The following is a 57,671-nucleotide window of genomic DNA, read 5'->3' on the forward strand; positions in this document are numbered from 1 at the left end:
GGCTCTTGTGAAATCGCACGTCTCCGTCGCAATGGACGAGACGAACTGCACGAAGACATCTGCTCGAGACTTGTCGAACATCAGCACATACGGCATGCGCGGAATGGCGGGAGTGCTGCGGATGACCTTGAGCTTCGCGGCGTCGATGGAGTCCTCGAAGATGCCTTGCGGCAAGTAGCAGATGCCCAGGCCGGAGATCGTCAAGGCAGCAGCCGCGGTCAGGTTGCTGCTGGAGACGGTCCTCTCGAATCTAACGTGTTGCCTCTCCAGCCAATGCGACATCATCGTGCCCAATCCCGAGGCGTTGGATTGTTCTATCACCGTGTACCGAGCCAACTCCTTCAGGGGCAGGGTGTCGACGTCCGGAAGGTAACTCGGGCTGCACATCCAGGCGTATTCCACCGAGTCCAGCGAAACCACCTCCAGGCCGCTATCCCTGAACGCATCGGGCGTCACAACCACATCCAGGTCGCCATCTTGGACTTTGCTCGCCAGGACCGCGCTGGTGTCGACAACCGGTTCGATCAAGACGTGCGGATACGCGCCACGGATCCGCTGAACGAGCCCCGGCAGCCATGTCAGCGCCGTCAGTTCGGTCACGCCGATGCGCAGGTTGCGTGGCGGGACGGGATGGACCCGGCTTACGTCCACAAACCGCGTTCGTGCCGACAGCATTTCCCACGCCAGCGGCTTGAGTTCTACCCCGCGCACGGTGAGCTGCGCTCTTCGCCGCGAGCGGTCGAACAGTTCGAGACCCAATGCGGCCTCCAGCTCCAACACGCGTTTTGAGACCGCTGACTGCGTAGTGCTGAGCTGCGCGGCGGCCCTGTCGAAGCTGCCAAGTTCCGCCGACCAGTAGAAGGCCTCGACTTGTTTGAATGTGACCATATATGCGCTCCCGCCCTAAATCACGACCTGTTCTGATTCACGAATTTTATTCGTATTAAGCATTCTAAACATTCGCTTGTGGAATGTTATGTGCGCCACTAAATTTGTCGCTAACAGGCACACAACTGGGCATACCGATGACATTCCTCTCCAGCCGGCTCGATCGCATTCAACCTTCCCCCAGCATCATGGCGCTCACGCGCGCCAAGGCCCTCATCGCCGAGGGCGTGGATGTGTGCAATCTCACTGCGGGCGAACCGGATTTCGACACTCCGCCCCACATTATCGAAGCGGCCTACCAGGCGCTCCTGGCGGGGCAGACGAAGTACACCGCCGTCGATGGAACGGCGAACTTGAAGAAGGCCATCAGCGACAAGTTCATGCGCGAAAACGGCCTGGACTATCCGCCGGATCAGATTTCGGTGGGCGCTGGCGCCAAGCAGGTGCTGTTCAACGTCCTGACGGCGACCATCGATGATGGCGACGAGGTGGTGATCCCGGCGCCTTATTGGGTGTCGTATCCGGATCTGGTGCGCCTGAACGGCGGTGTGCCCGTTTTCATCGTCGCCGGCTTCGAGCAAGCATTCAAGATCACGCCCGAGCAACTGGAAGCGGCCATTACGCCGAAAACAAAGTGGCTGATCCTCAATTCCCCGAACAATCCGAGCGGCGCGGTTTATTCGCGCGAGGAACTGCGCGCCCTCGGGGAGGTGGTCAGGCGCCATCCCCAGCTCCATGTCCTGACCGACGACATCTACGAACACCTGCTTTACGACGGCGCGGCCTATGTCTCGTTCGCGCAAGCGAATCCTGACCTCCTCGCGCGAACGGTGACAGTCAATGGCGTATCCAAGGCATACGCGATGACGGGCTGGCGCATCGGCTATGCCGGCGCGCCCAAGCCCTTGGTGAAAGCCATGGAGAAACTGCAGTCGCAAACCAGCGGCAACCCGGCAACCGCCAGCCAGGCCGGCGCGGCGGCCGCGCTTTGCGGTCCCTTCGGGTTCATCAAGGACTGGGTTGCCCAGTTCGAGCGGCGCCGCAACCTAGTGGTGTCGAGCCTGGATGGCCGGCACGGACTGAAATGCCCGTCTCCTCCCGGCGCGTTCTACGTCTACGTGTCCTGCGCCGAGCAGATCGGCAAGACGACGCCCATGGGCAAAACGATCGTGGACGACAACGATTTCGTGTCCTATCTGCTCGACGAGCATAGGGTCGCCACCGTACAGGGCTCGGCTTACGGACTGTCTCCCGCATTCCGCCTCTCGTTCGCGACTTCCGAGGAAGTGCTCAAGAAAGCTTGCGACCGCATCTTAGAGGCATGTGCCGCGTTGAAGTAAGGGAGGGCAGCAATGCTGGCTGCGCTGACGATTTCCCCTCGCGAGGGGCTGGCATGCGCCGGGCTCATCGAGCGCCTGGCGGCCGCCGAACCGTTGCTCGCCGGCACCGTGGCGCCCCTGCTGGCGTCCGATGGAGACCTGCTGTCGATACTGGCCTGGCAGTTGGCCGGTCAACTCGCTGGAGAGGCTGTCTCCCATTCGCAACTACAGGCCTTGTTTTCTGAGGTCTTGAATGCGGCGCCCGGCTTGACCGCAATCGTCGTACAGGATTTTGACGCCGCCCTGGAGCGCGATCCGGCAAGCGAATCGGCGCTGCAGATTCTCTTGCACATGAAGGGCTTCCAGGCGTTGCAAAGCCATCGCATCGCGAATGCGCTGTGGCTGCGGGGACGCCGCTCGTTGGCGCTGCATCTGCAGGCCGTGTCCAGCAGGGTATTCGGTGTCGATATCCATCCGGCGGCGCATATCGGCGCCGGCATCATGCTCGACCACGCCACCGGCATCGTGATCGGTGAGACCAGCGTGGTCGGGGATGGGGTGTCGATTTTCCAGAATGTGACGCTGGGAGGCACGGGCAAGGCGCGCGGCGACCGGCATCCCAAGATTGGCCCCGGCGCGGTGCTCGGGGCCGGCGCAGTGCTGCTCGGTCCGATCCGTGTCGGCGCGGGCGCTCAAATCGGCGCGGGCAGCGTCGTACTTCGCGACATTCCCGATTCCGCCACGGCGGTCGGCATACCCGCCCGAGTCATCGACCCACGCGGCGGCTAGCGCCGTCCACCGCGAGTATTGGATAACCACGCCAACGTACCCAACCGCCACATCAACCAGTTGCACCGGAGAGTACCTTGAAAACCATTTATTCCCTGATCGCCGCTACGTTTCTGGCTGGCACCGCCTCCGCTCAAGCCGCGGACACACTTTCCCGAATCAAGAATTCAGGAACCATCACGATGGGGGTGCGCGAATCGACGGCGTTCTCCTATGCACTGGGGGCGGGTAAATACACCGGCTTTCACTACGACGTATGCACGAATGTGATTCGAGACATACGCAAGCAACTTGGCCTGTCCGAGCTGCAGACGCGCTACCAACTGGTGACGTCCCAGAACCGCATCCCGCTGGTGGCCAACGGCTCCGTCGATCTTGAGTGCGGCGCCACCACCAACAGTAAGGCGCGTCAGCGCGACGTCGCGTTCGCGCTGACTACCTATGTCGAGGAAGTCCGGATGGCCGTCCGTGCCGACTCGGGGATCGATTCGATCAAGGACCTCGCCAATCGCACCGTTGTCACGACGACCGGAACGACCTCCGTGCAACTGCTGCGCAAGCACGAACGGGCCAACAACATTGGCTTCAAGGAGGTATTCGGCAAGGATCATTCGGAAAGCTTCCTGATGCTGGAGCAGGGCCGCGCGGACGCTTATGTCATCGACGCGTCGACGTTGGCGACCTTCATCGCCAAGTCGAAGCAGCCTTCGGGCTTCAAGATCGTCGGCGAGGTTTTGAGCGTCGAGCCGATCGCCATCATGATCCCCAAGGACGATCCGGAGTTCAAGGCCGCCGTCGACGCCAGCATCAAGGCGCAAATCAAATCCGGCGAGATGGAACAGTTGTGGAGCAAGTGGTTCCTCAACCCCATCCCGCCCAACGGCGTGACGATCAACCTGCCGCTCGGAGAGGCCACCCGTGAGGCATGGGCCAATCCGAACGATAAGCCCGCCGATGACTACTGATAGAGCGGAAAAGATAGTCCCTTGCGCGGCGGCTCCCGCTACTCCGGGAGCCGCCGCCGTGGGGGCGTTTAGGGGGAGACCTTTGTGTTCAATCTAGATTGGCGGGTATTTCTGGAGGATCCAGGTGGCCGATTTCCCACGTACTGGCAATGGCTGCTCAACGCGTGGGGCTGGACGGCGGCGGTAGCCGGTGCGGCGCTCGTACTGGCGTTGGCGCTGGGCCTGGTGATCGGAACCCTACGCACCTTGCCCAAGTATCCCGTGCTCGTGTGGTTCGGCGACGCATGGGTGGAGATCTTTCGCAACATCCCGATCCTGGTGCAGGTGTTCATCTGGTACCACGTGGTGCCCGCCCTTGTGCCGCCACTGCGTAGCACACCGAGCTTTGTTCTGGTGGTGTGCGCACTGGGCTTGTTCACCTCGGCCCGCATCGCCGAGCAGGTGCGGGCGGGCATTGAATCTCTTTCCTGGGGACAGAGGCTGGCAGGTCAGGCATTAGGATTCACCATGCCGCAGACCTACCGTTTCGTCCTCCTGCCGATGGCGCTGCGCATCATCATTCCTCCGCTCACGAGCGAGACGATGAACATCGTGAAGAACTCCTCGGTGGCCTTCGCCGTGTCGATTCCGGAGCTGACGATGTTTGCAATGCAGGTCCAGGAAGAAACGTCGCGGGGTATCGAAGTCTACCTGGCGGTGACAGTCCTCTACATCGTCACGGCGCTTGCGATAAACCGCGTCATGGCGGTCATCGAGGAACGTACCCGGATCCCGGGCTATGTTGGGAATAGAGGGTGAGCCGGCAATGAATCTCGATATTGCATTCTACGACTGGCAGGCCCTGAAGGATTTCCTCATCCCCGGCCTGATCTTCAGTGTCCAATTGACGGTGGTGGCTACGATCGGCGGCATTCTCGTCGGGACCATGCTGGCGATCGTCCGGCTCAACGGACCTGCCGTCGTGGCGCGCGCGGCGGACATCTACGTCACTGGCATGCGCAGCATCCCGGCAGTGATGGTGATTCTCTGGTTCTTTCTGCTGGTGCCTACCTGGTTTTACCAGTACCTGCCCGGCGGCATAGACCGGCGCGCCGAATACTCGGCCTACATCACCTTCATCGCATTCGAGGCTGCCTATTTCAGCGAGATCGTCCGTGCGGGTATCCAGTCGATTGCCGCGGGGCAGGTCAATGCGGGCCGTGCCCTGGGGATGACGGGGCCGCAGACGCTGATGCTGATCATCCTTCCACAGGCGGCGCGCAATATGTTGCCCGTGTTGCTGACGCAAACCATCATTCTCTTCCAGGACACCTCCCTGGTCTACGCGATCGGCGCCTACGACCTGCTGAAGGGCTTCGAAACGGCAGGCAGGAACGCGGGCCGTCCGATTGAGGCGTATCTGCTGGCGGCAGCTGTCTATCTGGCGATTTGCTTCCTGATATCCAGGGTTGTGCGTCAGGTCGCCAAGCGCATCGCCATCGTCCGCTGAAAAGGAACGAAATAACCATGATTGAACTGAGCAATGTCTCCAAGTGGTATGGGAAGACGCAGGTCCTGGACGGCTGCAGCACGTCCATCGGGAAAGGCGAGGTGGTGGTGGTCTGCGGCCCCTCCGGTTCCGGAAAATCCACACTGATCAAGACGATCAACGCGCTGGAGCCGATACAGCAGGGGAACATCATAGTGAACGGCACGCCGGTGCACGACAAGCGCACGAACCTGCCCAAGCTGCGTAGTCACGTCGGCATGGTGTTCCAGCACTTTGAACTGTTTCCGCACCTTTCGGTGACTGAGAACCTGGTCATCGCCCAACGTCGGGTCCTGGGCAGGAGCGCAACCGAGGCTAACGCGCGCGCGGCCAGATTGTTGGAGCGGGTCGGGATGCAGGCGCACAGCGCCAAGTTCCCCGGCCAGCTCTCCGGTGGCCAGCAGCAGCGCGTCGCCATCGCGCGTGCGCTCACGATGGACCCTATCGTCATGCTGTTCGACGAGCCGACATCCGCGCTGGACCCGGAGATGGTCGGCGAGGTGCTGGAAGTCATGGTGGGCCTGGCGCGCGAAGGAATGACGATGGTCTGTGTCACCCACGAAATGGGTTTCGCCCGGAAAGTCAGTGATCGGGTCATCTTCATGGATGTCGGCGGGAAGATTCTGGAAGATTGCGACAGCACGACGTTCTTCAGCGATCCGGAAGGACGCCATCCGCGCTGCCGGGATTTCCTGAACAAGGTGCTTGCGCATTGATGCGCGGGCTACCGGCAGGCTAAAGGACACATAACGTAGAAAGGAGACAACAATGCAACGCCGCACGTTCCTCTTGCAATGCGCAAGCCTGGCCGGCGCATCGGCAGTGCCCATTCTGGCGCGCGCCCAGGGCGCCTACCCGTCACAGCCGATCAAGGTGGTGGTGGGTTTCGCTGCGGGTGGTGGCGCCGATGCGATCGCCCGGTTGATTTCGTCCGCACTGGCCCAGGAGCTAAAGACCTCGATCATCATAGAGAACAAGCCCGGCGCCAACGCGAATATCGCCACCGATTCGGTGGTCCGATCCGCCAAGGACGGCTACACGCTGCTCTACAACACGTCGGCCATCACAATCAGCCCCTATCTCTACAAGTCGTTGTCCTACGACCTGAAGCGCGACTTGGCGCCCATCGCCCTGACCGCCGAGATACCGCTGATTCTGGTGACCTCGTCTTCGAATCGCGCGCGGACGCTGGACGATTTCATCAAGCAGCTCAAGGCCAATCCAGAGAAGTTGAACTACGCATCGTCCAGCCCGGGCAATCTGACGCACCTGGCCGCCGTGGAGTTCCTGCGGGTGTCGCAGACTACGGCGTTCCATGTGCCTTACAAGAGCGAGTCGCCCGCGGTCACCGACCTTATCGGGGGCAGGGTGCAGTTCTACATCGGCAATGCCAACACGCTGCTGCCCCAGATCAAGGCGGGCAAGTTGACGGCGCTTGCTGTGACCAGCGGCCAGAGATTGCCGCAACTGCCGGACGTGCCGACGCTGGCCGAGACCCTGCAAGCGGGGCTGGAAATGGCGGCATGGTCCGGCTTCATGGCGCCGGCGGGCACGCCGGCCCCGGTCTGCAAGACGCTGGAAACCTCGCTGCAGCGCGTTATCACATCGCCCGCCTTGAGCAAGCAGATCTTCGACAGTGGCGCAACGGCGCGCTTTGCGGATGCCGCTGCCTATCAACGCCTGATCGAACAGGAACTTGCACGATGGGCCCGGGTCGCCAAGGAAGCCGGCATCCAGCCCGAGTGATTTTTTCAACGAAAACTCAGACGAGGTGAATCGAATGGACATGGGACTGAAGGGGCGTGTCGCCCTGGTCATGGGGGCCGGCGGCGGCTTGGGCAGCGCGATCGCCCGCGCGCTGGTCGATGAGGGCGCGAGCGTGGCGGTGGTGGATATCGACCCCGCGGCGCTGGAGAAGGTCGCAACCGACCTGGGCAACCGCGGGGCGAAGACGCTCGCCGTGCCCTGGGATCTGGCCGATGCCGGCGCCGTCGAGAACAACATCGCTCGTATCGAGGCCACGCTGGGGCCGGTCGATATTCTCGTCAACAATACCGGTGGCCCGCCTCCGACGCCGGCATTGGGTCAGGACGCTTCCGTATGGCAACGCAGCTTCGAGGGCATGGTGCTGTCGGTGATCCGGATCGCGGACCGCGTCGTGCCCGGCATGCGCGAGCGCAAGTGGGGCCGCGTCGTTACCAGCGCTTCTTCGGGCGTGGTGTCACCCATTCCGAATCTCGGCATTTCCAACGCTTTGCGGCTTTCGCTGGTGGGGTGGTCCAAGACCCTGGCTCGCGAAGTGGCGCCGGACGGTGTTACCTGCAATGTCATCGTGCCCGGCCGTATCGCCACGCCGCGCATCGAGTATCTTGATCGCGCGAAGGCTGAACGGGAAGGCCGCTCCGAAGAGGATGTCCGTGCGGAGAGCACCGGCTCCATTCCCATGAAGCGTTATGGCAAACCGGAAGAATACGCCCGCGGGGTGGTCTTCCTTGCCAGCGACGCGGCTTCATACGTCACCGGCACCGTCCTGCGTGTGGATGGCGGCCTTATTGCAAGCATCTAGACGGATTCCCATCATGTCCCAAGCAGAACCTTTGACCCCACAGCAAGTCGAGACCCTGAAATCAGTCACGACCGCGACCATCAGCACGATCCTGTTCAAGCGCGGCTTGCGCAACGTCTGGCTGCGCGGCCCTATGCCCGTTGCGCCGGAAACGCCGCGCATTGCAGGAAGGGCGTTTACCATGCGCTTCGTGCCGGCGCGTGAAGATCTCTCCAATCCAGCCGCATGGTCATCGCCCACATCCACGCGCGTCGCTGTCGAGCAGATGCCCGAAGGTTGTGTGGCGGTGGTCGACGCCATGGGTTGCACGGATGCGGGAATCTTCGGCGACATCCTGTGCGCGCGCATGAAGGTTCGCCAGGTGGCCGGCTTGGTGACCGATGGCGTGGTGCGCGACCTGGTGGGTGTGCGCAAATCCGAACTGCCCACGTGGGCCCGCGGCACCGCGTCGCCCGCCGCGGTGGCCAGCCTGACCTTTGTCGGCTGGCAGCAACCCATCGCTTGCGGCGGCGTCGCCGTGTTTCCCGACGATGTCATCGTTGCCGATGATGACGGCGCGATCCTGATCCCCTCCACGCACCTGGAGGAAGTGTTGGCCGACGGGCCCGAGCAAGAGCGCTTCGAGGCGTGGGTGGTCGAGGAAGTGAATCGAGGAGCCGCGCTGCCCGGGCTCTATCCGCCGAACCAGGAAAGCCAGGCTCGCTACGAGAAGTACTGCTCCAAGGGGTGAGGGGGCAGGAGGCCAGAAAAGCCGGGTTGGCTTTCAAGCATTGCAAAATGCTCTCCGGCTCGGCGGATTCCACGGATATCGCCAAGACTTCGCGTGAATTGGCAAATCCAGGGGGCACTCGTGCATCTAGCATGTACCAAACGTCCTGGAGACCGTGCATGCCACTTCACTACCTTGAGTACTACCTTGTCCAGACCCCCGAGATGGGTAAGACGGTGGACTGGTGCGAACGCGTACTCCAGCTGCGCTGGGGGCCGACGCCCAACGTCGGCTTTCCGGTGCAGTGGATGTACATCGAAGACCGGGATGTGCTGCATATCACGCACGGCGGCGCCAAGGTCACGGACAACCGGAAGGCCTATCTGGGGCAGCAGTCGCAGGCCGTCGGTGGATCGGGTGTGATCGACCACGTCGCGTTCCGTTGCTCGGGGCTGGCGGCTCACTCGGCCATCTGACCCCGTGTGAGTACGTCCAAAAGTGGTCAGTGCAACCAGCAGAGGCAGCCACCCTCCAGTTTTGAACTGTCCAAATTACGGGGGAAGGTCAGAGATCCGACAGGTGCCGAATTTCATTCAACCTGAGATTGGGTTCACTGAAGTTGGCCGGTAACCGGTGGGGAGATCGAGGGCGCGTTCCGGCCCGAGGGGCCTTGTCGGCCTGGATCGCCGCCAGCCGCATGCACGGCGGCAGCCGCGACGAATAAGGCCAGCGAATGCTGATGATGGAATGCGGTCAGCATAAAAAAATCCCGGGGAAGACCCGGGAAAGCACGGCGCTCTTCATCCATTCCTTTTGCGTCAGCGCTCCGCGTAGCGCCGTTCCAGTTCGTCGTACAACGGCTTGCGGACCAGGCGCTGGCGTTCGTTGAAAGGCGCCAGCAGCGCGGGGTCTTCGTCGAGCTTGCCGTCGCGCTTGAGCGCGGACAAGGCATTCTGCATGCCCAGCACCGCGCCTTGCAGCGCCGCGTTGGCGTACAGCACCAGGCTGTAGCCCATGCCGCCGAGCTCCTGGGCGCTTAGGGTGGGCGTCTTGCCGCCCACCACGATGTTGATCAACAGGGGATGCTTCAGCAGCTGGGGAATCCTGCCGATCTCCTCCAGGCTGGTCATGGCTTCGACGAACAGGATGTCGGCGCCCGCCTCGGCGAACTTCTGAGCCCGTTCGATCGCGGCCTCGAAGCCTTCGACCGCGCGGGCGTCCGTGCGCGCGATGATCTGGAAATCCGGATCCTGGCGCGCGTCGGTGGCCGCGCGGATCTTGTCGAGCATTTCCGACAATGGCGCCACCGCCTTGCCGGCGAAGTGGCCGCAGCGTTTCGGGAAGGCCTGGTCCTCGATCTGGATGGCATCCGCGCCGGCGCGTTCCAGCGCGCGCACGGTGTGCCATGCATTGACGGCATTGCCGAATCCGGTGTCGATGTCCACGATGAGGGGCAGGTCCTCCACCGCCTCGCGGATCCGCATCGCGGCGTCGGCGACGTCGCGCAGGCCGATGATGCCCAGGTCCGGCGCGCCGTAGTGCATATTGGTCAGTCCGGCGCCGGTCAGGTAGACGGCCTCGAATCCCTGGTCCGCCACGATCCGGGCGCTCATCGCGTTGAACGCGCCGGCCACGATCAGGCCATTGCGGAGGGCCACCTTCTCGCGCAGGATGCGCTTCGTCGATTTTTCCATCGGTATCTCCTTCGGTGCGCGGCAAGACGGCTTCATTCGAGCCGTATCTTTGCCGCCTGGATCAGTTTTTCCCAACGGGCGGCTTCGCTCGCCAGGAACTCGTTGCCTTGCGCGGGGCCGCCGTTTATCGTGGTGACGCCGATATTCTGGAGCTTTTCACGCAGATCCGGCTGGCGCAGGGCTTCGGAGAACGTCCTCGCCAGCGTGTCGACCACTTCCTGCGGCACCTTGGCGGGCGCGGCGACCATATACCAGGTCGTCGACGCGTAGCCCTTCACCCCTTCCTCCTCGATGGTCGGAATGTCCGGCGCGATGGGCGAACGCGTGCGGCCCGTCTGGCCCATGGCCTGCAGCCGCTTGTCGCGGATGAACGGCAGGCTCTCGGCGATCGGCTGCACGGTGATGTCGGTCTGGGCGCCGATTACGTCGGTCATGGCGGCGCCGCCGCCCTTGTAGGGCACGTGCAGGTATTGCAGGCCGGTCATGGAGCGCAGCACCTCGGCGGCCAGGTGCGAAGAGCTGCCGTTGCCCGAGCTGCCGAAGCGTATGGCGTCGGGCGCCTTCTTGCTTATCTTCACCAGGTCTTCGATCGACTTCGCGCCCAGCGAGGGCCGCGCCAGCAGCATCAGCGGCGCCTCGCCGACCAGCGAGATCGCCTTGAAATCGGAGAGCTTGTAGGGAACCTTGGCGTACAGGCTGGGATTGATGGCGATGCCCGGCGTGGCGAAAACCACCGTGTAGCCGTCGGGGGCCGCCGTCGCCACCGCATCCAGGGCCAGGTTGCCGCCCGCGCCGGGCCGGTTCTCCACGACGAAATTGAAGCCCGACAGGTCGCCGGCCTTCTGCGCGACCATGCGGCCGACGATGTCGGCGCTGCCTCCCGCCGGGAACATGACCACCACGCGGATCGGCCGGCTGGGGTATTTGCCGGCCGCCTGCGCCGCAGGCGCGACGATGGCGGTGGCCAGCAGGGCGGTGAACAACGATTTGAAGCGTGTCTTCATGATGTCGTCTCCTTGTGCACGGATGCCGGATGCTTCCGGTTTTCGTTTTGTGTGGCGTGGTCCATCAGCAGCGCGGTCATCCAGCCGTCGCGGATCGCGGCCAGGAAGTCGCCGGGCGCGTTGCAGTCGCCGATGCGGGTATAGGGAACGCCGCTGGCTTCGACCGCGGCCAGGACTTCCAGCGCGGGCCGGGGCCCGGTGGCGAATACCAGCCAATCGCCGATGGGCAGGCTTTCGGCGGGCTCGTCGCCGCGCTGGATGTCGATCCGATCGCCGGCGACGCCCAGGATGCGGCAGTTGGTGATCATGGCCACGCCATCGGCCGCCAGGCGCTCGACCAACTCGAACCGGTTGTTGCGCGCCATGCCCGTGGCGATGGAGGGCAGGCGGTCGAGTATCGTGATGCGAGCGCCGCGCACGCGCAGCGCGTCCGCGGCCTCGGCCCCCACCATGCCGCCGCCCACGATGGTGACGCGCAGCCCGGGCCGGACGGCGTCCAGGTCGGCCAGCACGTCCCAGGCGTGCAGCGCGCGCACGTCCGGGGCCAGGGCCGCCAGGTCCAGCGGCGGCGCGGCCGGGCGCGAGCCGGTGGCGACGATGACGTGGTGCGGCGCGAACGCGCGGATGCCGTCGGCGTCGGCCTGCACGCCGAAGCGCACCGGCACGCCCAGTTCCTGGACGGTCTTCCAGCGATAGCTCCAGACCGGTTCGACCTCGGCCTTGTCGGGCGAGGCCACCGCCAGCGGCATCTGGCCGCCCGGCTGCGCGCGCTTCTCCCAGATGTGGACGTCGTGGCCGCGGCCCTTGAGGACGCGCGCGGCCTCCACGCCCGCCACGCCCGCGCCCAGCACCAGCACGCGCCGGCGCCCGTGTTCGGGGGCCGGGAAGAGCTGCGGCTCTGCGTAGGGCAGGGCTTCGAACTCGGTGCCTATCATCGGGTTCTGCACGCAGGAGACATCCTTCTCCAGCGTCAGGCGCTCGAAGCAGACGTTGCACGCGATGCATTGCCGGATCGGCGCGCGGATCCTGCCGAAGGCCTTGTCGCACCAGTGCGGATCGGCGTAGAGCGCGCGGCCGACCGACACGAAGTCCGCGCTGCCGGAAGCCAGCAGGCCCTCGGCGTCCCGCGGCTCGACGATGCGGCCGGCGACGAACACCGGGATCTTCACCGCCTCCTTGATCGGCTTGGCGTGCGGCGCCAGGCAGCCGCGTGGAAACGAGGGCGGCTGGATACAGAACTTGGACAATTGCGGGCTTTCGTTGCTGCCGCCCGAAAGGTCGATCGCGTCCACCCCCGCCCGCTCCACCGCCCGGGCCAGGGCGACGATGTCCTCCTGGCTATAGCCGCCCTGCGCGAATTCGCTGGCCGACAGCCGCACCACGAGGCACAGCTCCGGCAGCGCGTCGCGCATGCGGCCGATGGTCTCCAGCAGCAGCCGCATGCGGTTGTCCAGCGAGCCGCCGTAGGCGTCGGTGCGCTGGTTTACGCGCGGACTGAAGAACTGCTGGAACAGGTAGCCGTTGGCCGCGTGGATCTCCACACCGTCGTAGCCGGCCAGCCACAGCCGGCGCGCGCTGGCCACGAACAGCTTCTGGATTCCGACGATTTCCTCCGTCGACAGCGCGCGCACTTTGTCGCCGGTGTTCGGATTGACCCAGGGCGACGGCCCCACGGGCTCCATGTTCAACACCGAGCGGCGCAGCAGCCCCCCACGATGGTTGAGCTGGCCGAACACGTGGCAATCGTGCTGCTTGATCGCCTCGACGAGGCTGGCCAGGCCGGGGATGAACCGGTCGTGATAACAGCAGAGCGAGTTGTGGTGCGGCCGGGCCTGCTCGGTCACGACCATGGCCTCGGTCATGATCATGCCCACGCCGCCCTTGGCGCGCTCCTCGTAATAGCGCCTGTCGCGTTCGGTCGACAGGCCGTCCGTCGTGCTGTAGTTGGTGCCCATGGGCGCCATCACGACGCGGTTTTTCAGGCGCAGGCGGCCTACCTGCCCCGGTTGTGCCAGCAACATGTCCGTGGCTCCTGGGTCAGCTGCCAGCCTGTACGCCGGCGTCCTTGATGAGCTTGCTCCAGCGCTCGCCCTCTTGCTTCATGAAGGCGTCGAACGCGACGGGGGACTCCTGCGTGAAGGGCCCGATGCCCAGCTTTTCCAGCTTGGCCTGGGTGTCGGGATCGTCCATGGTCTTGACCAGGGCCTTGTGCAGCTTCTCGCGGATGTCCATGGGCAGCCCCTTGGGACCCATGATGGCGAACCAGTTGAAGGCGATGACCGAGGGCAGGCCGCCCTCGACCGTGGTCGGCACCTCGGGCATGGTCGGCGAGCGCTTGGTGTCGGTCACGGCGATGGCGCGCAGCCGGCCATCCACCACGAGCTTCTGGAGCGCCGGCAGGTCGACGATGATGCCGTTGACGTGGCCCCCCACGGCGTCCGCCATGCCTGGGCTGGCGCCTTTGTACGGGACGTGCACCACGCGCCCGTTCGACGCCGCCTTGAGCAGCTCGATGGCCAGATGCGGCAGGCCGCCGGCGCCGGCCGACGCCAGGGTAATGTCCTGCTTCTTCGACAGGGCCACCAGCTCGGCCAGGTTCTTGGCCGGCACGTTGGGGTTGATCGCCAGGAGCTCGGGGGTGGAGGCGACGGTCGTGATGCCCGACAGGTCCTTGTAGGGGTCGTAGGGCAGGTTGGGGTAGGCGTAGTAGCTGAGCAGCAGGGGGCTCACGCTTCCCAGGGTGATCGTGTAGCCGTCGGGCTTGGCGCGCGCCACGTATTCGGTGCCGATGGTGGCGTTGGCGCCGGGCCTGTTTTCCACCACCACCGGCACGCCCAGGACGTTGCCCAGCTTGGGCGCGATGATCCGGGCCACGATGTCGTTGGACCCGCCGGGCGGAAAGCCCACCACCATGGTGATGGGCTTGGAGGGATAGCTGTCGGCCGCCAGGACCGGCGCCGCGGCCGCCGCCAGCGCGCCGGCCAGGAACACTTTCAACACATTGCGACGAGATACTTCGGGGTTCTTGATAAGCATGATTTGTCCTGTGCCGCGTCCCGATCCGCCAGGCCTGGCCTGGCGAACCGGAATGCGGTCGTCCTCCGTTGATGTTGTCGTTAGTCTCAAATCACATCGAGGCCTCGGCCCGTGCCGGCCCAAGGCCATGCGCCCCTTGCGGAATCTCCGTTCAAGGGCGTGTACCGCCGGAACCGGACGCGCCGGCCCCCCAATGTTCGCTTCATGACGCTGCCCCTTGGAATAGCTGTGTTCATTTCGACAAGACCGCCGCGACCGAGCCGCCGTCGATGGGCAGGATCGTTCCCGTCATGTAGCGCGAATCGTCGCCCAGCAGGAAGCGGATCACCGCCGTGACGTCGGACGGTCGCGCCACCCGGCCCAGGGGCGAGACGCCCGACACCCGGTAGCCGCTGGTGGCGGCGTCGGCCACCAGTTTCTGCACGAGCGGCGTATCCACCGTCGCCGGCGCCACGGCGTTCACCAGGATGGCTTCGCTGGCCAGCTCCACGGCGAGCACCCGCGTCAGATAGGTCAGCGCGACCTTGGACGCCGCATAGGCGCCGCCGCCCGTCTTGGGCCGCAGCGCGGCGGCGGATGCCACGAACACCACCCGGGCCGGGGCGTCCGGGGACGCCGCCTGCCTGAGCAGCGGGTAGGCGGCTTTGGCCGTCAGCCAGCAGCCCTTGGTGTTGATGTCGAACAGGGCGTCGTAGTCCGCTTCCGAAAGATCCATCAGCGCCCCGGTCCGGAAGACGCCGGCCGAGCACACCAGCGCATCCAGCGTGGCCGTGGCGCCCCGGACGCGCTCGAAGGCCTGGGCCAGGGAGGCGCTGCTCGCGGTGTCGCAGGGAATCGGGATGAATTTCCCCGGGCCGCCCATGGCGTGCGCCGCGACCTGCTCCAGCCTGCCGGCGTCCATGTCCAGCCCGAAGACCGTGCAGCCACGCCCGACCAGATCCCGGCTGCAATCCGCTCCGATGCCCGAGGCCGCTCCCGTCACGACCGCATGCTTGCTCGTCATCGCTTCGCATCCCGTTGTTCGCACCAGGCCACCAGGCGGCGGATGCCCGCCTCCAGCGAGACTTCCGGCTCCCATCCGAGCAGGCGCCCGATCTTTTCGCGGCTGAACGCCAGTTGCGTGCCCACCGAGGCGCGCACGCCTTCCTTCGGCGTGCGGTATTCGGGCGCTAGGTCGGACCGCATGACCTTCAGCAGGGTCGCCACCACGTCGTTCAGACTGGTCGCCACGCCGGTGCACACATTCATGCTTTCGCCGGACACGCCGGACTCCATGGCAAGCACGTTGGCCCGCGCCACGTCCGCCACGTGGATGTAGTCGTGGACCTCTTTGCCGTCGTCCGGAATCACGGGGCGCTCGCCCCGCTTGATCCGGTCGTAGTTCTCCACGATGTACAGGGCGTTGACGCCGCGGTAGTGCTGGCGCTCGCCGTACACCGTGGCGTAGCGCAGCGAGACCGTCTCAACGCCGTGCTTCTGGTGGTAGTGCCGGTTCAGATGCTCGCCCATGAGCTTGGAGGCCGAGTACAGCGCCGCCGCCGGCTGGAACGGCGCCAGGTTGGACGGCGTGGCTTCGTCCATGACCCCGGGCACGGGCTCGCCATACACCGCGGTGGACGAGGAGAAGATCATCTTCTTCACGCCGCGGTAGCGGCAGGCCTCCAGCACGTTGCTCTGTCCCTGCACGTTCACGGCGATGCCGAGCCCGGGGTTCTGCGCGAGAGGCAGGGTGAGGAACGCCGCGACGGAGAACACGCCTTGCGCGCCTTCGAAGGCGTCGTAGAGTTCGCCGATCCGCAGGATGTCTCCCCGCAGGATCTTGATCCGCGGGTCTTTGGGCAGATCGCCCGCCGCTTCGGGCGCGCTCAGGGAATAGTTGTCGAACAGGGTGACCTGCTCGGCGCCGCGCGCCAGCAGCAGCTCGGCGATGTGGGAGCCGATCAGGCTGACGCCGCCAGTGATGGCGAACCGGTTGCCGGAAATCTTCATGGTGGTGATCCCTTCCTTATCGTCAGAAAGCCCGCTCAATCCTGGGGCGCGATGCCGGCCTTGCGGATCGCGTCTCCCCAGCTGGCGATCTCGCTCTTGAGAAATGTTCCGAACTCGTCGGGCGTGGAGGGCTTTACCTCCAGGCCATGGTTCGCATACTTGCCCTGCAGCTTCTTGCTGGCCAGCGCCTGTTTCAGCGATGCCGACAGGCGGTCGACGACCGGCTTCGGCATGCCCGCCGGGCCTGCCAGGGCGAACCACACCACCAGCTGGTAGCCTTGCGCGCCCGATTCGTTGAGGGCCGGGATATCGGGCACGATGGAGAAGCGCGACGGCGTGGTGACGCCCAGCGCCTTCAGCTTGCCGCCCTGGATCTGCGGGACGGCCAGGGACAGGTCGACGAACATGAAATCCACCTGCCGGGACATGACGTCGGTGAGCGCCTGCGGCGAACCCTTGTAGGCCACGCTGACCGTCTTGATCCCGCCCATGTCCACCAGCTTCGCGGCGGCCACCTGCGCGCTGCCGGAGCCGTAGGCATAGGTCAGCTTGCCGGGCTCCTTGCGGCCCAGTTCGAACAGCTCCTTGGCGTTGTTCGGCGCGAATTGCGGAGCGGCCACCAGCACGATGGGCGATTCCGCGATCATGCCGATGGGCGTCAGGTCGCGTATCGGGTCGTAGGGCAGCTTCTTGAACAGCGTGACGTTGCTGGCCCCCGTGGTCACGCCCAGCATGACCAGGGTATAGCCGTCGGGCGGCGAGCCCACCGCCGCGTTGACGCCGATGATGCCTTGCGCGCCCGGCTTGTTGTCGACCACGATGGGCTGGCGCAGATCCTTCGACATTTCCTCCGCCAGCTCCCGGGCCACCGTGTCGGTGCCGCTGCCTGGCGGGAAGGGCACGATGAGCTTGAGGGGACGATCGGGGTAGTCCGCGTGGGCGGCCACGGGCAAAGCCAATGCCAGACAGAACGCCAAGAAAGCTCTTTTCATTGCATGTCTCCAGATTCTGCGTCGTTGTTGCTCGCCCGAGGGCGGCCGTTACTGCGTGAGCGGCGGGACGTCCAGCCTCGCCGCGATTCCTGCCAGGTCCCGCCTGACGGGCGGATACTTCTCCATGACCAGCGGGTCGTGGCCCGGGATGATGTGCTCGGGCGACTCGGCCAGCGCCTCGATGCGCGCATAGCCCTGGAACATGTCGCCCACGTGGAATACCAGCGGGAAGGCGCGGCGCGCTCCGATGTGCTCGTAGAAGTGGCTGGCGTCGGAAGCCAGCACCACCCAGCCGCGGGCGGTGTGCACGCGCACCACCTGCATGCCGGCCGTGTGGCCGCCGACCCGGTGCACGCTGATGCCGGGGGCGATGTCGCCGTCGCCGTCGTGGAACGCCACGCGGTCGCCGTAGACGAGGCGGATCAGGCCCGCCACGTGGTCGGGCTCGTAGGCACGACTGTGCACGCCACAGGCCATGTGCCGGCCCGTCGCGTAGTCCATCTCGGCGTCCTGCAGATGGAAGCGCGCGTTGGGCCAGGCGTCGAAGGTGCCGGCGTGGTCGTTGTGCAGGTGGGTGATGACGATGTCGCGCACGTCGGCCGCCTGCACGCCGATCAGCGCCAGGGCCTGGACGGGCGTGCGCAGCAGGCTGCGGTGGCGCTTGTCGGCCATGTCCTGGAAGAAGCCGGTGTCCACCAGGACCAGCCGGTCCTGGTTGCGGACGACCCAGACGTAGTAATCCAGCGGCATGGGGGCGTCGTGGGGGTCTCCCCCCACGAAGTTGGCGGAACGCAGGGCAGGCCGAGTCGCGTACTTGAGCGCGTACACCTCGTAGCTCGGCGGCTCCCCGGCCGTCTGGATCATGGCCATGTCAGTTTCCCGCCGGCGACAGCAGCCGCATCAGCTGACCTACGTCCTTGCACTGTTCGATGTCCGCCACCATGGCGGCGGCCTCGGCCGAGCGCGACGCGCCGATCACCGGAATCGTCAGGCTGTCGAACTTGGCCCGCAGCTCGGCGTCCGACATGGAGTTCTGGATCGAGCCCTTGGGATAGTCGACCTGCGAGACATGCCTGGCGCCGTCGTCCATTTCCACCGTCAGCCTGCACGACACGCCGCGGGGCAGGGTGTCGTCCACGGTGATCTCCAGCATCTCCGAGAGCTTGACCAGCATGGGCTCCTCCAGGCGCGCGTTGTTGTATTGCGGGAAGAGGGCCTGGCCATCGGTGAAGGCGACCGCCACGGAGTAGGGCAGGCTGACTTGCGCCTCGTGATAAGTCTGCGGACGGGCGTTCTGGTGATACAACGCCCAGTCGGGATGACGCGCCATGGTCATGCGCTTGATCCGGTTCAGGTCGGGCGCGTGCTTCTTGCGGATGTCCAGCGCGCAGTCGATGGCGTTGTGTATGGGGCGCGCGCAGGAATAGGGCTTGAACTCGATGTCCAGCTGATAGGGCTTGTCCAGGTCCAGCGTCAGCTGGGAAGGATCGCTCGCGTCGGTGAAGGCGCGCAGCCAGCCGCGTTCGCCCTCGAAGATGGTGGCGGCGCCGGTGAAGCCCAGGTTGGCCATGGCCGCGGCCGTCACGCCGCTGCGCGAGGCCGGGCCGGGATTGAACCGCTTCTGCATCGAGGGGCCGTACATTTCCATCAGGCCGCCCGACTGCGCGCCGGCCAGGCCCAGCGCGGAAACGACCTGCTCCGCGGTGTTGTCCAGCAGAAAGCCGGAAGCGACGGTGGCGCCGAAGATGCCGCAGGTGGGCGTGGTGTGGTAGGCCCGGTTGCGCAGTGAGTTGTTGGCGGCCTTGCTCAGCCGCTCCATCATTTCGCAGCCGGCCGCCAGCGCGGCGACGAGCGCGCGACCGTCCTTGCCCTTTTGCTCGGCCGTGGCCAGCGCCGCCGAGTACACGGGCGGGCTGAAGTGGAACAGCGCGAGCACGTCGATATCGTCCAGCTCCACGCTGTGGGACGAGATCGCATTGGCCAGCGCCGCCTGCATGGCCGGCACCCGCCGTCCGTCGCCGAGCAGGGTGGCCTGTTCGAAGCCGCCGGTGGACGCGGCGAACTCCCGCGCGATCTTGCCGCTGCCGGTCTGGCTGCCGGCGACCCCGACGCCCAGATAGTCCAGCAGCAGGCGCTTGACCGCCTTGCGGGTGTCCGGCGTCAGCGTGTCGTAACGGAAGTCGACGAAGTGGGAAGCGAGTTGTTCTGCGATGGTTTTTGCCATGATGGTTCCGCGGGTTCCTTGAAAAGCTGAATCGGAAAAGAAAGAATCAAGCGCGGGGCGCGCTCACGATGGAAATCAGGTCGTCCAGGCTGGACAGCGTGTCCAGCCGCGCGCACAGCTCGACCAGCCGGTCGATCCTGTCCGCCGGCAGGCAGGAGCGGACGACGTTGCGGAACTTGTATTCCACGTCGCCGGCCGAGATTGGGTTCTCCGGACTGCCGCGCCGGTTCAGGATGCGGTGCGTGAAATCGCGGCCGTCGCGCGTCTTCACCGTCACGGTGGCCGCGTGGCGGAACGGCGGGCCCATGGCCTCGATCTCCGCATCCTCGTAGGCCTCGGTGCGCCCGATGAGATCGAGCAGCGCCGGGTCGGACAGCCGCTTTTCGTCGTACTGGTCGACGAAGGCCACGCCGTCGTGCGCGATCACGGCCAGACCGTAGTAGAGGTTCATCTGCGCGGCGGTCACGCCCTGCGCCTTGTACGCCCAGGCGCAGTGCACGTAGGTCATGTGGCTGACGCCGGCCCGGATCGAGGCGATATCGGCCGCCTTCAGATCGTTGGACCGCATGATGTGCGTCAGCGCGTCCAGCGCGGCGTGGATGCTGGTGACGCTGGCATGCGGCTTGTAGCCCACCTTGGCGGTTTCCCAGACCTCGCCCAGGCCGTCGGTCAGGCGCGCGGCGTTGGGCTTGTCGGAATAGGAACTGAGATAGCCGCCGTAGCTCGCCTCCAGCACGTCGACGATGCCGGTGAAGCCTCGCCTGGCGAGTTCCGCCGCGTACACGCCGCTCTGCGCGGCGCGCCCCGCGTGGAAGCGCTTGACCATGGCGCCTTCCTGCGCGGCCATCAGGCCGCCGGCCTGCGAGCCGACGATGCCCAGGGCATGCTGCATGCGTTCGGGATCCAGTCCCAGGGCCCGGCCGGCAGACGCCGCCGCGACGAACACGCCGGACGTGCCCTGCGGATGGAAGCCGCGATAGAACAGGCTCATCGTCGCGGCATTGCCCACGCGGGTGCCGACTTCGTAGCCGGCCACCAGCGCGGCGATCAGGTCGCGCCCGCTCCAGCCGCCGTCGCGCTCGGCGTAGGCCAGGGCCACGGGCACCGCGAGCGAGCCGGCGTGCACGATGGATTCCTTATGGATGTCGTCCAGCTCGAACGCATGCCCGGCCGTGCCGTTGACCAGCACCGCGTTGGCGATCGAGGTCTTCGCGCCGCTGCCCCACAGGCTGGCCATGGGCGCGGCCTGCTCGGCCTCGGTCATCTCCTGCACGCGCCGCGTCCACGGCAGCGTTGCGCCGTACAGGCAGCAGCCGATGCTGTCCAGCAGGCTGGTCTTCATGCGCTCGACGGCCTCGGCGGGAATGTCCTCGTAGCGGAACTGCGCCGCGAAGCGGGCCAGGTCGCGGGTGGCGTTTTCCAGAAGCGGGGGTTGTGAACGACTCATGGGAATGTCTTTGCGGATGAAATGAATGAAAGGGCCGGACGAAGATCAATAGCGGGGTTCTTCGTCCAGGCGGACGGCGATGCCTTCGAGCGCCGGCGAGGGCGCCGGATAGCGCTGCATCACCAGCGGGTCATGGCCCGGCACGATGTGCTTCGGGCTGTCGGCCAGCATGTCGAGCTTGTTGTATCCGTCGATCAATTCGCCCACGTGGAATACCGTGGTGAAGGAGCGCTTCTTCTCGAAATGCTCGTAGTAGTGGCTGCAGTCCGACGCCAGCACCACCCAGCCGCGCCGGGTGTGCACGCGCACGCACTGCAATCCGTGGGTGTGGCCGCCGATGCGGTGCACGCTCAGGCCCGGCGCCAGTTCGGCGCTCCCCTTGTGGAAGCGAACCCGGTCCTTGTAGACCAGGCGCACCATGCCGATCACCTCGTCCACCTCGTAGCCGTGGTTGAACTGCCGGTAGCACATGTGGCGCCCGGTGGCGTAGGACATCTCGTCGTCCTGCAGGTGGAAGCGCGCCGCCGGAAAACAATCGAACGTGCCCACGTGGTCGTAATGCAGATGCGTGATGATCACGTCCTCCACCGTGTCGACGTCCACGTCCAGCAGGGCCAGCGCCTCGGACGGATGGCGCAGCAGCGTGCGGCCGCGCTTCTTCGCGACCTCGGCGCCGAACCCCGTGTCGACCACGAATTGCCGGCCCTCGCCGCGCACCAGCCATACGTAATAGTCCATGGGCATGGGCGCGTCGTGAGGGTCGCCGCCGATGAAATGGTTGGCGCGCCTGGCGTCGCGCGTGCCGTAGCGGATGGCGTAGACCTCGTAGTGGGGCAATTCGGTGGCGTTCATCGTTCTCTTCGTCAGGAGTGGCTGGCTTGCAGCAGGTCGTTCAGCGGAGTCAGCCCGGGCAGCGCCGGCAGCGACATCGCCATGTCTTTGATGCGGCCGGCGGACGGGCCGTACAGCGCGCCCGCGGTCAGGTCGAACTTGCGTTCGATGTCGGCCTGCGCGTAGGGCTGTTCCGGCTCGCCCAGCGCGCGGTCCAGGGCGTAGTCCAGTTCCCGTCCGTCGACGGTCCGCGCGCCGATCATCGCGCCGCGCCGGTCGGGGTAGCCTTCGTCCAGGGCGGCATCGGCGCGTACCCGGATGCGCGCCATCAATGCGCGCATCTCGGCGTCGGCCAGCGCGGCGTCGGTGTAGCGCCGCGGCATGGCGTCGCCCTTGAGCAGCTTCGCCGCGATGGAAAACGCGATGGAGAACTTGGCCTGGTCGGCGTTGGCGGGTTCCGCCACCTCGGCGGCCAGCGTGACGGTATCGACCCTCACGTCCATGGACGCGATGTCGCGGGGCGCGAGGCCGTGCTCGCGCATCAGGCCCGCCGCGGCGTCCACCGGGGCATGATTGCCGCGGCAGCCGCCGTGCATCTTCAGATAGGTGTTGCCGATGCCCCATTGCAGGCCCAGTCCGCGCGTCACGATGTCGGCCGAGGCGGTTCCGGCGTAGGCCTTGAAGAAGCCGCGTTCGATCACGTCGGGAACGCCGTCGGCTCCCTGGGCGGCATACAGCGCCGATAGCAGGCCGCCTTCGCTGCTGCGGCCGACTTGCAAGGGTTGGCTGCCGGCGTTCTTCAGGGCTTCTTTCAGGCCCGCGCCGTGGCTGCAGGCAATGGCGATGGCGTGGGCGGCCCGTTCGGCGGGCAGGCGCAGCAACACGGAGGCGGCCGCCGCCGTGGCGGGCGCGGCCAGGATCGCCGTGCTCTGGAAGCCGCGCTGCACCGTGGACGGGTAGATGGCCCGCCCCAGGCGCAGGAACACCTCGTATCCGGCGACGATGGCGGCGACCAGCTCCGCGCCGCTCGATCCGCGCTCGCAGGCAAGGGCGAACGCGGCCGGAATCAGCGCCGAGGAGGGATGGCCGCCTGTGTAGCGGCAGCCGTCCTCGAAGTAGGCGGAATGGGACACCGCGCTGTTGATGATGACGGCGTCGCGCAGGCCGCGCCGGGCCGCGGTGCCCCAGACGGCGATCGGGCCGTCGCCGGGCAGCAGCCCCAACAGGCCCCGCTCGGCGCCTTGTTGCACGCCGCTCGCGGCGGCGGCCAGCGTATCCAGCAGCCGCAGCGACACGGCCTGCCGCGCTTCCTCGGGCAGGTGTTCGGCCTGGACGCCGGCGACGAACCGGCCCAGGACGACGGCGAGGGGGAGGGACTCGGCCATGCTCAATCCACCCTCAGGCCGATGTCGTTGATGACGTCGCGCCACTTGATCACGTCGGCGCGCACCCGGGCGGAAGCCGACTCGGGGCTGTCGCCCACCACCTCGGCGCCTTGCTCGGCGTAGAGCTTCTTGATGTCGGGCGAATTCAGCGCGCGGACGACGTCGGCATTGAGCTTGTCGACGACGGGCTTGGGCGTGCCCGTCGGCGTGAACAGGCCATACCAGGTGTCGGCCTCGTATCCTTTGAGTCCGCTTTCGTCCAAGGTGGGCAGGTCGGCCGCCGAGGACGGGCGCTTGGCGCTGGTGGTGGCCAGGCCGCGCAGCTGGCCGGACTTGATGTACGGGAGCGCCACGGGGGCATTCACCATCATCGCCTGCACGCGGCCGGCGATCAGGTCGGTGACGGCGGGGCCGGTGCCCTTGTAGGGCACGTGCGTGATCTTCACGTCGGCCATGCGCTCAAGGATTTCCATGGCCAGATGCGGCGGCGTGCCGTTGCCGGGCGAGGCGAAGTTCAGCTGGCCGGGCTGGGCGCGCACGTATTCCAGGAATTCCGCCGCCGTTTTCGCCGGCAGGGAGGCCGGCACCGCCAGGATGTTCGGGGTGCTGACCAGCATGGTGACCGCGGCGAAGTCGCGCACGGCGTCGTAGCCGGCCGACTTGTACAAGGCCTGGTTGGCCGCCAGGGTGATGACCGGCGTGAAGAGCAGGGTATAGCCGTCGGGGGCGGACTTCGCCGTGGCCGCGGCGCCCAGGTTGCCGCCCGCGCCGCCGCGGTTCTCGATGACCACCGGCTGGCCCCAGTATTCCCCCAGCCGCTGCGCCAGCGGGCGGGCCAGGATGTCGGTGCCGCCTCCCGGCGGGAACGGCACGATCAGCTTCACCGGGCGGGCGGGAAAGGAGCCGGCGGATCCCTCCGCCGCCAGCGCCGCGCTGCCCAGGAAAAACAGGGCCGAGGCCGCCAGGGCCAGTGTTCGCCGGGTCTGGCGGGCAGCAGTTCGGGTGTCGGATATTCCCACGGTTTTTGTCTCCGGATGCGCGTCGTGCTTGCGGCGCGCTTTCTCGTAATGGGTTGATGCCTGCAGTCTAATTACGCTATAAAAACGGATCAATTACTCGAAATTCAAAATACTAGTGAATTGATTTCACTAAAGTGATTCGCGAGAAAAGGGGAGGCGGAAGGTGGAGAATCTCAATGCGTTGCGCGTGTTCGTCCACGTGGCGGAGACGCGCAGCTTTACCCAGGCCGCCAAGCGCCTGGGGCTTACTTCCTCGGCGGTCAGCAAGGCCATTACCCGGCTCGAACAGGAGCTGGACGTGCGGCTGTTGCACCGCACGACCCGTTCGGTGGGCCTGACCAACGACGGCGCCAGCTTCTTCGAGCACTGCCTGCAGATCCTGGGGCAGATCGAGGAAGCCGAAAACTTGCTGGGCCGGGCCACGTCCAGCGCGCACGGGCGGCTGCGGGTGCACCTGCCCGTGGGGTTCGGGCGGCGCGTGATCATGCCGATGCTGCCTCGCTTCCTGAAGCAGCATCCCAACCTCGTGCTCGACGCGGAATTGAGCGACCGCAACGTGGACCTGGCCTACGAGGGCATCGACGTTGCGGTGCAGATCGGGGAGCCGGCCGACGCCCGGCTGATCGCGCGCAAGCTGTGCCACTTGCGCTTCATGGCCTGCGCCTCGCCCGAATACCTGGCGCAGCACGGCGAGCCGCGCACGCCGGAGGACCTGGACGGCCACCACTGCATGGCCTACGTGCTGATGCACACCGGCCGCTATCGGGAATGGCCGTTCAGCAAGAACGGCGTGCCCTGCCCCAAGACCGTGTCGGGGCAGCTCAACGTCAACAACGCGGAGTCGCTGCTGGAGGCGGCCTCGTCGGGCCTGGGCATCGCCATGATCAGCAACTTCACGGCGGCCGAGGCCATCCGCGCGGGGCGGCTGCGCCCGATCCTGACCGACTACGTGGGGGAGGGGCCGCCGGTATCGGTGGTGTACCTGCCCAGCCGCAATCTGTCGATCAAGGTGCGCGCGTTCGTGAATTTCCTGGTGGACGAGATCTCGGGCAATCCCGACTGGGACAAGATCATGCCGTGACGGCCGGGCCGGCCACGCGCGCTCGCGCCAGCAGGTCGGCCAGGGGCTGGGCCGAGCCGGCGCCGAACACGCCGCGCGCGGCCTCCAGGATCCGGGCGGCCGATTCCGCGCCCGCCGCGGCCGAGGCCAGCGACATGAATTTGCCGTCGATCTCGTCGCGCGACATGGGGTTTTCCGGCATGCCGCGCGAATAATCGACCTTGCGGCTCAGCGTCTTGCCCTGCCGGGTGGTGAGCGTGACCCGGCCGCCGTAGATCTCCGGATAGGCGCGGTCGATCTCCGGATCGATCTCGATTTCGACGCGCTGCGCCAAGGCCACCACCTGCGGCTCGACGATGCGCTCGGGCGTGAACTGCTCCAGGTAGGCCTGGCCGTCGAACATCGCCACGGCGATGTTGTAGCGCAGGCTCATCTGGGCGTTCAAGACCGAGTCGGCCCGGTATTCGAAGCCCGTTTGCGTGTCGACCACGCCGGCCACGCCGGCCACGACCCGTTCGACGTCGGCGGGCTTGAGCCCGTTCTCGCGCATGAGGTCCAGCACGGCGTCGACGCAGGCGTGGTTGCTGCCGCAGCAGGCGTAGGGCTTGAAGCAGGTTTCGTCGGAATGCCAGCGGCGGCCCAGTCCTTCGACCAGAAGGCCCGGGCGCGGCGTGTCCGACATGCCGAACAGCAGCCCGCCGTCCTCGGCCTCCAGGATGTAGCGCGGGCCGACGAAGCCGCGTTGCGCCAGCAGGGCCGCCATTAGTCCGGCCTGCGCGGAGCGGCCGGGGTGCATGCGCTTGCTCATTCCGCCGTCGGAGGTAAAGGCCCAGGTTCCCGCCGACTGCGTGCCGGCCAGGCCCAGCGCGCTGGCCGTCGTGTCGGCGTCGAGCCCCAGCATCACGCAGGCGGCCGCCGCTGCCGCGAAGGTGCCCGTGGTGCCGGTCAGGTGCCAGCCGCGCATGCGCGTGCGGCTCGGGTTGCTTGCCTGGCTGACGCGGTTCATGGCTTCGTAGCCCGCCGCCATGCCCGCCAGCATCAGGTCGCCGCCGGCCCGCTGGCGTTCGGCCAGCGCCAGCACCACGGGCACCACCAGGGCGCCCGGGTGGATCTTCGCGCGGCTGTGGTCGTCGAAGTCGAAGCTGTGGATGGCGGTTCCGCCGGCCAGCACCGTGTTGACCGCGCTGACGCGCGCATCGCCGCCCCACAGGGCGGCTTCGGCCGGACCCTGCTGCTCGCGAGCGAAGTCGGCCATGATGCGGCCCCAGGGCGTCGTCAGGCCGTACAGGCCGCAGCCCAGCGCGTCCACCAGGGCGTCGTCGAGAATGGCGCGGGTCTTGGCGGGGATGTCGCCGGGCCTTATTCCCGCGATGAACGCCGCCAGTTCCCGGGTTACGCCGCGGTGATCGCGCGCCAGCTTTTTCCATGCTTCCAGATCGTCCACCTTTGCCGCTCCTTGCTCGAACTCTCGTGTTTGCCCGCGGACTCGCGCCCAGGAACGTCGATGATAGGAGCGATGCGCGCGGGCATCTATCGGCCCCGGATCAGATCAGTTATGAAAGAAATTCAATAACGGCGCAGGCCGGCGCGATTAGACTGTCGGGCGCCGTCCGCCCACCCGAGAACGCCATGTCATTCGTCCCGCCGGAAATCACGCCCGTGTTCGCCGCCGTCCTGGTGGTCACCAGCTTTCTCACGTCGGCGCTGACCGCCGCGATGGGCCTGGGCGGGGGCGTGGCCATGCTGGCGGTGTTGAGCCTGGGCCTGCCGGTAACCAGCGTGCTGCCGGTACACGGCGTGGTGCAGATGGGCTCGAACGGCGGGCGCGTCATCATCCAGCGCCGCTACCTGGTGGGCAGCCTGCTGGTCTGGTTCACGCTGGGCAGCCTGGCGGGCATCGCGCTGGGCGCCTCGGTGGTGGTCAGCATTCCGGACGCGCTGGCCAAGGGGGCGCTGGCGCTCTTCATCCTGTGGTCGGTCTACCGCAAGAAACCCAGCGCCGTGGCCCGGACCCACGGCAAGACGTACTTCGTGCTGGGCGGGGCGGTGTCCAGTTTCTGCACCATGCTGGTGGGCGCCACCGGGCCGCTGGTCGCCGCGCTGCTCGCCAGCACGGGGCTGATCAAGCAGCCGCTGGTGGCCACGCACGCGGCCTGCATGGTGATTCAGCACGGCATGAAGATCCTGGTCTTCGGTACCCTGGGTTTCGCGTACGCGCAGTGGGGGCCCCTGATCGCGGCGATGATCGCCAGCGGGGTGGCCGGCACCTGGGTCGGCACCCGCACGCTGGACAACCTGCCCGAGGCGACCTTCCGGCTCGGCTTCAGGATCGTGATGACTTTGATCAGCCTGCACATGATCTGGCAGATTTTCTGAGCGCGGGGCGGCCGGGGCCTTGCGCATCCCGTCGCGGACGCGAACCTGCGCGGCTGGTTCGCGGGCATTACCGGCGCGTCCGCCGGATCGCCGCATTCAAGGATATAGTGGTCGCCCTCAAGGTTCCCGCCTTTGCGGCGGGCCAGGATTTTCTCAGCTTCAGGATGTTTGCATGACCATGGCCGCCGAACAGTTTCACGAACGCATCTGGGAGATCCTGGATCCGGTGGAGACGCAGTATTTCGAGGTCGTGGCCGCGCCCGTGCCCGATGCGGAATCGATCGCCGGGCTGGAGGCCGCCGTCGGCTTTCCGCTGCCGGCGGCGTTCGCGGCCTTTTGCCAGCGCACCAATGGTCTGTGCGTGATGGCGCGCGAGGAAGTCTGGCCGCGCGCGAAGGAGTTCGAGGTGGGCCCTGCCTGGACTTTCTGGCGCGGTCTGGTGCTGCTGGGCATCGATGCGCCGGAATTGCCCGAATGGGCCAGCATCTCGGCGCAGCAGCGCCAGCTCGCCGAAGCCGGCTTGCCCGGCATCCTGCCCGTGTTGAAGATCGTGGGCGACGGCAGCCGGATCTGGGGCGTGGATCAGGCGGGGACGCTCGTGGTGATCGACGACATGACCGATCCGGAGCCCCTGGGCGGCGACCTCACCGACCTCTACGCCGAGCAGATCGCCGAACTGATGCGGCGCCAGCAGGATATGGCGTTGCGACTGGCCGAGCGCGCGACGCGCAAGAAGGGCAAGTCGCCGAATTAGCCCGGCCGGAACGCAGACCGATGTATTGCTCGACCATACCCCTAGAATCGCGCCACACCGCCCAACACCGGAAATGATCCGTCTCCCGCTCAGAACGACCGCCCTGATCGCCGGCTTCGCGATGACGCTGGCCTGCCAGGCACAGCCGTCCGCGCCGGCGCCCGCGCCGCAATCGGCAACCGCATCGGCGCAGCCGCCCATCGTCGGCGCCTGGCGCAAGGTGTCCGACGCCCAGTTCAATCAGCAATACCGCTACTCGATGCTGCCTGGCGTGGCCGCCGCGGGCAGCCGGTGGGCTGTCTATGACCACGGGGCCGGCAAGACGGTGTGCTGCCTGGTCGTGGTCGGCCCGGAGATCAGCGAAGCCGAGCTGGACGGCACTTATGGCATTCCGGGCCCGTGGATCACCGATCTGGTCAACGGCTGGAACCTGGATGCCGCGCCGTATCGGCCCCGCGTGCAGTTGCTGCGCGCGGAAGGGGCCTTGCTCGACTACGAATTCGCGGACATGGCCGACGAGCTGGGCGGCTTGCTGTTGCCGGCCCAGGCGAAGGCGGTCGCGCCGCGCACGCTGGAGCTCGACGGCCAGCGTTACGCCGTGGAGCGCAAGGAGGTTCCGCTGGCCAGCGATGACGGCACGGTGCATGCCTACGCGCTGCGCCCGGCCCGGGGCGGCACGCCCTTGGCGGTCGAGGTCCCCTACGGGATCTATTGAGGGCGCTCGCGGGGCAGTTATCATCGCGGCACGCCATGACGATGGAGACGGCCGCGCGAGATGAGTGCAACCCTGCAAGTCACCGAAGAACCGCTGGCCGATGAGGACCTCCTGCTGCTGCGGCGCAGCCGCGGCGGAAGATCGCTGACGGCCGTATTCGCCGGCCTGATGTTCCTGCTGCTGACCAGCAGTGCGATCCTGTTCGTCGTCCTGCTGGCATCCGACCGCAGCTTGCGCCGCGGCGCCGATGGCGTGGTGGTCCTGCTGTGCGCGGCGGCGATGGCGGGCTTTGCGGTCTTTCTTGGACGCAGGCTGTTGCGCCTGCCGCGCGCCTGGCGCCGCTACAACCGGGTATTGAAGGGGCGCGTGCCCAAGCAGATCGTTTCCGGCCACCTGACCGCCTTCGGCCCGGCCGCGGGGCCCGGCATTTGCTACGCCTTCGGCGAGCAACGCGTGGAGGTGGCCCTGCCGTTCTGGAACGAGGTCGCGAGGGACACCCGCAGCGGCTTCCGGCCCCTGACGGCCGCGGCGCTGACGGACCTGCCCGTGCGGCTGCATCTGCTGCCCCTGCAGCCCGACGCGCCGCCCGTGCTGCTGCGGGCCGAATACCCGATGAGCGCGCAGGCCTGGAATTCGGTCGAGGAAGTCAGCGATGCCGACCGCCAGGCCGTGCGCAAGGAAGAACTGGGCGTGCGCAAGTTCCTGTTCGCGCTTGCCCTGGTGCCGCTGGTCGGCAGCCTGTTCCTGGGGCCCTTGGTCCTGCTGGCCGCGTTCTTCGTCCTCATGGGGCTCGTGCTGGGCATGCGCAGCCCCAGGCTGAAGCGCGCCCGCTACAAGCACGGGGTGCGCGGGCTGGTGGAGGAAATCGTGACCTATCGCATGCGCGCGACCAACTCGAACGTGTCCACGCTGGTCCACAACTATCGCATCGGGGGCCTGATGTACCGGGTCGAGCACTTCGGGCAGGCGGCCGCGCCGGGCCAGCGCGTCGAGTTCGAATATCTGGACGCGACGGGCTTCATGGGGCCGAGCGCCTTGTTTTTCCGGATCGAAGACCAGCCGATCATGACGCTATGAGCGCGCGGCGCGCCGCCAGCCGTGTGGAGGCAAACTCCACGCGAACGCGCGCGAGCGCTCAGCCGTATTCCAGTTGATAGAAGTGCTGGCTGGCGATCAGCGTGGCGCCGCAGGACGTGCGCATCCCCTCCAGGGCGGTCATGCGGTCCGAGCTGACGTTCTGCACCCCTTCGACAATGGTGTGCGTGTCGCCGCATTGGGGGCAGGTGACGCGGTCGCCGACGCGGGCCATGGGCTGCCCGAAGATGACGACGGTTTCGTCGCCGGTCACGACGATGCCGCCGTGCGACGTTTTATCGCCTTTGCGGATGACGGAGCGTTGGGACATGTTGCGTGCGAGATACTTGCTTACAGATACGTGCCGTCCGGCGCAAGCCGGGCCGGGCCGACCACGAAGGTGCCGTCGGGCGCCATGCGCACCGGGCCGCCGCCGCCTTTGTAGCTGCCGTCCGGGGCGCGTTGCGGAGTGCCGGCCACATAGGTGCCGTCCGGCGCGCGGGTGATCGGGCCGTCGCCGCCGACGATGGTGCCGTCGGGCGCGCGGCGCGGCGCGCCAGCGATGAAGTGCCCGTCCGGCAGCATGCGGATCGATTTCGTCGTCATGAATGCTCCTTGGCTAGGAGCCCAGATCATAACGAAGCATCATGATGCGCCTTGTAATAGGAAGTGTCATCTTTGAACCTAATACGTAAACAGTTGTGGGATGATTTGCGCCTACTTACATACTTGCCCCTATGACCGACCTCAACGCCCTGTTGCAACCGATACCCGGCGACGCGCCATGCGGCGTAGACCTGGTGTTCTCGCCCGAGTTCGACGCGATCCGCGAGGCGCGCCGGCATGACGATCCCCAGCTCGACCAGGGCGATTGGGTCATCGACCTGAAAGAAGCCGACTGGCCGGAGGTGGCGCGCATTTGTTCCACGGTGCTGCGCGATCGCAGCAAAGACATACGCATCGCGTCCTGGCTTGCGGAAGCCTGGGCCAAGACGCGCGGGTTCGCGGGCCTGCGCGATGGCTACCTGCTGATCGACGGCCTTTGCCGCGATTACTGGGAAGGCTTGCATCCCGTGCCCGAAGATGGCGACGTGCAGCAGCGCGTTGGCAACCTGGCGTGGCTGCTGTCGCGCTCGCAGCAACTCATCGGCGAGATTCCGCTGACCCAGGCCGATGGCGCGCGTTATGGGGCGGTGCTGTGGGAGGCGGCGAGCCAGCTGGCCAACGCCGTGAAGCGCACGCCGGACAACGCCAATGAACTGACGCGCGGCAAGCTCACGCTCGACCGCTACGATGCGGCGCGGCGCGATACGCCGCCGTCGTTCTATTCCGAACTGGACGCGCAGCTTGAGGGCTGCGCGCAATCGCTCGCGCAATTGGAGCGCACGCTGGATGAGCGGCTGGGCGAAGACAGCCCGGCGTTCTCCCGCGTGCGCGAGTCGCTGCGCAATGTCACGGAGCTGGCGCATCGGTTCGCGCGCGACGCCGGCCTGCTGGTTCGCGCCGACCTGGCGGCCGCATCGTCGCCGGCGGCTTCCGCGCCCGCCGTTCCCGCCCGTGTGGAGCCCACCTTGCCCGCCGCCGATCACTTTCCCGCTGTTCAAGCGCCGGCTCATGGCGCCCCGCCGGCCGCCGCGCGCGGACCGATCCAGACCCGCGAACAGGCGCTGGCGCAACTGCGCGAGGTAGCGGATTTCTTCCGCCGCACCGAACCGCACAGCCCGGTCGCGTACCTGGCCGACAAGGCGGCGAGCTGGGGCGAAATGTCCTTGCACCTGTGGCTGCGCACGGTGGTCAAGAACGACGAGACGCTCTCGGGCCTGGAAGAGTTGCTCGGCATCAAGAAGGCCGGCGAGGGCAACTGAGACGTCGCCGGGCGGCCGCAAGTCGCGGCGAGCCGGCAACGCCGCCGTCGCAGCCCCCGGCGGGCGTGGCCTTACCTGGCCGCGCGGAACTCGATGCGCCGGTTCTTGGCGCGGCCTTCCGGCGTGGCGTTGGTGGCCACCGGTTGGTCGGGGCCGGCGCCCATGGCCTCGAAGCGCGACACCGGCAGCCCCTTGTCCACCAGATAATCCCGCACCGCGTCCGCGCGCGCCTGGCTGAGCGCCAGATTGGTGCTGCGGCTGCCGGAGCTGTCGGTATGGCCGATGATCTGGATCTTGTCGGCGCGCAGCTTGGGCACGGCGTCGGCCACGCGGTCCAGCAGCTCGCGGCCGCGCGCCGTCAAGCGGGTGCTGCCTGTTTCGAATTCCACCACGCGATTGCTCAGCAGGTTGTCCAGCACGTCCTGCTCGTCCTTGCCGGCGGACACGCGCAGGCCGTTGACGATCTTGTAGGTGGGATTGAGCGAGGTCGCGAAAGTGCTGGCGATCTGCTGGCGCGAGGCTTCGTTGTCCACCTCTCCGCGCAGCCGGATCTGCGTGCCGTCGATTTCCAGCTGGCCCCGGTTGATCTGCTTGAGCGGACTGTCCAGCAGCTTGCCCACGTGCTGCGACCAGTTGGGCGGAGCGACGACGCCGCCCACATCGATGCGGTCGATCACGTTGCCCACGCCATACACCTTTTGCAGCCGCTGCAGCACGTCGGCCTTGGTGGCCTCGTCCGGCACCGCGCCGCTGGCGACGACTTGGCCAGGCTGGGGAATGACATTGGCGGGAACCACCGTGGCCGCGTCCTGGGCATGCGCCGAGCAGGAGAGGGCGGCAGCCAGGACCAGAAAGAATGTGCGCATGTCCTAGGCTCCGATAAAGACTTCGCGGAAGGTCTCCAGCGCCTGGCGCAGGGAGAGCCGCGGTTGATCCAGATAGCTCGACAGTTTGGCCAGGCCGTGGCTGGCGCTGACGTGGTCGCGCACCCAGGGAGCGTCCTCCAGCACGATGTAGTGCTGCGACAAGGTCTGCGGCGTCGACAGCAGGGTCGCCAGCGTCTGCGGCGACGCGCCGCGAAAGCCCACCACCAAGCGGTGCTTGCCCGCGATCCGTCCGATGAACAGGGCGATCTCGAAGTCGGCGCGATTCAGGAATGGCGCTATCAGCGTCATCCAGTACGTCGCCATCAGATTGATGTAGAGCGGGTCGTCCGGCAGCGGCAGGGCCAGGCCGGTATCCAGCTGCGATGAGCCGCTGGACATGACCGGCGCGAGCAGGATGCCCAGCGCCAGCACGATGTCGTGCATGCTGGCCGCGTGGCCGTTGCCGCGCAGCATCGCTTCCACGCGCTCGATCGTCTGCAGGTCGACGAAGGCGTCGAAGCCGTCGTCGGCGGCGGTCCGGATTTCTCCTTCCAGGCCGTTCAGCGTTTGCAGCACGGCGGCCGGGTCGCCTTCCTGCATCAGTTGCGAGGCAGCCGCGTCCATGCGATTCCACATGCGGCTGAAGGCCAGCGGGCTGCGCGCGATGAAGTCCAGCGGGCGCGACACTTCCACGGAGGTTGCGCTGATGAACGGGAAGCGCCGCCCGGACTGGTCGCGGCTGGGCTGCAAGTGGCCCGCGATGGCCAGCTTGCCGCGCGAGCCCAGCACCGCGAACGGCACCGGCTGGGCCTCGTCGTACAGCGTCTTCCAGTGCGGGTCCTGCGCCAGGATCTCCATGGTGTTCGCCACCCAGGCGTCCAGCGTCGCCATCAGCTGCGGATGCGAGGTGTTCTTGACGAAGTCGCCACGCGACGGAATCTTGCCAAAGTAGGCCGTACGGAACATCGGGGACTGCGGATGGCTCATTGCTGCGCTCCGGCAGGCGTCGGGGCGACGGAGGGTTGAGGGGAAGCGCCCGCGACCGTGGCGGGCAGGCGCAGGTTGCGCAGGCCCTGGCTGCCCGGCTCGGTGCCGCCGGCGCTGGCCGCTTGGGCGTTGCTGATGATGCGCAGCCTGACCGGAACGGTAATGTTGGACTTGGTCCAGCTCATCTCGAAGCTGCCGTCAGGATTGGGCTTGCGCTCGGCGCCGGAAATCAGGCGTTCCAGGCCGAAGCGGCCGGGCTCGTTCACGATTTCGACCGTGGTGCCGTCGAAGGCGGCGGCCGTGATGCGCGCGCCGGGTGCGCCTTGCGCGTTGGGCCAGACGAAGTTGACCCATTGCGGCGGCGTGTTGCGGTAGCGCAGCTGCTGGCCGTCGATCTCGATGGTGTACTCCGTGACGCCGCTCGCGGGTTTGGGCTGGATCTGGAACAGCGTCTGCGGCTGGCTGGCCGCGCCCGATCCGGCCGCGCCGCCCGACAGCGGGGCAACCCATTGCGCGAAGTTCGCGGTGAACGACGGCTGCAGATCGATGCCCATGTCGCCCCAGGTGCGGGCGGTGAGGATGTCGCCCCGGCGCACGGTCAGCGGACCCAGGGTCTCGTTGACGTACTTGGCGATGCTGCCTTGCGGGCCGAATACCTGCGCGATCTCTTCGCCGCTGGCCTCGATGCCCGCCTTGGTCGAGAACGGGTACTTTTCCGCCAGGTTCTGCGTGAAGCCCTGATAGACCTGCGCATTCCAGACCTTGTTCAGTTCGGTCTGCGCGGGCTGCATGGCGACGGCATAGCCCTGGATCAGCGGGCGCACCAGCAAGGGGCGCAGGGTCTCGCGCTGCGCCGGCGTCAGGCCGGCGAGCATCTGCTCGTCCACCAGCTTGAGCGCGTCCGCCAGTTCCGAATCCTTGCCTTCCAGCGTCTGGCGCATCAGCAGCAACGCGCCCGGGCCGGGATCGCCCTGGTTGTTGATCAGGTTGAAGCGCGTGCGGATCTTGGACAGGGCGCCCATGTAGTTGCCCAGCAGCGACTGGTTGTCGCGCGTGACCACCAGGCGCGCCACGTCGGAGAACTCGCGGCCCACCGGACCCATCGGGATCTGTTCGCCGCCCGGCGCCGCCTCGGTCGGCTTGGGCTGGCCCTGGCGCAGGATCACGCGCTTGAACCAGGCGACGACGCCCGTCTGCGCCTGCGTAATGCCGGTGTTGATCAGCGACGGGTTGTCCCAAGACGTCTGTTCATACGTGGTGTTGATCAGCTTGACCAGCGGCGAGTTCTGCGGATCGCCCAGGCGGTTCATGCCGTGCACCGCCTGATCGAAGCTGGTAAAGGGCTTGATCGTGACGCCGCGCAGCATCTTCTGCCATTCCTGGGCGTACTCGGTCTTGTACATCGTCGCCAGGCTCTTCTGGATCTGCTCGGGGCTGCCTTCCAGCGTGAGGTCGTCGCGCGCGTTCACGCCCAGCACCCAGTCGCTCGTCTGCACCTCGCGACGCGCGGCTTCGCCGATGGCCGGCTCGATGTATTGCTCCCAGGCCTCGCGGGTGAACGTGCCCGGCACCGCGTAGCTGCCCGCCACCACGGCGGCGTCGGCCTCGCCCATGATGCGGGCCACGGTCATCGCGGGGTAGCGGGTGGCCGCGCGCGCCTTCAGCGTGGCATAGGCGCGTTCGCGCGCCGGCATGCCCTGCATCACGCTGCGCAGGTTGCCGCGCATGCGTTCGACCATGGCGAGGTTGGTTTCGATCTGGGGCCAGTCCGCGTCCGCCGCGCGCGCCACATAGAACGAGATCAGGCGCTCGGCGCTGCGGATCAACTGGTCGCGCGGCATGGCGCCCCGGTTGGTTTCCAGCCATCCGCGCCAGAATCGGGTGATCTGGTCGGACAGGTGCGTGGGCTCCACGTGCTCGCGGTTGGCCATCATCAAATACGTCTTGAGCGCGTTGTAGGCGTCGTCGACGTTGGTGGGCGAGGCATCCTGGAACAGCGTGTCGCCGGCATTGGCGCGCACCGGCTGGGCCTGGGGCGGCGGCGCCGGGCGGGCGCCGCCGGCCGAGGCGGCCTGCGACACGTCCACGCGGCCCAGGTAGTCCTCCAGGCTGGCCTTGACCGGCGCCAGCATGAACTGGCGCAGGCCGTTGTAGTACTCGGCCAGCAGACGCTGCTTGAGCACATCGCCCTGATACAGGCCCAGTCCCAGCGACAACGGCCGGCTGGTCGAATAGCGGTCCAGCTGCTCGATGCGGTCCTGGAGGATCTCCATGGCTTCCAGGCGGCTTTGCAGGTCGGTGCGCTCGCTTTGCAGGCGCACCACCTTGTCCAGGTCCGCCTGCACGTTGCTGGCCAGCTGCCGGTTGCCCAGGTACGACCAGCTCCAGCCGCCCAGCACCAGGCCCAACGCCAGCACCAGGCCGAAGAAGGTCAGGTAGCGCATGCGAACCTTGTTCGGGCTGGCGTGCTGGCGCACCAGCTTCTTGTCGGCGAAGATCACGCTGGAGAACAGGTCGCGCAGGAAGAAGCCGTTGTGCGAAGTGACGCTGCGCGCCGCTTCGCGCGTGGCCGGGCGCAACGCGAAGCGCTCGGCGAGCTTGTCGGTGGAAGTGCTGCGCGAGGCGCCTTCCTGCAGCGCGCTGGTGAAGTAAAAGCCCCGGAAGACCGGCTTGTACTGGAACGGATTGGTTTCGAACAGCGTGGACAGGAAGGTGCGCAGCGCCGGCTTGATGCCCGCGAATTCCAGCGGGAAGGTCAGCAGCCCCGGGGGCAGGGCGCCGCTGCGGCGCAGCGAGATCTGCGCCGTGCCCATTTCCTTCAGGCCTTCGTAGAGTTCGTCGAAGCGCTCGTCGAACAGCGTCAGCACATCGCGGCTTTCGTCGGCGCCATACGGCAGCGTCGCGCCCCACACGCGGTCGCGCTCGCGGGCATCGGCGTCGGCGAAGAACTCCGAAAAGCCCGCAATCAGGTCGGCCTTCGTGAAAATCACGTACACCGGCGCAAACACTTCCAGCCTGTCGGTCAGTTCCTGCACGCGCTGGCGCAGGTTCTTGGCCAGGTTGATGGCGAATTCGGGGCCGGCGTCCGTCAGCTCGCTGATGCTGGCCGCCACGACGATGCCGTTGATCGGCGCCTTCGGGCGATGCCGCTTCAGCAGATCCAGAAAACTCATCCACTCGTTGCGGTCTTCCTCGTGCACCGAATAGCGGCCGGCCGTGTCCAGCAGGATGCCTTCCGTGGTGAAGAACCAGTCGCAGTTGCGGGTGCCGCCCACGCCGCGCACGGCGGCGCCGTTCTTGTCGGCGAAGGGAAATTGCAGGCCAGAATTGATGACGGCGCTGCTCTTGCCCGCCGCCGGGTTGCCGATGACGATGTACCAGGGAAGCTCGTACAGCGCCTCGTTGCCGGACGTCTGGCCGATCTTGGACGTCTTGATGGTGCGCACGGCCTGCGTCAAGCGGGCGCGCAATGCGTCGATTTCGCTGCGGTTGGCGGCGGCGCCCGTCTGCACCTGTTGTTCCAGCATGTCGCCCAGCTTCTGGTTGGCGCGGCGGGTGCGGCGCCGGCGCCAGAGGTAGACGCAGAGCCAGAGGAGCAGCAGCACGCCCAGCGCCGCGCCGGCCCAGGCCATGCCGATCTCCATGGTGTCGGCGAACAGGAACAGGAACACGATCAGCGCAATCAATCCGATGAGCATGAAGGTGCGCGGGTTGGCGAACGCGCGTCCGCTCCAGTAGCGGAAGTCGCTCATGGCGCTGGAAAATCGAGAAAGCAATCCTGATGGGCTACGCATGGTTTCGCTTTTGTTATGGGGTCAGGCGGTAGCGCTGGCGGCGGGTCGGGAGACCAGCGCGGCAGAGCGCAATGCGGGGTCTTGCAGGGTAAGGGTCAGCACGGGCTGGTCGAACTGCATGCAGGTTTCGCCAGCCACGGCCAGCGCCAGCAGCGATGCCGCCGCGCCGGTGTGGCCACAGGCCAGCCCGACGGACTGGCAGTCCTTGGCGGCGTCCAGGTGGGTAAACAATTGCGAGGCCACGGTCAGCGGTTCCAGGGGGCGGCTGCCCCGGTGATCGGCATCGCTGATGATATGGGCGACGCTGTCGGGCGCGACCTTGGCCGTTTCGAGCAGATCGCGCGCCAGGTCCACCAGCGGCGCCTCGGCCTGCGCGCCGCGCGCGTCGGCCGATTTCCGCCGCTGCAGCACGGGCGACAGCGTGACCCGCAGGTCGGCCTCGGCGTCGGGCGGCGCCAGCAGCAGGCCGGCGGCGGCTTCGCCGGGCACGCGGCCCTGCGGATTGGCGTGCGTCAACAGCGTGGACGCGCTGCCCCAATGGGCGACCTGCTCGGCATCGATGTAGCCGTCGCCGGCCAGCACGATGCGCCATTGCGGTTCGGCCTTGGCGTCGCGCGGCCCGGCGGCGAGTTGGCGCAACAGCAGATCGGCGGCCATGGCGTCGCGCGCCGGGTGTTCGGCGGCGTCGATGCGGGCATCGGGCCAGACCCCGGCGGCCGCTCGCACCGCCGCGAGCGCGCGCTGGCGAGCCGCTTCGGACCAGTCCGCCGGCATCAGCACGTCGAAGCGCAGCCGGGGCCAGTCTTCTTCGCGCGCGGGCACGTCCAGTTCGGTCACGCGAGAATGCGCGTCATGGGTCAGCGCGCGCGCGATATCCGTCAGCAGCGCCGTGACCCGCAAGGTGGCCGCGGCCAGGGCGTCGGGAGGCGCTCCCTGTTCCCGCGCAACGGCGTACAGCGCCATATCGTCCATGTCGGGCACGCGCGCGGCAAAGATCGGAAAGCCTTGCGGCGTCTTGAGTTCGGCATCCAGCTCGGGGCGCTTCTGTTCGGCCAGCGCTTCGGAGATGGCCGCGACATCGGCGCCGGCGGCGGCGCGCGCGGCGACGGCGATGAGGCGCAGCTCGGCCGGACTCGCCGGCGCTTCGGCGGGCGCTTCCGTCCGGGCCTGCGCGGGCGCGGCCTTGGGCGCGCGGGCGGCGCGCACGATGCGCGCACCCGCCCAGAAGGCGCCCAGGAGCGCCAGCGGCAAGGCGAACAGGTACAGCCCGATGTCCACGCCGGTCGGCAGCGTGCGCGACTCCTGCCACCAAATGATGACCGCCAGCCACACCACGGCGAACAAAGCCAGGACGAGCATCCCCTTCTTGAGCACGCGAACCATTATTTCGCGGCCTCCCGCGAGCGCTGCATGACGCCGGGCCGACGCAGCTCCACGTGGCCGAAGTCCATCATCTTCCAGCGGCCGCCCCAGGTCAGGCCGACGAGCTCAGCCGTCTGGCCGAACAGCTCATAGCCGCGCATGGCCCACGGGTCTTTCTCGGAAATCACGATCTTGCCGTCGCGATAGAACGCGCTGTCCGCGGCCAGGCCGAACTGGTGATAGCTCTGGAAGGCGCCGGCGTTCGTGACGTGCGACCCCATGCCGGCGAGTTCTTCCTGCCGCTCGGGGCTGCGGTAGCCCTCGATCAGCGCCATTTCATAGCCGTGCTGCTCGCGCATGATGCGGTAGGCCAGCAGCAACCGCTGACGGAAATCGGCATCCAGCAGATCCCAGTTGCGGCTCGCGCCGCCCAGCTTCGGACGCACCTGTTCGACTTCGCGCGTGGTGAAGGCTTCAGGGGGCAGGGCGGGGGGTGGAGCCAGCCGTTCGCCTTCCAGCAAGGCCTGGATCCTGCGGTCCGGGCCGGTCGTTTGGGTGCTGTAAACGAATGTGTGATTGTGTCGCATGACGAAAGCGAAAAGTGACGGAACAGACACAACTGTCAGCCCGATCGCCACCTGCCAGCGATGCCTTCCTACCCAGTCCATCCACGCGCCGGCCCCTTTTCCGATCGCGCCCGCCGTGCCGCCCACGGCCCCTCCGGCATGGCTCGCGCCGCGCGTGGCGCCCCGTGCCACGCCCTCTACGCACGCGCGAAATCCCCTCATGGCGCCTTGGCGCAGAGCCGGGAAAAACAGGAGCGCGGACACGCCAACCGCCAGTAAAAAATACAGGGGCAGTAGTAACAGCAAGGTAGGTCCCTCATGTGAAGGCGTAATCTTTTGTTCTATTCGTGCATGAGGCAAGTGCTCTGGCGTTGCAAACAGCGTCCGACCCTTAGAAATCGTAACAAGGAGCAATGATCGAAATACGCCTATCGGGTATTCTCGTCGGGCTTGGTTACAGGGGGGCTGCACACGCCTCCTGCTGACACGGGAATCCGCATGGCAGAAGAGAAAGAAGAAGCTCGCCCTACGATGACCGCGCCGAGTCTCCTCAGCGCTTCGCCCGCCGCGCGTGGCGAGGCCGACTCGTCGCGCATCCTGGCCGCCCTGGAAGGGCGCGCGCCGGAAGCTGAAGTCAAACATCTGGCAACGCCGCGCAGCTCGCGCGCGCGGCGTTGGACCGCGCTGGCGTTGTTGCTGGCGCTGATGGCGGGCGGCATCGCGTGGGTGATTGATGAAGAAGGCGCCGTGCCCATGGTGGCGCAGGCCCCTGCCACCGTGCCCGGCGCCGCGGCGCCCGCCGCCGCGCAGCCGCAGGCATCGCTCCCCTCATCGCCCTCTGACGCCATGGACAATCCGCTCAGCGCGCTGGAAAAGCCGCCCGCGGTGGCCTCCATCATCGACGAGGCGCCGCCCGCGCGCGATGCGAACGTGGGCCGTGGCGAACCCGATCCGCAAGGCGAGCCGACCAATCCCCTGTCCGTGCTGGCGATGACGCCGCCGCCCGCCGCCGCGCCGGCGCCCGGTCCCACGCGCCAGGCCGCGGAGCTGCGCGAGCAGCCCGGCAATACGACACGCGCGGCGAAGTCAGCTACCCCGCCGCGCAAGAGCGCCAAGTCCGCCGATACGGATGCCGCGCTGTTGTCGGCGTTGATGAGCTACGGCTTGCCGCCGGCATCGCCGCCGGGCACGCGCGTCTACAAATCGGAAGGCGTCTTCATGCGGGAGATGCCGGGCTCGCCCTTGTCCGAGCGGCTGAAGGAATGCCGCAAGCTGGGCTTTATCGAGAGCGAGCAATGCCGCCTGCGCGTATGCGCGGGCCAATGGGGCACGGCAGTGGAATGCCCCACGCCGCAGGCCAATATCGAACCCTGAATATCTCCCGGCTGGAAACAGCCGGTATTGCCCACGTCCCCACGAGGTTTTCGTTCCATGCCCGTCAACGCAAGCAACGGCAGTTTCAGCGCCGAGTCCCGTCTCTACCGCCTCGATGGCGAGGGCGCGATGTCGTCCTTGCAGGTCGAAGGATGGGTTGCGCGCGAAGGCCTGTCCACGCTGGGCGAAATACGCGTGGTGGCGTTGGCGCAGGATGCCGCGCTGGACCTGAACGACATGGTGTCGAGGCCCGCCACGTTGTGGACCACGCGCGCCGACGGCAGCGAGGCAGGCCGCAGCGGCGTGGTGCGCGCGGCCGAGCTGCTGGGCGGCAACGCGGGCATGGCGCGCTATCGCGTGACGCTGGCGCCGTGGCTGTGGCTGGCCACGCAGCGGCGCGACAGCCGCATCTACGAGAACCGGACGGTGCTGGATATCGTGCGCCACGTGCTGGATGGGTACGAAGGCTACATCTACAAAATATCCGCCGACGTCGAGACCCATCTGGCGGACCTGCCCGCGCGGACCTACACCACGCAGTATCGCGAAACCGACTACGCCTTCCTGTCGCGCCTGCTCGCGGAAGCCGGGCTGGGCTGGACCACGGTTGAAGACGACGGCGCGCCGGCGCGCCACGCCGTGTTGATCTTTGCCGATAGCCGCGGGCTGGACGAAGACGCCGAGTCCGCGGGCGCGGGCGTGCGTTTCCAGCGCGCCCACGCGAGCGAATCGCGCGATGGCGTGCAGGCGCTCGCGCGCCGGCAGCGTCGGGCCGTGGAGCGGGTGACGGTGCTGGCATGGCATGAAAGCGGCAAGCACGCCATCGCCGGCCAGGCGCTGGCCGGCCCCGCCAGCGGTTCCGAGGACGAGAGCGCGGGGCTGGAATGGTTTGAACCCCTGGGACACGGCGGGTTGCTGAACCAGGCGCATGCCCAGTTCCAGGCGACCCTGCTGATGCAGGCGGCGCAGGCCAGCGCCGAGACCTTCATCGGGCGCGGCAATGTGCGCACCTTCCGCTCGGGCACGCGCTTCACGTTGCAGGAGATGTCGCCGCTGGGGCCGTCGGGGGAGGCGGGGTTCGAACCCGTCTTTGCGCTGGACCGCGTGGAACACGTGGGGGTCAACAATCTGCCCGGCCAGAATGACGCCAGCCTGGCCGACAGGCTGGGCGCGCTGGACGATTTTCTGTGCTTCGAAGACGAGGATCCGTCCGCCGCTGGGTTCGAGGCCGGCGCCACGGACGACTTCCACCTGGAATACGGACTCGGCCACGAGGGGACGCGCGACCGGGGCGACGCCGAGATCGGCGTGGGACGCCCCGAGGCGGCCGTGCTGGCGCGCGCGCACGACGTCGGCTACGCCAACCGGTTCCGCGCGGTGCGCTGCGACCGTCCCTGGCGCGCCTCGCCTCCGGCGGCGCGCGGCGCCAGGCTGGCGGGCGCAGCGTCCGCCGTCGGCGTCCATACCGCCATCGTCACCAATGCCGAGGGCGCCATCGAGGCCAGCGGCGAAGACGAGATCTACCGTAACGCGCGCGGCGATGTGCGGGTGCGCTTCCACTGGCAGTCCGACGGCGAAGGCCTGGCGAAAAGCCGATGGGCGCGCGTCGCGCAGCGCCAGGCGGGCGCGGGCATGGGGATGAGCTTCGTGCCGCGCATCGGCCAGGAAGTGCTGGTGCGATTCCTGGATGAAGACATCGATCAGCCCTTGATCGTCGGCGCGCTCTACAACGGACGCGGCGAAGGCGGTATTCCGGCCACGCCCGGCGGCAGGGCGGGAGAGCCGATGAACACCGAGGTGTACGCGGCGGCCACCGATGGCAAGCCCAGCGCGCAGGCCAACCTGGCCAGCGGCAATGCGCCTGCTTGGCACGGCGCGGCGGGCGGCGACGATCAGCACCGCAACGCCGCCGCATTGAGCGGCTTCAAGAGCAAGGAGTTCGGCGGCGACGGCTATAACCAGATTGTGTTCGATGACAGCGACGGCCAACTGCGCATGCAGATCAAGTCCTCGCAGTCGGCCAGCGAATTGAACCTGGGCCACCTGATCCACCAGAGCGGCAACTATCGCGGCAATGTGCGCGGCGTGGGCGCGGAGCTGCGCACGGATGCGTTTGGCGCCGTGCGCGGCGGGAGCGGCGTGCTGCTCACCACGTACTCCTCCGGCGGCAGCGAGCCGGCGGGCGACGCCGCGGCGCCGCTGGCGCTGGCCGGGCAGGCGGACATCATGGCGCAGTCGTTCGATGGCGTGATCGGCGCGCACCAGGGGGTGCGGCTGGCTTCGGCGCGCGGCACGGCCTCGGCGGGCGCGAGCCGGCTGGATGGCGAGCGCTCGCCGCTGGCCGCGATGACGCATGCGGTGTCGGGCACCGTGGCGGGCGATGCGGTGGGCGCCGCGGCCGGCGACGCGTCGGCCAAGCACACGGAGGTGGTCGACGGCAAGGTGCCGCACCTGACCGACCCGCTGGTGCTGATGGCGGGCCGCGCGGGGTTGACGCAGGCGGCGGGGCGCAACGTGCAGGTCGCGGCCGGCGAACTCGTGCACTGGTCGTCGGGGCAGGACCATAACCTGGCCGTCATCGGCTCGCTGCGCGTGCATACCGGCCAGGCGCTGGGCATCGTGGCCGGCGTGCAGAAGGGCGGCGCCGAATCCGGCCTGGATCTTATCGCCGGCGCCGGCGAAGTCGACGTCATGTCGCAGCACGACGTGCTGACGGTACAGGCCCAGCAGGACCTGCGCATGGTCAGCGCCAACGCCGGCATCGAATACGCCTCGCCCCAGCGCATCCGCATCGCGAACGCGGCGGGCGCCAGCATCGTGATCGAAGGCGGCAACATCACCGTGACGGCGCCCGGCCGCATCGACGTCAAGACCGGCAACAAGCAATTCGCCGGGCCGACGCAGATGCCGTATCCGTTCCCGCAATTCACCGTCTGCAAGACCTGCATCCTGGACGCCCAGGAAAGCGTGCAGTCCATCACCGACAAGGCATGACGGCGATGGCTTATTCCTGGCAGGACGCGCTGCTGTCCACGTTCGCCGAATTGCCCCATCACCGCGGCCCCCATGGCGAGGCCGCGCGCGCCTATGTGATCGTGGATTTCCGCGGCCATCCCGATCTGCTGGCGCGGCTGAGCGCCACCGAAGATCTGAGCTTCGGCTCGGTGTGGGCGCAGACCGGCCTGGACATCTACGGCGACGTGGCGCCCCTGCTGATCGAGGTCGACGGCGCGTCGCAAGGCGTGCTGCGCGGGCCGCGCTACGAGGGCTTCAACACCGCGCTGGTGCGCGTGCTGGAGGCCTTGCACGAACGTTCCGGCGGGCGCTACGCGATGATGAGTTTCGCGTCGGCGGTGCCGCTGGAGAAGCTGATTGCACACTTCGGCCCCTTCTGCGACTACGCCTTGCCGGACGCCAGCGAGTTCTTCCTGCACTGGTACGACAGCCGCATCCTGGCGCGCGCCTTGCAGGTCTGGAGCGCGGAGCAGCGCGAGCGCTTCGCCGCGCCGGTGATCACATTGCGCTATGCGCTGCGCGATGGCACGTTGGCGGAACTGAAGGGCGCGGGCAGGCTGTCCGCCCCGCGGCCGGCCGGTATCGAACAGTTCACGCCCGAACAGCACCAGATGCTGTTCGATCTCGACTACCCGGACAAGCTGGCGGTGCAACTGCGCCGTTTGTATCCCGGCCTGTTGCCCGGCGACCCGGGCCAGGACGAACTGGTGCCGCGCGTAGAGGCGCAGTTGGAGCGTGCGCGCGGGCACGGCGTGGCAGGAGATAAGGACACCTTTGACTATGTCGCCTGGGGCGTGGCGATCTCGCCGCGCTTCGATGAGCATCCTGTGATCGCCGAAGGACTGCGCGCCTATCGGGAGGATGCTGAGGGTGGGCTGGCTAAAGCGCTGGAAGGCGTGCCGGATGCGGTGTGGGATGCGGTGCAGGCGCGGCATCGGGCGGGGAGGGATAGCGGCGATGCATAGAAGGTTTGTGGCTGTGGCGATGTCGTTGGGTCTGTTGGCGGGCTGCAATGCAGAGCCGACATACTCTGGCGTCAGTTTTGTCACTTACAACTACACGCCTTGGAATCTGGAGCCCGTTCGCATTCGTGACGCATCGGGTCGTGTGGCGAGTTCCAGCACGCTTCCGCCTGGTGGTGGCGAGGGAAGCGTGTCTTGCTGCTACACGTTCACCGGCACGGAGTTCACCGTGAAATGGAGCGGAGGTGACCCGGATTTGCTTCGCAAGCATCTGTTCGACGACAAGTTCGATGAGGTGATGTTCAAGAAGGAAGCATCGGTGCATTTTCCCGTTGCGATGGCGCCCGACGGTGATGGACCGCTTTATCTGGAACTGCATATCTATCCTGACGAACATATGGAGCTCGCGTTAAGCCGCGATCTGAAAGGGCAAGTCAGAATTCCAATCGTCGAAACCACGCGATGGTTGTACGGAAAATACGGCGCCGAGCTGATCGAATACGAAAACGCGACCGAGCTGAAGCATGTACTCGCAAAAGTCACCAGGCAGGCTTGGATGCGTTATCGCATTGAAGACGGCGAGGACCTGCGCGCGTACATGTATCTCTATTTCATCGTGGCCTCGGATTTCGACAAGGACGCACAGATTGCAGCCCTCTTGAACGACCCGGCCCGAACGCCTGGCGCGTTTGGCACCGCGGTGGCGGTGCTGTCGAAAGAGAAGCTTGCGCAGTTGAAGGCTTCTGGCGCGCCACCTGGAGATAAGAACGTCCGGGGTGGATGAGGTACTTTAAGAACGCCGCGGTATTGGGGGGCGTCCACGCCGATCGGGTCGCCGATAAAGCGGACGGGTACGAGCATGAGCGATGCGTAAGGATGCGCAGAGGCGTCGCTGGCATGACGCGGGACAATTTGGGAGTAAGGAGTGCGCAAGGGATCGATCAGTGTGTTGTTGTGGCTGGGCCTGTTGGCAGGCTGCAATGGCGAACCCACTTACCAGGGAGTTAGCTTCATCACGTACAACTACACGCCTTGGGAACTCTCCTCGGTACGTCTCATCGATGCATCGGGAGCAGCCGCAGGCACCTCTGCAATCCCGCCTGGAGGGGGTGAGGGCAGCGTGACGTGCTGCTACACGCTCAAAGGCACCGAGTTCACCGTCAAATGGCGCGGGGGAGACGTGGACGAAATGCGCACGCATCTGTTCGACGGCAAGCTTGACGACGTGATTTTCAACAAAGAAGAAAAGCTGCATTTTCCCGCCACGAAAATTCCCGATGGCGAAGGGCCAGTGATCCTGGAGCTGCATATCTACCCGGACGAAAACATGGAACTGGCGTTGAGCCGAAGCTTGTTCGGGCAGGTGAGGATTCCGATCGTCGATACGACGCGCTGGTTGTACGAAAAACACCGCGAGGCGTTGGGTGACTACAGGAACATCCACGAAGTCGGCAATGTGTTGGGGAAGGTCGCCAAGCGGGCATGGACACGCTATGGCATCGAGAACGCCGAGGACATGCGTGGCTATATGTATTTGTATTTCGTCGTCGCCTCGGATTTTGACAGGGACCCGGAACTTGGCGAGTTGCTGAAGGATACAAGCAGAAAGCCTGGCGATTTTGGCCGAGCAGTTTCCAAACTATCCAAGGATAGGATCGAGCAAATCAAAGCGGCGGGGACGGCGCCTGGAGACAAGAATGTCTGACCAGCAACTGCCAGAGCAGGACCGCACGCCAGCGTCGGTGTTGAAGGCCATGGCCGAGAATGCGGCTGCCTATCCGAAGGATTCCTGCACCGAGTGCGGGCTGACGCTGTGGAGATAAAGATGTCTGACACTCAGTTGCCGCGCATAGCGGCGCAGCATATGAACCCTCCAGAGGGAGACAAGACGAAGCGGCGAAGTTTCATCCAAGCGTCGAACCAAACGGGAGCTACGAATGCGTAGAGGGTTAATTGGGGTGCTGATTTGGCTGGGCCTATTGGCGGGTTGCAATGGGGAGCCCACTTACTCGGGCGTCAGTTTCGTCACCTACAACTACACGCCTTGGAATCTGGAGCCCGTAAGGCTCAGCGATGCGTCGGGTGGTGTGGCAGGTTCCAGCACTCTTATTCCAGGCGGCGGAGAAGGCAGAGTCTCTTGTTGCTACACGTTTGCCGGCACAGAGTTCACCGTGAAATGGAGTGGAGGCGACCCGGATTTGCTCCGCAAGCATCTGTTCGACGGCCGATACGATGAGGTGATTTTCAGAAAAGAAACATCCGTGCATTTTCCCGCTGCGAAAGTGCCTGATGGGGATGGCACGCTCATTCTGGAATTGCATATCTATCCGGATGAGCATATGGAGCTTGCTTTGAGTCGCAAGTTGGTCGGGCAGGCAAGAATTCCGATCATCGATACCACTCGTTGGTTATATGGGAAATATCGTGATGAGCTGGTGGGATACGAGGATGCTGACCAGTTGGGAGACGTGCTTGCAAAGGTCACGAAGCGGGCGTGGACGGGCTATCGCATCGAAAATTTCGAGGATATGAGGGGATACATGTATCTCTACTTTATCGTGGCTTCAGACTTCGACAAGGATCCAGAACTAGCCGCAGTACTGCAAGATCCCAACCGAAAGCCTGGCGATTTTGGCCGGGCTGTGGCAGCCCTTTCGAAAGAGAGAATTTCGCAGATTAAGGCGTTTGGCCGGCCTGCTGGAGAAAAGAATGTCCACTGATCAGCTTCCAGAGCAGGACAGAACGCCCGCATCGGTATTGAAGGCGATGGCGGAGAATGAGGCCGCCTATCCGAAAGACTCGTGCACCGAATGTGGTATCACGCTGCGTATGGGATTTTTCTTCGACGGGTTCGGCCGAAATAAGGACTTGGATGAGGCAAATCCGACGCTCCTTTCGAACGTGAGCAGATTGTGGATGTCGCACTTCGGCCACGACGATAGGAATATGCCGAGCAAGCAACGCTGGTTCGCACTCTATTATTCTGGCCTCGGCGTTGAACTAAATAAGAGCGCAAAATCGAACCTCATCGTCGACGCGCTTACGCTTGCCGGAGGAAAAGTGGTCGACAAGGCGGTCTCCAGTGCCCAGGATGCCGCGAAGAACATCACGCGTCTTGATGAAGTGCCAAATGTGGATGGCGCGGGGCGGGCAAAAAAGGCGGTCCAGCAGTCTATCAAGGATGGGTCCTACCAGCCCATGGTGAAGGCGTACAAGGATGTCATAAAAGACGTAAAGACCCTTCCTGAGAAAACGGTGAGAATCTGGAATGCCTTGGATCCGGAGCGGATACGCGATCGCACGCAGGCCACAGTTCGCGGGTTTTGGGCGGATTTCAAGAGGAATCCGTTGAAGGTCGCATGGACTGCAACGAAGAACGCCGCTAAAGCGACACTCATGGAAGGCGTTCCGGTTGTTCGTGACAATGCAGCAGTCGCCATGTATATGGGAACGGGCGTGGATAAGCGGTTGGAAGCGGCCAAGCTGCAGTTCGAACAAGCGTATGAACGATCGAATGCAGGCACGGAGAAAGTCGTGCGCATAGAGATCACCGTTTTTGGAGCGGATCGGGGTGGCGTTATCGCAAAGCAATTCATCAACGATATTGTCAAGAAGTACAAGCGTCGTCACGATCAGGATCTGGCAATCATCGGCAAGGATGGTGCGCCCGATGCAAAGATACGAATCCGCTTCCTCGGCTTGTTCGACGCGGTCGCATCAATCATGGATGAGAATACCTTTCTGGGGTTCTTTCCATTTGCCGATCTGCTCAAACAAACGCACAAGGATCGCACTCTAACGGTACCTGCCGCGGTGGAGAAAGCGGTGCACTTCGCGGCGGCGCACGAGCTACGCCGGAACCAGCGCTTGGATTCGCTAGAAAAGACACGTGGCTTGCAGTACCTGTATCCAGGATCGAGCGGCGACGTTACGGGCGTGGCACCGCAGGGATCGCTGGGAACTCGTGCGTCGTTATCTCGAGTCCCACTTCGGGAAATGATGAACTTGGCGCTATCTCACGGTGCCGCGCTCTATAGTATGGAGAATTTACGGAAGAGGGACCCCGCTCTTTATAGAAGAATGAGTCTCGTCGACCCTATCGAAGACGATGGCCAGAAATACCACGTCCAGGAGCTGGTCGCCGCCTACCGCGAACTCGTCAAATACGAACCCGGATGTGATTTCGTGCCGCACATGGAAGTCTTCCTGCGCTGGCTGGCGGTGCGCTATCAGGACCCCGTGTTTCGCGCAGGGATGTCGGACCCCGCCGAGCAATGGATCAAGGATCGGGATTTCTTCACCCCTGAGCAGGAACTCATGGAAGAGCAGAGGCGCTTGAACACTCTGCCGCGGGAGGAGCTGGCCAAACCCGAGACCACGGCGCGCGCGCGCGAACTGGAAGCCCTGGCCAACGAGCGCCGGGAGCGCGCCAATGCCAGCCGGGGCGAAGCGCCGCCGCAGCGGTTCAAACCGTTGTGGGAGCGCCTGGAGGCGGAATACAAGAGCCTTGAGAAGGCCGAGCAGCGGGACGCCGATACCGAACAGCGCCGCCAGGATATGGAGCGCAACAACCCGGAGCAGCTTCGCACGATGGAAAGGTGGGAGCGGGAAGCGATCGTCATGGAGAACATGCGCCATGGGAGAAAGCCGGGCGACCCCGACTACGTGCAGAAAGCCCCCGATCTGCTTGCCGACATGAAGGCGGAACGCGCCGTGCAGAAGCGCCTGTTGAACGTCTGGCGCGAAGCGCGGGATGGCAAGACGCAATTGCCGACCAAGGTCATGACCTTGTTCGACTGGCTGGTGCATGATGCCATGCTGAGCAGCTGGCCCGACCATCTGTTGGCCAGCACCACGATGTATTTCCGCGTGCGCGACAAGGACGTGTTCGCCAAGACCGACGCCAAGGCCGAGATGGATCAGCGCGCCAAGGACATGCGAAACGCTGAGAAAGTGGAGGCCATGGCCGCGCGCAACGAGCAGAACATCCGGCAGATGACGCCCGCGCGGCTCTGACCGGCGGCGTGGTTGTGATAGAGAGACGGCCCTGCAGAGCGGGGCCGTCTTCATTCGCCTGACCGGTTCCTTTGCGGCCGGATCTTACTTCCGGCTGGCCCTTACTTCCGGCCCGGCTTTATTTCTGGCCGTCTTCGACCTCGATAGTCACCATGTTCGATTTCACGTCCTCGGCCTCGATATAGACCTCGTACGTGGCCGGTGTCGCGGGCAGGTGCAGCACGCCGGCCATGTCGGTGGTGAAGCGCGTTTCGACCGTCATGCCGGGCGGCAAGGCGATCTTGGGGGGCGGCGCGCCCTCGCTGGGGTCCACCGACACATTCGGCAGCTTGGGACGCACGTAGTTGAATGCGACGCCGCGATAGACCTTGCCGGTGCGCGTATCCTTCGCCACGAAGCGCGGCAGCTGCGGGTTGTCGACCACGGGCAGGATGCCGCGGGCGCAGATGGGAATCGTCAGCGTATTGCCGTCGCGGATCTTCACGCGTGACGGCGCGGCGATGCGCATCTGCGCGTCGTAGCCTTGTAGCGGCGGCATGCAGGCGTGCTCCTTCTGCGAGTGCGCGGGCACCGAGGCGAAGGTGGCGGGTTCAATCCAGTCGGTAGTCATGATGGGCATGTCGGAATCGGAATTTTCGGCGATGGTCGGCGGCAGTTGTCGTAATCGTCAGCGGGCGGGTGAGGGCGTCAGAACGCCGGCCATCCTTCGGAACAATCCACTTTGCGCACGGCCTTGCTGCAACTCGGGCAGAAGTGGATGTTGGCGCAGGTGATGCCGTACATCACGCATTGCCCGATTTCATCGGTGTACTGCCCGTTCTGGTTGGGGAGGCCAAAGTAGCAGTGGCCACCCATGTTGTAGTAGAAGTGCTGCGGCGGATCCAGCTTGGAGTCGTCGGCCGAGGGGTCTTCGTTGCGCAGGCCGGGCCAGTCGGGGCCGCTGGGCACCATGCCCAGCAAGTGGCCCATTTCGTGGGCCAGCGTTTCCGTCAGGTACGCCTGCGAGTTGGGCTCGTACGGGTCCAGCGTGGACACGAACAGCAGGTTGGTGCCCGTGATGGCCAGGCCGGCGTAGCTGGCGGCCACGGTGTTGAACTGGATGTTGAGCACGCCGCGCAAGGGCGTGGGCGAAATCCGGGTCAGGTCGACAGTCACGGAGAAGACGGCGCCGGAGCTTTCGCGGACCGGCGTCATCAGATGTCGCGGGATGGGAATCGACCGTTCCGCGCCCGAGGCGTCGGTATGAATGTAGCGGGCATGGACGAGCCAGTCGTCGCTGTCGTCGAACTCGTACCAGAGGCTGGCAAGGGTCCGATCGTCGTTGACGATGGGCACGGTCATGACGCGCCCGCCGGGGCCGGCCGGCACGGGCAGGCGCATGTCGCCGCTGGTGCCGGGCGCGGCCAGCCGGTCGACGTGGCACACCACCAGGGTGTAGGGCTCGCGCTGCTTGCCGGGGGAACTGGCATACACGCGGCGCACGGCGTCCATGATGGCTTGCTGGGCGTCGACGTTGTCGGCTGCGTCGACCGCCGAGCGGCCGCGGAACGTCAGGCGCGGCAGCTGGATCATGTCGATGCCGTGCAGCGCGAACTCCGCCGCGACCGGGGTCACGTCGGCCAGATGGCCCGCCGGACGCGCGCTCATGCACATCACTTCCTGGATGTACAGGCGGCGCGCGGTCTCGACGCGCTCCGTCTTGATCAGTTGCCCGCGTTCGTCGCGCACTTCGAACAGGTAGACGTTGCGGCCGGCGGCGGGCAGGGCGATGTCGTCGACGATGCGGGTGCCGTCCGCGTTCGTGACATAGCTGCGCGGATTGGCGTGCGGCTCCTGGTAGCTGGGGCGGCGCCCGCGTTCGCGGCTGGAGTAGGCGATATTGCCGGGGTCGGCCTTCACGGTGATGGTGAAGCGGTGCGAGCCGGGGCGGTTGAACTCCACGTGGATGCGCGGGCGGTTGGTTTGCCGCTCGGTGGTGGTCAACGCGTTGCCGTCGTTCCAGCGTTCGTCCACGCGTTCCAGGTTCACGTATTGGAGGCGCGCGCCGTCCTGGCGGCCGCGATAAGTCGACGTGCCGGGCACTACGCGGCCCGAGTCTCCCGTCGTGGGCGTGTCGCCCGGCAGGTTGGTGCCTTGCGTGCGCGCCACGGGGCCCAGGCCGATGGTGTCCAGCACATCGCGGGCGATCTGCGGCAGCGGGGATTCCGCCACGCCGGGGATCTTCATGAGCACCTCGGCCACCTTGGGCAGCGTCTCGGTGGCCAAGGTGGGCGATTGCAGGATGGCGCCGATCACCCCCGGCACCGCCGAGGACGACAGCCCCGGCATGCTGAGGATGGCGCCGGCGACGGCGGGGATGTTGGCTTGCTTGACGTCGGGCAGCGTGAACAGGGTATCCACGGCGGATCCCAGCGCCGCGGCGCGGTCGCCGGTGGCGTTGAGCGCTTGCGTCATGACGGGCACGATGGCCGCGCCGACGCTGGCGCTGACGCCGCCGGACAGGAGGGGGGACGCGCCCGTCATGGCCGTCGACGCGGCGCCGGCCTGCTGGGCGAAGGTGGCGAGCCCGCCGCCGGCCGCCACGGCGGCGATGCCCGAGGCGCCGGAACCGCTGGCGATTGCGGCGCCGCCTGCCGCGCTGGCGCCGCCGGCCGTGGCTGACGCTCCCGCTGCGCCGGCGTTCGCACCGGCGGCTGCGCCTGCGCCTGCGCCGCCCGCGGCGGACAGGTCGGTGGCGCTCCTGGCCGGCACGCTGTCGGACATGCCGGCCGCGCGCGCCGTCGTGCTGCCGAGCACGGCGTCGGGGCTGGCCGCTGGCGAGACCGTAGTGGGAGGGGCCGTCGCGGCCGCCACGGACACAGGCGCCGAGGTGCCCGGCGTCACGGACGGGGTGCCCGCCGAGGACGCGCCGGCGGGGGCTGATGCGGCGCGGGCACTGGCGCTCGCTCCCGAGTCCATACTCGTCGCAGCGCTGGAACCTGGGTTCGCGCTCAAGCCCGTTGTGCCCGAGGAACTTGCTCCCTGGCCCGAGACGATGCTGGCGTCGGCGCCCGGCGCCGCCACGGCGCTGGCTCCGTAGGCCATGGCCGGTTCGGTAGCCGCGGCTGCGCCGCTGCCTGCGCCCGCGAGGCCAACGCCAGCTCCTGATTGCATGCCCGCCACTCCGGCTCCTTGGGGCAGCCCCGCCGGGGCCGAACCAGGCACGAAGCCTGGCGTTTGCGCGGAAGCATCGGCCAGGAATGGTGTGGTGTTGAGCACGGCATCCGTTCCCGGCGCCGACGACGCGGCGGGCATCGCGCCGGACGTTCCCAATGCGGAAGGCGCGCCGCTCGCCAGGGCGTTCGACGCCGGGAGGGATGGCGCACTCTGCGTCAACGCGCCGGATGCGGACACCGCGGCGGCAGCCTCGCCTTGCGTCGAGGCGGCGGAGGATATCGAAAAGTCGCCGCCCATGGCGCTGCCTGCGGCTACCCCGGGCGCGGCCGCGCCGGCTTGGGAGGCGATGGACGGCAGCGCCGCCGCGGTGGGCAAGCTGCCATTTGCCGTGGAGGCAAGGGAAGCCAGCTGCCCGGCATCGCTGGCTGCCGACGCCGTGGCGTCGAGCAGGCTGCCCGCGCCCGCGCCAAGCGATGCGACCAATGCCGCATTCGGCGGCGCGCTTGAGCGCGCCGTGGCGTCGTCGCTGCTCGATTCGTTCTGCGTGTTGCCTGCCTGCGAGTCGTGGGGCGGGAGCGCCGGGCGCGCGGCGCCGTCGAAGACCCGGTTGCCGGAGGACGGCGAGGAGGCCGCGGTGGAATGCGCGGCGCGGCCGGCGGCGAACGATCCCAGCGCGGTTTGCGCGGCATCCGTGGACCCAGGTCGCGGATGGTGCGCGACAGGCGCTGCATGGGCGTGTTCCCTCGTGCCGCCCGACGCGGGGCTCGCAGAAGGGGCTGCGGTGCCGGAAGCAGCGCTGCCCTGCTCATCGGCGCGGTGACTGCCGCCTTCGGCGTGGGCCTGGGTGGACCGGGCCGCCGCCATCGTCACGGCAACTGTCGCCAGCATGCCAGGGATTGCTCCCGACGTGCCTATGCGGCCTGCATCCAGCGGCGAGGCGTCGGCGAGGCGGCTTGCCAGGGACGGCGAGGTCTGGATGCGAGAGGCCAAGACCTCCGGCGCGGCGGGGCGGTTCATGTCCGCCGATGAGGCGGAGAGCGTGTCGCTCGCCCGCGCGGCATTCAACGGGGAGCCCGGCGGCGTAGCGCCGGCGCCGCCTTGCGCCAAGGCTCCGGTGGCGGCGATGCTTGCGCCGGCCATGCCGGCGGCAATGCCTGCGCCCGCATTCGCGCCCGCGGCGTCGGCAGCCAGGCCCGTCGCGCTGCTGGCGCCTGTTGCCATTGCGGCAAGGTTCGAATCCTGGCTCGTGCCGGTTGCGTCGGTTGCGCCAGCGAGCACACCGGCCTCGGCGTTCAAGCCTGCTTTCGCGGCGATCAGGTTGGCGTCGGCCGTCGTGCTCATTGCTCCAGGGGGAAGACCTGCGGCAGCGCTTGCGCCGGCTGCGTCAGCGGCGAGGCTCGCGCCTGCGGACATGTCTGTCGTTCCCGCGGAGGTGCTCGTGATGGTGCTCACGCCTGTTTCGGCGCCGGCGAAGCCTGCGCCGGCCGTTGCGGCCATCGTTCCCGGGGGAAGACCTGCGGCAGCGTTTGCGCCGGCTGCTTCAGCGGCGAGGACCGCGGCAGCGGACGTGCCTGTCGTTCCCGCGGAGATCCCCGCGACGGCGCTCGCGCCTGCTGCGCCGTCGGCGAGGCCTGCGCTGGCCGTTGCGCCCATTGTTCCAGAGGGAAGGCCGGCGGCAGTGCCCGCGCCCAGGGCTCCCGCGGATAGGCTCACGCCATCCGTTCCAGCGGCCAGGCCTGCGGCAGTACCGGCACCTGCTGTGTTGGCGGCGATACTCGCCGTCGCTCCCTCGGAGGAGAGCGCGGATGCATCCGGGGGCGTGGCGGCAGTGCCGAAGGCGTCGCCTGCCGCCGCGCCCGAGGCCGGACCGGCGGCTGACATCGTGGCGGCTTGCGCTGGCATCGCGGTGGCGGACGGTGCAGGCGTCGCGGAAGCCGAGATCCCGGTTGCAGGCGTTGCGTTTGCCGTTGGCGCAGCCGTCCCAAGTGCCGATGCCGATGTCGACGCCGACGCCGGCATTGCAGCGGCGTCCGCCGTCGTGTTCATGTTCGTGGCGGCAGGCGAGGAGGCTGCGGATTGCGACCCGTGCGCGGCCGTCGCGTTGCCTTGCGCGCCATCGGTGCCGATCCCGGCTGCGTGAGCTGCCGGCGCGGCCGATGCCGGGCCGGCAGCTTCAGGAGGCGTGGCCGGGGATGCCGGCGCGATGGCTCCCGTGGCGTCTGCGCCGCCGGCAGCGGCGCTTGCTCCTGCGGCGGCGGTCGGAACGTCAGCATCGACGCCGGCGGCCCCGGCTCCCATCCCCGCCAATCCCGCCGCGCTGCCGATCATTTTGGACGCCCCTTCGGGCGCGACGGAAGCCAGCATGTCGGTGGCCGCGGGCAGGGCGGACATGGGGTTCTTGACGAATTCAGCCGCCTTGGAAACGGCGCCCGCGGCGGAAGCGGCGCCGTCCAGCAAGCCGCCCGCGCCGGGCGCTACCGCGGCCAGCAGACCCTTGGCCGCCGGCAGCGCCGACATGGGGTTCGCGACCATGGCCTGCGCCTGCGAGACCAGGCCCATGGCGTTCTTTGCCGTATTCAGCAGGCCGCCGACGGCGGGGCTGGCGCCGCCCAGCAGCCCGGGGGCGGCCGACAGCGCGCTCATCGGATTCTTCGCCATGCTGGCCAGCGTATTTGCCTGGCCCGCCAATTCCGACAGCTTGCCGGCCGCGCCCGCGGCGCCCGTCGCGCCGCCAAAGCCCGCCATCAGGCTCGTCCCGGCCTTCTTGGCGGCCGTGGCGAAGGCGCCGTCCTTGTGCACCAGCTCCGCGCTCACGATGAGCGGATCGTCGACGGTGGTGCTGGGCAAGGCGGGCAGGCTCGCGGCATCGCTACCGGGCCCGACGAAGTTGTGCGTGGCGCCCTTGACCGAAAACAGGCCGGGGCCCTTGAACACGATGTCCGCGCCGTCGAGCGTGACGCTGCCGCCCGCCGCCTGGAGGGTGACGCGCTGGTTGCCCAGGATTTCGATGCCTTCGGCCGACGACGTGACGGTGATGTCCTGCCCCGCCAGCGCCTCCAGGATATCGGTGTGCGCATGCAGGGAAACGGGCGCCTGCGCCGAGATCGCGCGGATCGGGCCCTGCTGCGCGAACACGCTCGCGGAGCGGGCCGAGACGGCGGCGTACGTTTGGGTGGCCGCCACGTGCGCATCGGATTGCGCGGTGGCATGCAGGTGCTCGCCGGCGTGCAGCACGGCGCTGGCCGGCGTGGCGAGGTTCAGCGAATTCGGCGCATCGACCAGCAGGTGCGGGCCATCGATGCGTTCGATGTTGGCGTCGGCCGAGCGTTGGCCGTTGACGGCCTTGCCCGCGTTCTGGCCATTGACCTGGCGCGTGTAGCGGCCATCCTGCTCCGGATCCAGGGCTTTGAGCAGCTCGTCGTAGCCTTCGGCCGCCGCCAAGGGCCGCGCCTGATGCTGGCTCGCGCTGTCGTTGAGCCGGCGCGAGGCGTCCTGCGCGCCGCGCAGCAGCAGCAGCGCTTCCTGGGCATCGGCCTGCGTCGACTTGGCCTGTTCGCGGGCCGTGGCCGATATCAGCATGCCCTGGCCCGAGCGCACCACGGCCCAGGCGTCCGAGCGCAGCTCGAAACCCGTGCCTCGCCATTGGCCCCGGCTGGGGTCGTCCAGGTCCTGTTCCACCAGGTGGCCCAGGCCCAGTTGCGTGGCCGCGGTGGAACTGGCCAGGCGGGTGCGCAGCTTGCCCTTGGTGTCGTCGAAAACCCACTGGTTGCGGCCGGCGCCGTCCAGCCCCTGGCTATGCCAGCCGCTCAGCACGCCCGCGTGATTGGCATCGCCGTTTTCTCCCGCGGACCAGGGCGGCAGGTCGGCGTCGTTGTAGAGCTGGCCCGCCACGACGGGCTGGTCGATATCGCCGTCGATGAATTCGACGATGACTTCGGTGCCGCCGCGCGGCAGATGGTGGGCGCCCCAGTTCGGCCCCGCCTGGGCGCTGGCCACGCGCAGCCAGGTGCCGGACCGATCGTCGCCGGGCGCGTTGCCGCTGGCGTCGCCATGGGTGCGATGCGACAGGCCGCCAGTCAGCGGCTTCTCGCCCCGTTGCCACGGAAACTGCACCTTCACCCGCAGGTCGCGGTCGGACGTGATGGGCGCCTCGCTGGCGCTGACCACCACGGCGGCCAGGCCTTCGGGCGCCGTGGGGCGGGCGCGCCAGGCCGGCATCAGCGCCGCCGCCTCGGGCTGCGCGCTGAAACGGTTGCGATAGGTGCCGCGCTCCATGTCCGGGGTGTTCAGGACCTGCGCGGCCTGGCCGCCCAGGTTGTTGGTGGCTTCGTGCGTTACGTCGAC

At 66.8% G+C, this 57,671-nt stretch carries 48 protein-coding genes (2 of these 48 only partly in view); 24 read left to right on the top strand and 24 right to left on the bottom strand.

Annotation, left to right across the window (positions count from 1 at the left end; translation table 11 throughout):
* Positions 1-888, bottom strand: the 5' portion of a protein-coding gene (locus ADE01S_RS18120) for a LysR family transcriptional regulator (RefSeq protein WP_062683116.1). The gene continues 18 nt to the left of window position 1, outside the view; only the first 888 of its 906 coding nucleotides appear in the window; it begins with the start codon at positions 886-888; its stop codon lies beyond the left edge, outside the window.
* A 137-nt stretch (positions 889-1,025) separates the two neighbouring features.
* Between ADE01S_RS18120 and ADE01S_RS18125 the strand changes: the two genes are divergently transcribed.
* The 10 genes from ADE01S_RS18125 to ADE01S_RS18170 all read left to right on the top strand — a co-directional run bounded on the left by ADE01S_RS18125 (position 1,026) and on the right by ADE01S_RS18170 (position 9,240).
* Positions 1,026-2,228: a pyridoxal phosphate-dependent aminotransferase gene (locus ADE01S_RS18125; protein WP_062683117.1), complete on the top strand. Its 1,203-nt coding sequence runs from the start codon at positions 1,026-1,028 to the stop codon at positions 2,226-2,228.
* A 12-nt stretch (positions 2,229-2,240) separates the two neighbouring features.
* Positions 2,241-2,996, top strand: coding sequence for a serine O-acetyltransferase (cysE, locus tag ADE01S_RS18130; RefSeq protein ID WP_062683118.1), 756 nt, complete (start codon positions 2,241-2,243; stop codon positions 2,994-2,996).
* Positions 2,997-3,073: 77 nt separating this feature from the next.
* A complete protein-coding gene (locus ADE01S_RS18135) occupies positions 3,074-3,961 on the top strand; it encodes an amino acid ABC transporter substrate-binding protein (protein ID WP_062683119.1) in 888 nt (295 codons plus the stop codon).
* 84 nt (positions 3,962-4,045) lie between these two features.
* Positions 4,046-4,759, top strand: a complete 714-nt coding sequence (locus ADE01S_RS18140) for an amino acid ABC transporter permease (protein WP_062683120.1) — start codon at positions 4,046-4,048, stop codon at positions 4,757-4,759.
* Positions 4,760-4,766: 7 nt separating this feature from the next.
* Positions 4,767-5,450 (top strand): amino acid ABC transporter permease, encoded by a 684-nt coding sequence (locus tag ADE01S_RS18145; protein WP_062683121.1) that lies wholly within the window; start codon positions 4,767-4,769, stop codon positions 5,448-5,450.
* A gap of 17 nt (positions 5,451-5,467) precedes the next feature.
* Positions 5,468-6,205: an amino acid ABC transporter ATP-binding protein gene (locus ADE01S_RS18150; RefSeq protein ID WP_062683122.1), complete on the top strand. Its 738-nt coding sequence runs from the start codon at positions 5,468-5,470 to the stop codon at positions 6,203-6,205.
* Between the two features lie 52 nt (positions 6,206-6,257).
* On the top strand, positions 6,258-7,235 hold the full coding sequence (locus ADE01S_RS18155) for a Bug family tripartite tricarboxylate transporter substrate binding protein (protein WP_062683123.1): 978 nt from the start codon (positions 6,258-6,260) through the stop codon (positions 7,233-7,235).
* A 34-nt stretch (positions 7,236-7,269) separates the two neighbouring features.
* Positions 7,270-8,055, top strand: a complete 786-nt coding sequence (locus ADE01S_RS18160) for an SDR family oxidoreductase (protein ID WP_062683124.1) — start codon at positions 7,270-7,272, stop codon at positions 8,053-8,055.
* 13 nt (positions 8,056-8,068) lie between these two features.
* Positions 8,069-8,785 (top strand): ribonuclease activity regulator RraA, encoded by a 717-nt coding sequence (locus ADE01S_RS18165; protein WP_062683125.1) that lies wholly within the window; start codon positions 8,069-8,071, stop codon positions 8,783-8,785.
* A 203-nt stretch (positions 8,786-8,988) separates the two neighbouring features.
* A complete protein-coding gene (locus tag ADE01S_RS18170; protein ID WP_242663458.1) occupies positions 8,989-9,240 on the top strand; it encodes a VOC family protein in 252 nt (83 codons plus the stop codon).
* A gap of 342 nt (positions 9,241-9,582) precedes the next feature.
* Here the strand turns inward: ADE01S_RS18170 and ADE01S_RS18175 are convergent, their stop codons facing one another.
* From ADE01S_RS18175 to ADE01S_RS18235, 13 genes are all read right to left on the bottom strand, one after another.
* A complete protein-coding gene (locus ADE01S_RS18175) occupies positions 9,583-10,458 on the bottom strand; it encodes an isocitrate lyase/PEP mutase family protein (protein WP_062683126.1) in 876 nt (291 codons plus the stop codon).
* Between the two features lie 32 nt (positions 10,459-10,490).
* The gene (locus ADE01S_RS18180; protein ID WP_062683127.1) at positions 10,491-11,462 is read right to left on the bottom strand and encodes a Bug family tripartite tricarboxylate transporter substrate binding protein; all 972 of its coding nucleotides are present in this window, start codon (positions 11,460-11,462) and stop codon (positions 10,491-10,493) included.
* Positions 11,459-13,483, bottom strand: coding sequence for an NAD(P)/FAD-dependent oxidoreductase (locus tag ADE01S_RS18185; RefSeq protein ID WP_062683128.1), 2,025 nt, complete (start codon positions 13,481-13,483; stop codon positions 11,459-11,461). The genes ADE01S_RS18180 and ADE01S_RS18185 overlap by 4 nt, the downstream gene beginning before the upstream one ends.
* A 16-nt stretch (positions 13,484-13,499) precedes the next feature.
* Positions 13,500-14,498, bottom strand: coding sequence for a Bug family tripartite tricarboxylate transporter substrate binding protein (locus ADE01S_RS18190; protein ID WP_075873438.1), 999 nt, complete (start codon positions 14,496-14,498; stop codon positions 13,500-13,502).
* Between the two features lie 232 nt (positions 14,499-14,730).
* Positions 14,731-15,501 (bottom strand): SDR family NAD(P)-dependent oxidoreductase, encoded by a 771-nt coding sequence (locus ADE01S_RS18195; RefSeq protein ID WP_062683130.1) that lies wholly within the window; start codon positions 15,499-15,501, stop codon positions 14,731-14,733.
* A complete protein-coding gene (locus ADE01S_RS18200; RefSeq protein ID WP_062683131.1) occupies positions 15,498-16,487 on the bottom strand; it encodes an NAD-dependent epimerase/dehydratase family protein in 990 nt (329 codons plus the stop codon). Before ADE01S_RS18200 ends, ADE01S_RS18195 begins: the two co-directional genes overlap by 4 nt.
* A gap of 35 nt (positions 16,488-16,522) precedes the next feature.
* Positions 16,523-17,479 (bottom strand): Bug family tripartite tricarboxylate transporter substrate binding protein, encoded by a 957-nt coding sequence (locus tag ADE01S_RS18205; RefSeq protein ID WP_062683132.1) that lies wholly within the window; start codon positions 17,477-17,479, stop codon positions 16,523-16,525.
* Between the two features lie 48 nt (positions 17,480-17,527).
* Complete coding sequence (locus tag ADE01S_RS18210) at positions 17,528-18,349, bottom strand: N-acyl homoserine lactonase family protein (RefSeq protein WP_062683133.1); 822 nt, start codon at positions 18,347-18,349, stop codon at positions 17,528-17,530.
* Between the two features lies 1 nt (position 18,350).
* Positions 18,351-19,703: an MmgE/PrpD family protein gene (locus tag ADE01S_RS18215; protein ID WP_062683134.1), complete on the bottom strand. Its 1,353-nt coding sequence runs from the start codon at positions 19,701-19,703 to the stop codon at positions 18,351-18,353.
* Positions 19,704-19,749: 46 nt separating this feature from the next.
* On the bottom strand, positions 19,750-21,150 hold the full coding sequence (locus ADE01S_RS18220) for an MmgE/PrpD family protein (protein ID WP_062683135.1): 1,401 nt from the start codon (positions 21,148-21,150) through the stop codon (positions 19,750-19,752).
* 45 nt (positions 21,151-21,195) lie between these two features.
* Entirely contained in the window at positions 21,196-22,002 is an 807-nt protein-coding gene (locus ADE01S_RS18225) for an N-acyl homoserine lactonase family protein (protein ID WP_062683136.1), read from the bottom strand.
* An 11-nt stretch (positions 22,003-22,013) separates the two neighbouring features.
* Positions 22,014-23,366 (bottom strand): MmgE/PrpD family protein, encoded by a 1,353-nt coding sequence (locus tag ADE01S_RS18230; protein ID WP_062683137.1) that lies wholly within the window; start codon positions 23,364-23,366, stop codon positions 22,014-22,016.
* Between the two features lie 2 nt (positions 23,367-23,368).
* A complete protein-coding gene (locus ADE01S_RS18235) occupies positions 23,369-24,385 on the bottom strand; it encodes a Bug family tripartite tricarboxylate transporter substrate binding protein (RefSeq protein WP_062683138.1) in 1,017 nt (338 codons plus the stop codon).
* Between the two features lie 163 nt (positions 24,386-24,548).
* Between ADE01S_RS18235 and ADE01S_RS18240 the strand changes: the two genes are divergently transcribed.
* The gene (locus ADE01S_RS18240) at positions 24,549-25,466 is read left to right on the top strand and encodes a LysR family transcriptional regulator (RefSeq protein ID WP_075873439.1); all 918 of its coding nucleotides are present in this window, start codon (positions 24,549-24,551) and stop codon (positions 25,464-25,466) included.
* Here the strand turns inward: ADE01S_RS18240 and ADE01S_RS18245 are convergent.
* Entirely contained in the window at positions 25,456-26,889 is a 1,434-nt protein-coding gene (locus tag ADE01S_RS18245) for an MmgE/PrpD family protein (RefSeq protein ID WP_062683140.1), read from the bottom strand. The two genes, ADE01S_RS18240 and ADE01S_RS18245, sit on opposite strands and share 11 nt — an antisense overlap.
* 185 nt (positions 26,890-27,074) lie before the next feature.
* Here ADE01S_RS18245 and ADE01S_RS18250 point away from each other — a divergent pair, with 185 nt between their 5' ends.
* From ADE01S_RS18250 to ADE01S_RS18265, 4 genes are all read left to right on the top strand, one after another.
* Positions 27,075-27,821 carry a sulfite exporter TauE/SafE family protein gene (locus ADE01S_RS18250; RefSeq protein ID WP_062683141.1) on the top strand — a complete coding sequence of 249 codons (747 nt, stop codon included), beginning with the start codon at positions 27,075-27,077 and terminating at the stop codon, positions 27,819-27,821.
* A 172-nt stretch (positions 27,822-27,993) separates the two neighbouring features.
* The gene (locus tag ADE01S_RS18255) at positions 27,994-28,575 is read left to right on the top strand and encodes an SMI1/KNR4 family protein (RefSeq protein WP_062683142.1); all 582 of its coding nucleotides are present in this window, start codon (positions 27,994-27,996) and stop codon (positions 28,573-28,575) included.
* 73 nt (positions 28,576-28,648) lie between these two features.
* Positions 28,649-29,290: a hypothetical protein gene (locus ADE01S_RS18260; RefSeq protein WP_062683143.1), complete on the top strand. Its 642-nt coding sequence runs from the start codon at positions 28,649-28,651 to the stop codon at positions 29,288-29,290.
* Between the two features lie 60 nt (positions 29,291-29,350).
* Positions 29,351-30,367, top strand: a complete 1,017-nt coding sequence (locus ADE01S_RS18265; RefSeq protein ID WP_062683144.1) for a hypothetical protein — start codon at positions 29,351-29,353, stop codon at positions 30,365-30,367.
* A 58-nt stretch (positions 30,368-30,425) separates the two neighbouring features.
* Here ADE01S_RS18265 and ADE01S_RS18270 read toward each other — a convergent pair whose 3' ends face one another.
* Both ADE01S_RS18270 and ADE01S_RS18275 read right to left on the bottom strand, forming a co-directional pair.
* Positions 30,426-30,695 carry a PAAR domain-containing protein gene (locus ADE01S_RS18270; RefSeq protein WP_062683145.1) on the bottom strand — a complete coding sequence of 90 codons (270 nt, stop codon included), beginning with the start codon at positions 30,693-30,695 and terminating at the stop codon, positions 30,426-30,428.
* Between the two features lie 20 nt (positions 30,696-30,715).
* Positions 30,716-30,970 carry a hypothetical protein gene (locus ADE01S_RS18275; protein ID WP_062683146.1) on the bottom strand — a complete coding sequence of 85 codons (255 nt, stop codon included), beginning with the start codon at positions 30,968-30,970 and terminating at the stop codon, positions 30,716-30,718.
* A 131-nt stretch (positions 30,971-31,101) separates the two neighbouring features.
* Here ADE01S_RS18275 and tssA point away from each other — a divergent pair, with 131 nt between their 5' ends.
* Positions 31,102-32,229, top strand: a complete 1,128-nt coding sequence (tssA, locus tag ADE01S_RS18280; RefSeq protein WP_062683147.1) for a type VI secretion system protein TssA — start codon at positions 31,102-31,104, stop codon at positions 32,227-32,229.
* Positions 32,230-32,300: 71 nt separating this feature from the next.
* Here the strand turns inward: tssA and ADE01S_RS18285 are convergent, their stop codons facing one another.
* The 5 genes from ADE01S_RS18285 to ADE01S_RS18305 all read right to left on the bottom strand — a co-directional run bounded on the left by ADE01S_RS18285 (position 32,301) and on the right by ADE01S_RS18305 (position 40,110).
* A complete protein-coding gene (locus tag ADE01S_RS18285; RefSeq protein ID WP_062683148.1) occupies positions 32,301-33,095 on the bottom strand; it encodes an OmpA family protein in 795 nt (264 codons plus the stop codon).
* Positions 33,096-33,098: 3 nt separating this feature from the next.
* Entirely contained in the window at positions 33,099-34,082 is a 984-nt protein-coding gene (gene tagF, locus ADE01S_RS18290) for a type VI secretion system-associated protein TagF (RefSeq protein ID WP_062683149.1), read from the bottom strand.
* Positions 34,079-37,834 carry a type VI secretion system membrane subunit TssM gene (gene tssM / locus ADE01S_RS18295; RefSeq protein ID WP_242663461.1) on the bottom strand — a complete coding sequence of 1,252 codons (3,756 nt, stop codon included), beginning with the start codon at positions 37,832-37,834 and terminating at the stop codon, positions 34,079-34,081. Before tssM ends, tagF begins: the two co-directional genes overlap by 4 nt.
* Before the next feature lie 63 nt (positions 37,835-37,897).
* Complete coding sequence (locus ADE01S_RS18300) at positions 37,898-39,259, bottom strand: hypothetical protein (RefSeq protein WP_062683150.1); 1,362 nt, start codon at positions 39,257-39,259, stop codon at positions 37,898-37,900.
* Entirely contained in the window at positions 39,259-40,110 is an 852-nt protein-coding gene (locus ADE01S_RS18305; protein WP_062683151.1) for a M15 family metallopeptidase, read from the bottom strand. Before ADE01S_RS18305 ends, ADE01S_RS18300 begins: the two co-directional genes overlap by 1 nt.
* A 225-nt stretch (positions 40,111-40,335) precedes the next feature.
* On the opposite strand from ADE01S_RS18305, the gene ADE01S_RS18310 reads away from it, so the two are divergent.
* From ADE01S_RS18310 to ADE01S_RS18340, 8 genes are all read left to right on the top strand, one after another.
* Positions 40,336-41,178, top strand: coding sequence for a hypothetical protein (locus tag ADE01S_RS18310; protein WP_062683152.1), 843 nt, complete (start codon positions 40,336-40,338; stop codon positions 41,176-41,178).
* A 57-nt stretch (positions 41,179-41,235) separates the two neighbouring features.
* A complete protein-coding gene (locus ADE01S_RS18315) occupies positions 41,236-44,172 on the top strand; it encodes a type VI secretion system Vgr family protein (protein ID WP_062683153.1) in 2,937 nt (978 codons plus the stop codon).
* Entirely contained in the window at positions 44,169-45,158 is a 990-nt protein-coding gene (locus tag ADE01S_RS18320; protein ID WP_242663462.1) for a DUF4123 domain-containing protein, read from the top strand. The genes ADE01S_RS18315 and ADE01S_RS18320 overlap by 4 nt, the downstream gene beginning before the upstream one ends.
* Positions 45,151-45,939, top strand: coding sequence for a DUF3304 domain-containing protein (locus tag ADE01S_RS18325; RefSeq protein WP_062683154.1), 789 nt, complete (start codon positions 45,151-45,153; stop codon positions 45,937-45,939). The genes ADE01S_RS18320 and ADE01S_RS18325 overlap by 8 nt, the downstream gene beginning before the upstream one ends.
* 141 nt (positions 45,940-46,080) lie before the next feature.
* Positions 46,081-46,860, top strand: a complete 780-nt coding sequence (locus ADE01S_RS18330) for a DUF3304 domain-containing protein (RefSeq protein WP_062683155.1) — start codon at positions 46,081-46,083, stop codon at positions 46,858-46,860.
* Positions 46,853-46,978: a hypothetical protein gene (locus tag ADE01S_RS32150; RefSeq protein WP_255220867.1), complete on the top strand. Its 126-nt coding sequence runs from the start codon at positions 46,853-46,855 to the stop codon at positions 46,976-46,978. Before ADE01S_RS18330 ends, ADE01S_RS32150 begins: the two co-directional genes overlap by 8 nt.
* Positions 46,979-47,092: 114 nt before the next feature.
* Complete coding sequence (locus ADE01S_RS18335) at positions 47,093-47,875, top strand: DUF3304 domain-containing protein (RefSeq protein ID WP_062683156.1); 783 nt, start codon at positions 47,093-47,095, stop codon at positions 47,873-47,875.
* Entirely contained in the window at positions 47,865-50,171 is a 2,307-nt protein-coding gene (locus ADE01S_RS18340; RefSeq protein ID WP_062683157.1) for a phospholipase effector Tle1 domain-containing protein, read from the top strand. Before ADE01S_RS18335 ends, ADE01S_RS18340 begins: the two co-directional genes overlap by 11 nt.
* Positions 50,172-50,289: 118 nt before the next feature.
* Here ADE01S_RS18340 and ADE01S_RS18345 read toward each other — a convergent pair whose 3' ends face one another.
* Both ADE01S_RS18345 and tssI read right to left on the bottom strand, forming a co-directional pair.
* Positions 50,290-50,790: a hypothetical protein gene (locus tag ADE01S_RS18345; RefSeq protein ID WP_062683158.1), complete on the bottom strand. Its 501-nt coding sequence runs from the start codon at positions 50,788-50,790 to the stop codon at positions 50,290-50,292.
* A 68-nt stretch (positions 50,791-50,858) separates the two neighbouring features.
* Positions 50,859-57,671 carry the 3' portion of a type VI secretion system Vgr family protein gene (gene tssI, locus ADE01S_RS18350; RefSeq protein WP_062683159.1) on the bottom strand. The gene runs 1,065 nt beyond the window's last position, so the window shows 6,813 of its 7,878 coding nt (coding positions 1,066-7,878); its start codon lies off the right edge, out of view; the stop codon is at positions 50,859-50,861.

Origin of the sequence: Achromobacter denitrificans NBRC 15125, assembly GCF_001571365.1 — a bacterium.
Classification (GTDB): domain Bacteria; phylum Pseudomonadota; class Gammaproteobacteria; order Burkholderiales; family Burkholderiaceae_B; genus Achromobacter; species Achromobacter denitrificans.

Excerpts from the sequence above, each read along its gene's own strand:
- ADE01S_RS18125 (WP_062683117.1), top strand. The coding sequence starts at position 1,026 with ATGACATTCCTCTCCAGCCGGCTCGATCGCATTCAACCTTCCCCCAGC.
- cysE (WP_062683118.1), top strand. The coding sequence starts at position 2,241 with ATGCTGGCTGCGCTGACGATTTCCCCTCGCGAGGGGCTGGCATGCGCC.
- ADE01S_RS18145 (WP_062683121.1), top strand. The coding sequence starts at position 4,767 with ATGAATCTCGATATTGCATTCTACGACTGGCAGGCCCTGAAGGATTTC.
- ADE01S_RS18150 (WP_062683122.1), top strand. The coding sequence starts at position 5,468 with ATGATTGAACTGAGCAATGTCTCCAAGTGGTATGGGAAGACGCAGGTC.
- ADE01S_RS18155 (WP_062683123.1), top strand. The coding sequence starts at position 6,258 with ATGCAACGCCGCACGTTCCTCTTGCAATGCGCAAGCCTGGCCGGCGCA.
- ADE01S_RS18160 (WP_062683124.1), top strand. The coding sequence starts at position 7,270 with ATGGACATGGGACTGAAGGGGCGTGTCGCCCTGGTCATGGGGGCCGGC.
- ADE01S_RS18165 (WP_062683125.1), top strand. The coding sequence starts at position 8,069 with ATGTCCCAAGCAGAACCTTTGACCCCACAGCAAGTCGAGACCCTGAAA.
- ADE01S_RS18170 (WP_242663458.1), top strand. The coding sequence starts at position 8,989 with ATGGGTAAGACGGTGGACTGGTGCGAACGCGTACTCCAGCTGCGCTGG.
- ADE01S_RS18175 (WP_062683126.1), bottom strand. The coding sequence starts at position 10,458 with ATGGAAAAATCGACGAAGCGCATCCTGCGCGAGAAGGTGGCCCTCCGC.
- ADE01S_RS18180 (WP_062683127.1), bottom strand. The coding sequence starts at position 11,462 with ATGAAGACACGCTTCAAATCGTTGTTCACCGCCCTGCTGGCCACCGCC.
- ADE01S_RS18185 (WP_062683128.1), bottom strand. The coding sequence starts at position 13,483 with ATGTTGCTGGCACAACCGGGGCAGGTAGGCCGCCTGCGCCTGAAAAAC.
- ADE01S_RS18190 (WP_075873438.1), bottom strand. The coding sequence starts at position 14,498 with ATGCTTATCAAGAACCCCGAAGTATCTCGTCGCAATGTGTTGAAAGTG.
- ADE01S_RS18195 (WP_062683130.1), bottom strand. The coding sequence starts at position 15,501 with ATGACGAGCAAGCATGCGGTCGTGACGGGAGCGGCCTCGGGCATCGGA.
- ADE01S_RS18200 (WP_062683131.1), bottom strand. The coding sequence starts at position 16,487 with ATGAAGATTTCCGGCAACCGGTTCGCCATCACTGGCGGCGTCAGCCTG.
- ADE01S_RS18205 (WP_062683132.1), bottom strand. The coding sequence starts at position 17,479 with ATGAAAAGAGCTTTCTTGGCGTTCTGTCTGGCATTGGCTTTGCCCGTG.
- ADE01S_RS18210 (WP_062683133.1), bottom strand. The coding sequence starts at position 18,349 with ATGGCCATGATCCAGACGGCCGGGGAGCCGCCGAGCTACGAGGTGTAC.
- ADE01S_RS18215 (WP_062683134.1), bottom strand. The coding sequence starts at position 19,703 with ATGGCAAAAACCATCGCAGAACAACTCGCTTCCCACTTCGTCGACTTC.
- ADE01S_RS18220 (WP_062683135.1), bottom strand. The coding sequence starts at position 21,150 with ATGAGTCGTTCACAACCCCCGCTTCTGGAAAACGCCACCCGCGACCTG.
- ADE01S_RS18225 (WP_062683136.1), bottom strand. The coding sequence starts at position 22,002 with ATGAACGCCACCGAATTGCCCCACTACGAGGTCTACGCCATCCGCTAC.
- ADE01S_RS18230 (WP_062683137.1), bottom strand. The coding sequence starts at position 23,366 with ATGGCCGAGTCCCTCCCCCTCGCCGTCGTCCTGGGCCGGTTCGTCGCC.
- ADE01S_RS18250 (WP_062683141.1), top strand. The coding sequence starts at position 27,075 with ATGTCATTCGTCCCGCCGGAAATCACGCCCGTGTTCGCCGCCGTCCTG.
- ADE01S_RS18255 (WP_062683142.1), top strand. The coding sequence starts at position 27,994 with ATGACCATGGCCGCCGAACAGTTTCACGAACGCATCTGGGAGATCCTG.
- ADE01S_RS18260 (WP_062683143.1), top strand. The coding sequence starts at position 28,649 with ATGATCCGTCTCCCGCTCAGAACGACCGCCCTGATCGCCGGCTTCGCG.
- ADE01S_RS18265 (WP_062683144.1), top strand. The coding sequence starts at position 29,351 with ATGAGTGCAACCCTGCAAGTCACCGAAGAACCGCTGGCCGATGAGGAC.
- ADE01S_RS18270 (WP_062683145.1), bottom strand. The coding sequence starts at position 30,695 with ATGTCCCAACGCTCCGTCATCCGCAAAGGCGATAAAACGTCGCACGGC.
- ADE01S_RS18275 (WP_062683146.1), bottom strand. The coding sequence starts at position 30,970 with ATGACGACGAAATCGATCCGCATGCTGCCGGACGGGCACTTCATCGCT.
- tssA (WP_062683147.1), top strand. The coding sequence starts at position 31,102 with ATGACCGACCTCAACGCCCTGTTGCAACCGATACCCGGCGACGCGCCA.
- ADE01S_RS18285 (WP_062683148.1), bottom strand. The coding sequence starts at position 33,095 with ATGCGCACATTCTTTCTGGTCCTGGCTGCCGCCCTCTCCTGCTCGGCG.
- tagF (WP_062683149.1), bottom strand. The coding sequence starts at position 34,082 with ATGAGCCATCCGCAGTCCCCGATGTTCCGTACGGCCTACTTTGGCAAG.
- tssM (WP_242663461.1), bottom strand. The coding sequence starts at position 37,834 with ATGAGCGACTTCCGCTACTGGAGCGGACGCGCGTTCGCCAACCCGCGC.
- ADE01S_RS18300 (WP_062683150.1), bottom strand. The coding sequence starts at position 39,259 with ATGGTTCGCGTGCTCAAGAAGGGGATGCTCGTCCTGGCTTTGTTCGCC.
- ADE01S_RS18310 (WP_062683152.1), top strand. The coding sequence starts at position 40,336 with ATGACCGCGCCGAGTCTCCTCAGCGCTTCGCCCGCCGCGCGTGGCGAG.
- ADE01S_RS18315 (WP_062683153.1), top strand. The coding sequence starts at position 41,236 with ATGCCCGTCAACGCAAGCAACGGCAGTTTCAGCGCCGAGTCCCGTCTC.
- ADE01S_RS18320 (WP_242663462.1), top strand. The coding sequence starts at position 44,169 with ATGACGGCGATGGCTTATTCCTGGCAGGACGCGCTGCTGTCCACGTTC.
- ADE01S_RS18325 (WP_062683154.1), top strand. The coding sequence starts at position 45,151 with ATGCATAGAAGGTTTGTGGCTGTGGCGATGTCGTTGGGTCTGTTGGCG.
- ADE01S_RS32150 (WP_255220867.1), top strand. The coding sequence starts at position 46,853 with ATGTCTGACCAGCAACTGCCAGAGCAGGACCGCACGCCAGCGTCGGTG.
- ADE01S_RS18335 (WP_062683156.1), top strand. The coding sequence starts at position 47,093 with ATGCGTAGAGGGTTAATTGGGGTGCTGATTTGGCTGGGCCTATTGGCG.
- ADE01S_RS18340 (WP_062683157.1), top strand. The coding sequence starts at position 47,865 with ATGTCCACTGATCAGCTTCCAGAGCAGGACAGAACGCCCGCATCGGTA.
- ADE01S_RS18345 (WP_062683158.1), bottom strand. The coding sequence starts at position 50,790 with ATGCCCATCATGACTACCGACTGGATTGAACCCGCCACCTTCGCCTCG.